42 protein-coding genes are annotated in these 52,152 nt (G+C 40.8%); 22 read left to right on the forward strand and 20 right to left on the reverse strand.

What is annotated here, in order from left to right; genetic code table 11:
* Positions 1 to 322: 322 nt before the first annotated feature.
* The gene (locus P20311_RS11100; protein ID WP_008112787.1) at positions 323 to 850 is read right to left on the reverse strand and encodes a sugar O-acetyltransferase; all 528 of its coding nucleotides are present in this window, start codon (positions 848 to 850) and stop codon (positions 323 to 325) included.
* Between the two features lie 162 nt (positions 851 to 1,012).
* Here P20311_RS11100 and P20311_RS11105 point away from each other — a divergent pair, with 162 nt between their 5' ends.
* The 4 genes from P20311_RS11105 to P20311_RS11120 all read left to right on the forward strand — a co-directional run bounded on the left by P20311_RS11105 (position 1,013) and on the right by P20311_RS11120 (position 6,401).
* A complete protein-coding gene (locus P20311_RS11105; protein ID WP_008112788.1) occupies positions 1,013 to 1,777 on the forward strand; it encodes a DeoR/GlpR family DNA-binding transcription regulator in 765 nt (254 codons plus the stop codon).
* Between the two features lie 46 nt (positions 1,778 to 1,823).
* Positions 1,824 to 3,644, forward strand: a complete 1,821-nt coding sequence (gene glmS / locus P20311_RS11110; protein ID WP_008112790.1) for a glutamine--fructose-6-phosphate transaminase (isomerizing) — start codon at positions 1,824 to 1,826, stop codon at positions 3,642 to 3,644.
* Between the two features lie 110 nt (positions 3,645 to 3,754).
* On the forward strand, positions 3,755 to 4,948 hold the full coding sequence (locus tag P20311_RS11115; RefSeq protein WP_008112792.1) for an alpha/beta hydrolase-fold protein: 1,194 nt from the start codon (positions 3,755 to 3,757) through the stop codon (positions 4,946 to 4,948).
* Between the two features lie 148 nt (positions 4,949 to 5,096).
* A complete protein-coding gene (locus P20311_RS11120; protein WP_008112793.1) occupies positions 5,097 to 6,401 on the forward strand; it encodes a DEAD/DEAH box helicase in 1,305 nt (434 codons plus the stop codon).
* Between the two features lie 69 nt (positions 6,402 to 6,470).
* Here P20311_RS11120 and P20311_RS11125 read toward each other — a convergent pair whose 3' ends face one another.
* The 3 genes from P20311_RS11125 to cynR form a co-directional block, all read right to left on the reverse strand.
* The gene (locus P20311_RS11125) at positions 6,471 to 7,373 is read right to left on the reverse strand and encodes a homocysteine S-methyltransferase family protein (protein ID WP_008112796.1); all 903 of its coding nucleotides are present in this window, start codon (positions 7,371 to 7,373) and stop codon (positions 6,471 to 6,473) included.
* A gap of 164 nt (positions 7,374 to 7,537) precedes the next feature.
* Positions 7,538 to 7,783 carry a DUF3297 family protein gene (locus tag P20311_RS11130; RefSeq protein ID WP_008112798.1) on the reverse strand — a complete coding sequence of 82 codons (246 nt, stop codon included), beginning with the start codon at positions 7,781 to 7,783 and terminating at the stop codon, positions 7,538 to 7,540.
* A gap of 100 nt (positions 7,784 to 7,883) precedes the next feature.
* Complete coding sequence (cynR, locus tag P20311_RS11135; protein ID WP_008112800.1) at positions 7,884 to 8,777, reverse strand: transcriptional regulator CynR; 894 nt, start codon at positions 8,775 to 8,777, stop codon at positions 7,884 to 7,886.
* Positions 8,778 to 8,883: 106 nt separating this feature from the next.
* Here cynR and P20311_RS11140 point away from each other — a divergent pair, with 106 nt between their 5' ends.
* The 6 genes from P20311_RS11140 to P20311_RS11165 all read left to right on the forward strand — a co-directional run bounded on the left by P20311_RS11140 (position 8,884) and on the right by P20311_RS11165 (position 15,703).
* Positions 8,884 to 9,543, forward strand: coding sequence for a carbonic anhydrase (locus P20311_RS11140; RefSeq protein ID WP_008112801.1), 660 nt, complete (start codon positions 8,884 to 8,886; stop codon positions 9,541 to 9,543).
* 24 nt (positions 9,544 to 9,567) lie between these two features.
* On the forward strand, positions 9,568 to 10,038 hold the full coding sequence (gene cynS / locus P20311_RS11145; RefSeq protein ID WP_008112803.1) for a cyanase: 471 nt from the start codon (positions 9,568 to 9,570) through the stop codon (positions 10,036 to 10,038).
* 73 nt (positions 10,039 to 10,111) lie between these two features.
* Positions 10,112 to 11,314 carry a CynX/NimT family MFS transporter gene (locus P20311_RS11150; RefSeq protein WP_008112805.1) on the forward strand — a complete coding sequence of 401 codons (1,203 nt, stop codon included), beginning with the start codon at positions 10,112 to 10,114 and terminating at the stop codon, positions 11,312 to 11,314.
* A gap of 163 nt (positions 11,315 to 11,477) precedes the next feature.
* A complete protein-coding gene (locus P20311_RS11155) occupies positions 11,478 to 13,067 on the forward strand; it encodes an alkaline phosphatase (RefSeq protein WP_008112809.1) in 1,590 nt (529 codons plus the stop codon).
* Positions 13,068 to 13,078: 11 nt separating this feature from the next.
* Positions 13,079 to 14,872, forward strand: a complete 1,794-nt coding sequence (locus P20311_RS11160) for an alkaline phosphatase (protein ID WP_008112811.1) — start codon at positions 13,079 to 13,081, stop codon at positions 14,870 to 14,872.
* 117 nt (positions 14,873 to 14,989) lie between these two features.
* The gene (locus P20311_RS11165) at positions 14,990 to 15,703 is read left to right on the forward strand and encodes a hypothetical protein (RefSeq protein ID WP_008112812.1); all 714 of its coding nucleotides are present in this window, start codon (positions 14,990 to 14,992) and stop codon (positions 15,701 to 15,703) included.
* On the opposite strand, the gene P20311_RS11170 is transcribed toward P20311_RS11165, so the two are convergent.
* The 9 genes from P20311_RS11170 to P20311_RS11210 all read right to left on the reverse strand — a co-directional run bounded on the left by P20311_RS11170 (position 15,678) and on the right by P20311_RS11210 (position 26,049).
* Positions 15,678 to 17,573, reverse strand: a complete 1,896-nt coding sequence (locus P20311_RS11170) for a monovalent cation:proton antiporter-2 (CPA2) family protein (protein WP_008112816.1) — start codon at positions 17,571 to 17,573, stop codon at positions 15,678 to 15,680. The genes P20311_RS11165 and P20311_RS11170 overlap by 26 nt on opposite strands.
* A gap of 102 nt (positions 17,574 to 17,675) precedes the next feature.
* Positions 17,676 to 18,569, reverse strand: a complete 894-nt coding sequence (locus P20311_RS11175; protein WP_008112818.1) for a hypothetical protein — start codon at positions 18,567 to 18,569, stop codon at positions 17,676 to 17,678.
* 207 nt (positions 18,570 to 18,776) lie between these two features.
* Positions 18,777 to 21,311: a TonB-dependent siderophore receptor gene (locus P20311_RS11180; RefSeq protein ID WP_008112821.1), complete on the reverse strand. Its 2,535-nt coding sequence runs from the start codon at positions 21,309 to 21,311 to the stop codon at positions 18,777 to 18,779.
* Positions 21,312 to 21,586: 275 nt separating this feature from the next.
* Positions 21,587 to 22,432, reverse strand: a complete 846-nt coding sequence (locus P20311_RS11185) for a DUF4198 domain-containing protein (protein WP_008112822.1) — start codon at positions 22,430 to 22,432, stop codon at positions 21,587 to 21,589.
* 34 nt (positions 22,433 to 22,466) lie between these two features.
* On the reverse strand, positions 22,467 to 22,973 hold the full coding sequence (locus P20311_RS11190) for a DUF2271 domain-containing protein (protein ID WP_008112823.1): 507 nt from the start codon (positions 22,971 to 22,973) through the stop codon (positions 22,467 to 22,469).
* A complete protein-coding gene (locus tag P20311_RS11195) occupies positions 22,973 to 23,605 on the reverse strand; it encodes a PepSY-associated TM helix domain-containing protein (RefSeq protein WP_036985100.1) in 633 nt (210 codons plus the stop codon). The genes P20311_RS11190 and P20311_RS11195 overlap by 1 nt, the downstream gene beginning before the upstream one ends.
* Positions 23,606 to 23,687: 82 nt before the next feature.
* Positions 23,688 to 24,083, reverse strand: a complete 396-nt coding sequence (locus P20311_RS11200) for a YbaN family protein (protein ID WP_008112827.1) — start codon at positions 24,081 to 24,083, stop codon at positions 23,688 to 23,690.
* Positions 24,084 to 24,201: 118 nt separating this feature from the next.
* The gene (locus tag P20311_RS11205) at positions 24,202 to 25,458 is read right to left on the reverse strand and encodes a porin (RefSeq protein WP_008112830.1); all 1,257 of its coding nucleotides are present in this window, start codon (positions 25,456 to 25,458) and stop codon (positions 24,202 to 24,204) included.
* A 108-nt stretch (positions 25,459 to 25,566) separates the two neighbouring features.
* Entirely contained in the window at positions 25,567 to 26,049 is a 483-nt protein-coding gene (locus tag P20311_RS11210) for a MarR family winged helix-turn-helix transcriptional regulator (RefSeq protein ID WP_008112832.1), read from the reverse strand.
* A gap of 415 nt (positions 26,050 to 26,464) precedes the next feature.
* On the opposite strand from P20311_RS11210, the gene P20311_RS11215 reads away from it, so the two are divergent.
* The 4 genes from P20311_RS11215 (at position 26,465) to P20311_RS11230 (ending at position 32,374) form a co-directional block, all read left to right on the forward strand.
* Positions 26,465 to 27,319, forward strand: a complete 855-nt coding sequence (locus P20311_RS11215) for a D-hexose-6-phosphate mutarotase (RefSeq protein WP_008112837.1) — start codon at positions 26,465 to 26,467, stop codon at positions 27,317 to 27,319.
* Positions 27,320 to 27,324: 5 nt separating this feature from the next.
* Positions 27,325 to 27,870 (forward strand): PH domain-containing protein, encoded by a 546-nt coding sequence (locus P20311_RS11220; RefSeq protein WP_008112838.1) that lies wholly within the window; start codon positions 27,325 to 27,327, stop codon positions 27,868 to 27,870.
* Positions 27,871 to 27,880: 10 nt separating this feature from the next.
* Positions 27,881 to 29,410 (forward strand): PH domain-containing protein, encoded by a 1,530-nt coding sequence (locus P20311_RS11225; protein WP_370587330.1) that lies wholly within the window; start codon positions 27,881 to 27,883, stop codon positions 29,408 to 29,410.
* 150 nt (positions 29,411 to 29,560) lie between these two features.
* Complete coding sequence (locus P20311_RS11230; RefSeq protein WP_008112842.1) at positions 29,561 to 32,374, forward strand: PD40 domain-containing protein; 2,814 nt, start codon at positions 29,561 to 29,563, stop codon at positions 32,372 to 32,374.
* A gap of 17 nt (positions 32,375 to 32,391) precedes the next feature.
* Here the strand turns inward: P20311_RS11230 and P20311_RS11235 are convergent, their stop codons facing one another.
* Complete coding sequence (locus tag P20311_RS11235; RefSeq protein ID WP_008112844.1) at positions 32,392 to 33,558, reverse strand: lipopolysaccharide assembly protein LapB; 1,167 nt, start codon at positions 33,556 to 33,558, stop codon at positions 32,392 to 32,394.
* Positions 33,559 to 33,606: 48 nt separating this feature from the next.
* Positions 33,607 to 34,740: a PepSY domain-containing protein gene (locus P20311_RS11240; RefSeq protein ID WP_083830235.1), complete on the reverse strand. Its 1,134-nt coding sequence runs from the start codon at positions 34,738 to 34,740 to the stop codon at positions 33,607 to 33,609.
* A 270-nt stretch (positions 34,741 to 35,010) separates the two neighbouring features.
* On the opposite strand from P20311_RS11240, the gene P20311_RS11245 reads away from it, so the two are divergent.
* Together P20311_RS11245 and P20311_RS11250 are read left to right on the forward strand one after the other, a co-directional pair.
* Positions 35,011 to 35,625, forward strand: a complete 615-nt coding sequence (locus tag P20311_RS11245; RefSeq protein WP_008464980.1) for a PQ-loop repeat-containing protein — start codon at positions 35,011 to 35,013, stop codon at positions 35,623 to 35,625.
* A gap of 65 nt (positions 35,626 to 35,690) precedes the next feature.
* Positions 35,691 to 36,479 carry a PhzF family phenazine biosynthesis protein gene (locus P20311_RS11250; protein WP_008112850.1) on the forward strand — a complete coding sequence of 263 codons (789 nt, stop codon included), beginning with the start codon at positions 35,691 to 35,693 and terminating at the stop codon, positions 36,477 to 36,479.
* A gap of 52 nt (positions 36,480 to 36,531) precedes the next feature.
* Here the strand turns inward: P20311_RS11250 and P20311_RS11255 are convergent, their stop codons facing one another.
* On the reverse strand, positions 36,532 to 39,042 hold the full coding sequence (locus P20311_RS11255; protein WP_008112852.1) for a zinc-dependent metalloprotease: 2,511 nt from the start codon (positions 39,040 to 39,042) through the stop codon (positions 36,532 to 36,534).
* Between the two features lie 291 nt (positions 39,043 to 39,333).
* On the opposite strand from P20311_RS11255, the gene P20311_RS11260 reads away from it, so the two are divergent.
* From P20311_RS11260 to P20311_RS11275, 4 genes are all read left to right on the forward strand, one after another.
* Positions 39,334 to 40,506: an efflux RND transporter periplasmic adaptor subunit gene (locus tag P20311_RS11260; RefSeq protein ID WP_008112854.1), complete on the forward strand. Its 1,173-nt coding sequence runs from the start codon at positions 39,334 to 39,336 to the stop codon at positions 40,504 to 40,506.
* Between the two features lie 14 nt (positions 40,507 to 40,520).
* Positions 40,521 to 43,652, forward strand: a complete 3,132-nt coding sequence (locus tag P20311_RS11265; RefSeq protein WP_008112855.1) for an efflux RND transporter permease subunit — start codon at positions 40,521 to 40,523, stop codon at positions 43,650 to 43,652.
* A gap of 319 nt (positions 43,653 to 43,971) precedes the next feature.
* Positions 43,972 to 44,547, forward strand: coding sequence for a hypothetical protein (locus P20311_RS11270; protein WP_008112858.1), 576 nt, complete (start codon positions 43,972 to 43,974; stop codon positions 44,545 to 44,547).
* A 150-nt stretch (positions 44,548 to 44,697) separates the two neighbouring features.
* The gene (locus tag P20311_RS11275) at positions 44,698 to 46,770 is read left to right on the forward strand and encodes a S9 family peptidase (protein WP_008112860.1); all 2,073 of its coding nucleotides are present in this window, start codon (positions 44,698 to 44,700) and stop codon (positions 46,768 to 46,770) included.
* Positions 46,771 to 46,834: 64 nt separating this feature from the next.
* Here the strand turns inward: P20311_RS11275 and P20311_RS11280 are convergent, their stop codons facing one another.
* Positions 46,835 to 47,308, reverse strand: coding sequence for a Dps family protein (locus P20311_RS11280; RefSeq protein WP_008112861.1), 474 nt, complete (start codon positions 47,306 to 47,308; stop codon positions 46,835 to 46,837).
* Positions 47,309 to 47,707: 399 nt separating this feature from the next.
* Here P20311_RS11280 and P20311_RS11285 point away from each other — a divergent pair, with 399 nt between their 5' ends.
* Positions 47,708 to 47,917, forward strand: coding sequence for a hypothetical protein (locus tag P20311_RS11285; RefSeq protein WP_008112863.1), 210 nt, complete (start codon positions 47,708 to 47,710; stop codon positions 47,915 to 47,917).
* Here the strand turns inward: P20311_RS11285 and P20311_RS11290 are convergent.
* Positions 47,914 to 48,519 carry an alpha/beta hydrolase gene (locus P20311_RS11290; protein WP_008112864.1) on the reverse strand — a complete coding sequence of 202 codons (606 nt, stop codon included), beginning with the start codon at positions 48,517 to 48,519 and terminating at the stop codon, positions 47,914 to 47,916. The two genes, P20311_RS11285 and P20311_RS11290, sit on opposite strands and share 4 nt — an antisense overlap.
* Before the next feature lie 184 nt (positions 48,520 to 48,703).
* The gene (locus P20311_RS11295) at positions 48,704 to 49,240 is read right to left on the reverse strand and encodes a YaeQ family protein (protein WP_008112865.1); all 537 of its coding nucleotides are present in this window, start codon (positions 49,238 to 49,240) and stop codon (positions 48,704 to 48,706) included.
* A gap of 304 nt (positions 49,241 to 49,544) precedes the next feature.
* On the opposite strand from P20311_RS11295, the gene P20311_RS11300 reads away from it, so the two are divergent.
* Positions 49,545 to 50,750: a tyrosine-type recombinase/integrase gene (locus P20311_RS11300; RefSeq protein ID WP_008112867.1), complete on the forward strand. Its 1,206-nt coding sequence runs from the start codon at positions 49,545 to 49,547 to the stop codon at positions 50,748 to 50,750.
* A 6-nt stretch (positions 50,751 to 50,756) separates the two neighbouring features.
* On the opposite strand, the gene P20311_RS11305 is transcribed toward P20311_RS11300, so the two are convergent.
* On the reverse strand, positions 50,757 to 52,061 hold the full coding sequence (locus P20311_RS11305; RefSeq protein WP_008112868.1) for a hypothetical protein: 1,305 nt from the start codon (positions 52,059 to 52,061) through the stop codon (positions 50,757 to 50,759).
* Between the last annotated feature and the right edge of the window lie 91 nt (positions 52,062 to 52,152).

The raw sequence follows: 52,152 nt of genomic DNA on the forward strand, positions 1-52,152 counted from the left end.
TACAAGAAAGCCCGACTCGCAAGAGTCGGGCTTTTTTACGTCAGCAGAAAAGTGAAATGCGCACACTCATCCAGCATCTATCGCGTAGGTTGGGCGAGCGAAGCGACTCCCGACGAATAAAGAGTTCAGCATTTGTTATGTGGCTCTCTAGCGCTGTGAGCACTACGTCATTCTACTGCGCTGTCGCTACGAAGTAGCGCACCGACTCCAAATACAAGCAAGGCCGACTCTAAAGAGTCGGGCTTTTTTGCATCTGGAATAAAGTGAAAATACGGGTTCGAGATATAAGGGTAAATATGAGCCTAAGGCTTAACGATGATCCTTAGCACTTTCTTATTTCACGTGCTGGGTTGCCGGCAACCACGGTGTTTGATGCAATGCTCTTAGTTACCACTGAACCCGCACCAATAACAGCATTATCACCAATGGTAACACCAGCTAACACAATAACTCCCGCGCCAATCCATACGTTATTACCTATGGAGATTGGTGCTGCAAAGTTTTCTTTATTGAGGCGCTCAGTTGGGTTCACAGCATGCGAAACTGCTAATAGCTGAACATTAGGGCCAATTAAGCAGTCGCTACCAATCGTAATCACTCCTTCATTAATTGGTGCATCTAATACAGTGCAGTTAATGTTTATAAAAGTACGATCACCTATATGTATTTGACTGCCATAGTCACAATGAAAGCCCGCTTCAATAATTACTCCATCACCACAGTGTGAGCATAATTCTTTTATTCGCTTTAAATTACCTTTACTGGGGCTTTTATTAAATAAGCGGCAAATTTCGTGCACAGCTTTACGCTGCGTTAGACTCTCTTTACTAATACTATTAAATGGCTGCATATCAATTTTGTTTAACTTAAATAATGGTGTCTAGCTTAACCTACTTTGAGCATGATGATAATTTGAATAAAACTGCGCTTTTTTTATGCATTCACTTGCCATTTATTATGTTTCGTTTAAAATCCCATAACTTTCGAAACGAAACTTAATGGTAGTTACTTAATGACCAAACGAAATACACAGCAACGCCGTCATCTGATCCTTAGCCAAGTAAATGAGCTTGGTGAAGTGGCTGTTGAGACCCTTGCTGAACAGTTTCAAACATCAGAAGTAACCATTCGGAAAGACTTAACCGCGCTTGAGAAAAGTGGCTTGTTGCTGCGCCGATATGGTGGAGCTATTGCGCTACCAAAAGAGATAGTAAGCGATGAGATCGATTCTAAGCGCAAAGTAGCCATTGCTAAGGCAGCAGCGGCGCTTATAAAAGATCATAACCGCATTATTATTGACAGCGGCCGCACCACTGCAGCGATGATCCCTGAGTTGGCTACCAAGCAGGGGTTAGTTGTTATGACTAACGCCATTAAAGTGGCAACACGTTTATTAGCACTTGAAAACGAGCCAACACTTTTGATGACAGGTGGAACGTGGGATCCGCATTCAGAATCGTTTCAAGGGCAAGTAGCTGAAAATGTTCTATGCTCATATGATTTTGATCAGCTATTTATAGGTGCCGATGGCATTGATGTAACGCGTGGAACAACTACGTTTAATGAACTTGTTGGATTAAGCCAAGTGATGGCTAAAGCTGCGCGCGAAGTTATTGTGCTGGTTGAGTCAGAAAAGATTGGCCGAAAAATACCAAATTTAGAATTACCGTGGCAAACAGTAACCACATTAATAACCGACAGTGGCTTAGCAAGTGATAAGCGTGCAGCCATAGAGGCGTGTGGTGTAAAACTAATTTGCGCAGAGATTATACAATAGCAACTACATCGTGAGTTGCTAGAATTAAAAAATTAATGGAGACACTATGTGTGGAATCGTTGGGGCTGTTGCAGAACGTCCAGTAAATAAAATCTTAGTTGAAGGCCTTAAGCGTCTTGAGTACCGCGGTTATGACTCAGCAGGTGTAGCTTTACTTGAAGGCAATACACTTAATACAGTTAAAGCAGTTGGTAAGGTTGTAAACTTAGAGTCAGCACTTGAACAAGCTGGTGTTAGCGGCCATACAGGTATTGCACACACTCGTTGGGCGACTCATGGCGGTGTAACTGAAGCTAATGCTCACCCACATGTTTCAAGCAATCAATTAGCGCTTGTACATAACGGTATTATTGAAAACCACGCAAGTTTGCGTGCAGCACTTAAAGGCGACGGTTACGAGTTTTTATCAGATACCGACACCGAAGTAATGGTGCATTTAATTCATCAGTTACGTCAGCAGCACACTACTTTATTAGCGTCAGTTCAAGCAGCTGTTAAACAGTTTGAAGGCGCATTTGGTACCGTTGTGTTTGATAAAGCGAATGATAACGAAATTATTGTAGCGCGCTCAGGTAGCCCGTTAGTTATTGGTTTAGGCCTTGGTGAAAACTTTATTGCTTCTGATCAACTGGCATTATTACCAGTAACTCGCAGCTTTATCTTCTTAGAAGAAGGTGATGTAGCGCGTATTACTCGCGACACTGTAGAAATTTTTGATGCAGATGGCAACGCGGTTGAGCGTGAAGTTGTTGAATCAAACATCACACAAGATGCATCAGGTAAAGGTGATTACCGTCACTACATGCTAAAAGAAATTTATGAGCAGCCACTTGCAGTACGTAACACCCTTGAAGGACGTTTAAACGATGACCGCGTAGCTATTGATGCTTTTGGCGATAGCGCACAGCAAATATTTAAAGACGTAAAACACGTACAAATTATTGCCTGTGGAACGTCATACCACTCAGGTATGGTTGCTCGTTACTGGCTTGAGCAATTTGCAGGTGTTAGCTGTAACGTAGAGATTGCCTCTGAGTTCCGTTACCGTCAGTCATTTGTACACGAAAACAGCCTACTAGTAACGATTTCACAGTCAGGCGAAACGGCTGATACTTTAGCAGCACTTCGTTTAGCTAAAGAGCAAGGCTACATGGGGTCAATGACTATTTGTAACGTACCAGGCTCATCGCTTGTGCGTGAATCTGACCTTGCCTTTATGACCAAAGCCGGTGCTGAAATTGGTGTTGCATCTACTAAAGCATTTACTACACAGCTTGTTGGTTTGTTAATGCTTACTGCGTCTATTGCGCAAGAGAAAGGCCTAGATCAAAGCACGATTGTTAACGCTATAAAATTGCTTCCAGCTAAATTAGAAGAAACGCTACTATTGGCTGATGGCATTGCAGACCTTGCTGAAGAATTTGCTGATAAACACCATTCACTGTTTTTAGGGCGCGGCTCACAATACCCAATCGCGATGGAAGGCGCACTTAAGCTTAAAGAGATTTCATACATTCACGCTGAAGCCTACGCAGCAGGTGAGCTTAAACACGGCCCATTAGCGCTAATTGATGCCGACATGCCAATTATTGTTGTAGCACCAAACAATGAATTGCTTGAAAAGCTTAAATCAAACGTAGAAGAAGTACGTGCTCGCGGCGGCATCATTTATGTATTCGCTGATAAAGACTCACACTTTGAGTCAGACGACACAATGCGTGTAATCAACGTAAACCACGTAGATGACGTAATTGCCCCTGTTGTATATACAATTCCATTACAGCTACTGTCGTACTACGTAGCGGTCATTAAAGGCACTGACGTTGATCAGCCACGTAACCTAGCAAAATCGGTTACAGTTGAGTAAAATCAACAGGTTATAGGTTTTTATTAATGTTAAAAAAGCGCTTAAGGCGCTTTTTTTGTGCCTGAAACTCTGTTAGCTTAAGTAACTTATTATTCTCTAAGGGATTAGTCATGCGTTTATTAACCGTTATTTGTTTTGTTAGCTTTAGTATTATTTTTAGTTCACAAAGTGCCTTTGCACAATCTGGCACTAAACAGCAAAGTACAGATTACTCTCAGTACACACATACTATTAAATCGGTTGTTTTAAACGAAGAACGCACAGTTGTCGTGCAATTGCCTAAAAGCTACCAAGCTCAGCCAAATAAGGTATACCCAGTTGTTTATCGCTTAGATGGCGCGGGTAATATACCGCTTGCGAGTGTTGTTATTGAGCGTTTACAAAATGATAATCGTGCTCCAGAGGTAATTATTGTCGCTATTGAAAACACTAATCGACTTAGAGATTTTTATCCTACAGTGAATAAAGAGCCGCAAGGTCCTGTCGGTGAAGGGGGCGGCGCAGCAAAATTTTTAGCATTCTTTGAACAAGAGCTTATTCCTCTCGTTAATAAAAATTATCGTACGCATGACTATAAAGTTATCGCAGGAGCCTCAGCTGGTGGTGTATTTGCGCTATACGCGTTGCAGGCAAACCCAAAACTATTTCAAGCGCATATTGCTTATAGCCCCGCAGTTTGGTGGAACTATGGCGCAATGGTAAAAAGCACAAAATCATTTATAGCTAAAACGAAAGACCTGAATAACTACGTGTACATCAATATTGGCGAAGAAGCCGGCATAATGCGTGAAAGATATGATGAATTACAGCAATCACTGCAATTACATAAAGTGCAAGGGTTACGCTTTTTTAGTGATGCGTTTGATGGCATCTCGCATGGCTTAACCTCTGCTGCAGGGGCATTTAATGCCTATTACAACTTATTTTTACCTAAGCAAATGCCAATCAGTGCTTTAACTGACGATGTTGTCTCTATTGATGCTTATTACCAAAATCTATCTCAACAATGGGGCGAACAGGTATCGCCACCGGATCGCGCTGTTAGGCTACTTGGTTATAACCTAACGGATAACCAGCAATTTGAACGGGCTATTGAGGTGTTTAAATACAATATAAAAAATCACCCAAAATCAGTTAGTGCGATCTCTGCTTTATCTTATGGCTATGAGATGCAAGGTAATATTAGTCAAGCGCTGGCTCATGTGGAATCTGCTTTAGCCATTGCAGATGACTCATACCCTTATATAAATTACTTAAAAGAAACAAAAGCTAGGTTACAGGTAGAGCTAGATAAGCGTAACTAGGGTTTTTAGTTACTGTTAAATAAAAATGACGCGCAAGCGTCTTTTTATTACCTGTAGCTAAATATTATTTAAATCACTAACCTCTACTTAATAGTTGCTAAATACGCTAAAATTACAGGCTATTTTTAGCAATGAGCCCGCACCTTTTATGACCTCAGCCACAAATCCTAGTAATTTCAACGAACTTGGCCTTATTCCAGAGCTAATTGCTCGTTTGTCTGATCTTGAATACTCGCAACCTACGCCGATTCAGGCAAAAGCAATTCCAAGTATCTTGGCGGGGAGTGACTTAATTGCGGGGGCAAATACCGGCTCAGGTAAAACAGCAACCTTTGCTTTGCCTATGTTACAAACGCTATTTTTAGCAAAAGGCGCGAATAAAACGCCGAGCAAAGGCAACTTTGTAACAGGGCTTATTTTGGTACCTACTCGCGAGCTGGCAGTGCAGGTAGCCGATAGTGTTAAATCGTATTCTGCTAACTTTAATGGCGCCATTAAAACGGTGGCGGTATTTGGTGGTGTGTCGGTTAATACCCAAATGCAGGCACTACGTGGTGGTGCCGATATTATCGTGGCAACCCCAGGGCGTTTACTCGACTTAATATCAAGCAATGCTATTAAGCTTGATAAAGTTTCAACCTTAGTGCTTGATGAAGCTGATCGCATGTTAAGCCTTGGCTTTACCGAAGAGCTTGCAGAGCTGTTGACGTTAATGCCAGCTAAAAAGCAAACCATGTTGTTTTCAGCGACGTTCCCAGAGCAAGTCACACAATTAACGCAAGAGCTGTTAACCAACCCTGTTGAAATACAAGTGCAAAGTAAAGATGAAAGCACCTTAGTACAGCGCGTATTTACGGTTAATAAAGGCGAAAAAACCACGGTTTTAGCGCATTTAATAAAAGCGCATAAATGGCGCCAAGCGCTTATTTTTGTAAACGCTAAAAAAGATTGTGAGCACTTAGCCAGCAAGCTTGAAAAGCGCGGCGTGAATGCACAAGTGTTCCATGGTGATAAAGGCCAAAGCGAGCGTACTCGCGTAATAGAAAAGTTTAAAGCGGGTGAGATTGAAGTGCTTATTGCAACCGACATTGCCGCTCGTGGTTTAGATATTGAAAAGCTACCAGTAGTAATTAACTTTAACTTACCGCGTAGCCCTGCTGACTACATGCACCGTATTGGCCGAAGCGGCCGTGCTGGTGAAGTAGGTTTAGCGCTATCACTGATTGATTTTGAAGACTTTCATCACTTTAGAATTATTGAAAAGAAAAACAAACTACGTTTAGAGCGCGAAGAGGTAACAGGTTTTGCTGTAAACCAAGCTAACCTTGATGCAGCTGATGCCCTTAAAAACGACAAGCCAATGGCCAAACCAGAAGGCACAGGTAAAAAGAAGAAGAAAAACAAAGCCAACCCAGAAGATGACGTATGGAGCGGCTGGCGTAAGAGTAAGTAAAAGTTAAGATTATAAAGCCGACATTTGTCGGCTTTATTGTTTATTAATCTTAAAATAGAGTCATTAATATTAAAGCGCTTTGATATCGCTTTTCCACTTTACCAATGCTGCAATGAATTCGGGGCCAATACCACAGCAGCCGCCAATAATTGTTGCGCCTAGGTTATGCCATTGCTTAGCAAATGCTACATACTCAGCGGGTGATAAGTCGCGGTAACCTTGCGAGCCTTCATTGGCTTTATAGTCGCTGGCGATTGGTGTAAAGCTATTCGCAAAGGCCCCTAAATTAAGGTGTTTATTTTGCTGTTTTAGCACTCGATTAGTGTCGCGCAGCGCTTGTTCAATGACCTCGGGAATAGAGCAATTGAAGAATATGCCCGCTATATTATGTTCGAGCAATGCTAAGGTAGCGTCTGATACTAATTCACCAGAGCGCAATGTCGCTTGTTCGCTTACTTCATCACTTAAGGTAAATGCGTAATAACATGGTTTTTTTGAATTATTAAGTACGCTTGCCATTACGTGAGCTTCTTCAATACTGGAAATAGTTTCACCAATCCAAATATCGATATATTCATCCTGTGCTTTATATAGGGTATCTAAAATAGTAAATGCGCGTTCACTTTGGAAAAAATCAGCACGGTACGATCCAAATGCGGGGGGCAATGAACCCGCAACTAGCACGTTTTGTTTAGTTTTTTGAGCTGCTTCTTTTGCAATTACAGCAGCTTGCTGTGCAAGTGTTGCACCTTGTGCTTGGTAAAGCGTTTCACCTAAGTGAAAGGGGACACACGCATAGCTATTTACCGTAATAATTTCTGCACCCGCATTTATAAAAGCTTGATGCGCTTGAGTTACGCATTGCGGTGCTTCTATTAAAGCTTGTGCACTCCAAAGTGGCTGTGAAAATGGCGCGCCCATGCGCTTAAGTTCACGCCCCATACCGCCATCTAATATTGTTAACTTGCTCATAATGGACTTCTAAACGTCTAAATAATTAATGCTATTCAAACATATTTTTTGAAAATTCATAATGAAACTTCATCAGGTTTAACATGAAAAAAACTCAATGCTTTTAAACAGACACAAAAAAAGCGACTACCCAAAGGTGTCGCTTTGTTTTAATAAGGCTTAGCTTACTTATAAAACGCTTCTACAGTGCCTTTTACTTTCATAAGTAATGGCTGGCCGCGACGGTCTAGCGCTTTAGGTGCCGCTACTTTTATCCAACCTTCGCTGATGCAGTACTCTTCAACGTCAAAACGCTCTTTACCGTTAAGTGTAATACCGATTTCATGTTCAAATACTTCTTCTACATAAAATTTGCTACGTGGGTTAATAGACAGTTGATTAGGTAATTCTGGTTTGTTTGTATCAGTCATAATAGTGATCTGCGTTGAATTAATTATGCGCTATTGTAGGCAATAGCTGGCTTATGCTCAAGCACGAGATCAATAAACTAAGCGGCTTTTATGTATATAGCTAAGAGCGGGTGTTTATAAGTGCTGCGGTATGATGCGCTTGGTTAATAAACGCTGTTGTTGCTGCACTTTGATAGCTCCCATGACGCTGCAATATAACAGCTGTGCGCTTTAATAACGACGGCGCAAGTGTGATCGCTGTGAGCTCCTCATGTTTACTGGCAATATTTGAAGGTAATAGTGTGGCTAATTGGGTATAACGCACTATTTCAATAACTGCGCTGAGTGAATTAGCCTCCATAAGCACATTTGGTTGCACGTTATGCTGACGGCAATGGCGCTCTATTTGTTCGCGCGTTGCAAATTCATTACTCAGCAACACCAGTGATTGCGCATTGAGCGTATGCAAATCAATGGAGCTTTGCTGCGCTAACTCATGCTGCTTATTAACCACTAATGCGAGCGTTTCTTCTAGTAAATTATGTGCCTCTATATCTGTATTATGGCTGCCTTCAAAGGCAATGCCTAGGTCAAACTCATCATCAAGTAGGCGTTTTTCCATACGCTCTTGCGACATTTCTTCCATGCTTAAGCTGATATTAGGATATTGCTGATGAAACGCTTTAATTAAGGGGCCAATAAGATAGGTTGTAAAAGTGGGTGTAATGGCCACTCTTAATGCACCTCGGCTGAGGTTTTTTACATCATGAATAGCTCGCTTTCCCTCTGCTAAATCCTGCAATGCTTTTTGTGCATAGCGGGCATATACCTCTCCGGCATCGGTTAACTTTACACTGCGACCTGAGCGGTCAAACAAAGGGGCGCCTAAGGTTTCTTCTAGTTGTTTAATTTGCTGCGATAGCGCCGGTTGCGACACATACAAGGAAGCTGCCGCCTTAGTGAAGTTTTGGTGCTTGGCAACCGCCAAAAAGTAATTGATATGACGCAGTATCATGGCTCTACTATAAGTATTTCTTATCGGTATCATAATATACCAGTCTTTTACCTTATTAAAAAGCGGGCGTATTATTCATTGCATCAACAATACAGAGACACCCATTATGAAAGATATCATTGAAGGTTTTTTAAAGTTTCACACTGATGCATTCCCAGAGCGTGCCGATTTATTTAAAAATTTGGCGACTAAGCAAAATCCACGCACTTTGTTTATTTCATGTTCTGACAGTCGTTTAGTGCCAGAGTTGGTAACTCAACGAGAACCTGGTGGATTATTTGTTATTCGTAATGCTGGGAATATTGTTCCTTCATATGGGCCTGAGCCGGGGGGAGTGTCTGCTTCTGTGGAGTACGCGGTTACTGCATTAAAAGTAACGGATGTGGTTATTTGTGGCCACTCTGATTGCGGCGCCATGACAGCAATTGCAACCTGCAAATGTATGGACCATATGCCTGCTGTTGGCAGTTGGCTGCGCTACGCCGACTCAGCCCGTATTGTCAATGAAGCACGTAATCATGCAAATGAACGTGAACGCATAGCAGCGATGGTTCGTGAAAATGTTATTGCACAACTAGAAAATATTAAAACTCATCCATCAGTTCGTTTAGCCCTAGGCGAAGGCCGTTTAGCCTTGCATGGCTGGGTTTACGATATTGAATCGGGTGGTATTGACGCCCTAAATGGCAATACCAATACGTTTGTTTCCCTTGCTGAGCATACTGATGTTCGTGCATACCCAACTCAGCTTCCTGTAGCTGTATAACCAACCATTGTAAGAGGTACTATTATGATCCAATCTCAAGTGAGCAACACTGCACGTTTAGCATTAACTGATACAATTATTGCAGCAAAAGCAGAAAAAAATCTATCGTTTGAACAAATTGCACAAGGTACAGGTTTAAGCGATGTATATGTAACTGCGGCATTACTGGGGCAACACCCATTACCAGCAGAAGCGGCACAGCAGGTAGCTAATACGCTTGGTTTAGACGACAGTGCAGTTGAATTACTTAAAGCAATTCCACTGCGTGGTAGCGTAGAAAACAATATGCCTACCGATCCAACTATTTATCGTTTTTACGAAATGATGCAAGTATACGGCACAACATTTAAAGCCTTAGTACATGAACAATTTGGTGACGGTATTATCAGTGCAATTAACTTTAAAGTAGATATGAAAAAAGTAGAAGATCCAGAAGGAGGATCGCGCGCAGTGCTCACCCTTGATGGTAAGTTCTTGCCTTACAAGCCTTTCTAAACACTTTATAATACTTATTCATAACAGTCGGTGCTTTGCACCGGCTTTTTTAGGTTATTAAGGATGATTTTTCATGAATACACATGCTAGGCCTACTACTGCTAGTACATCAACCTTCTCACTGCTTTGGCCGATGTTAATTATTGCGATACTGGCGATGACATTACGCCCGACCCTAACCTCAGCTGGTCCTGTGCTGGATGATATTCGCTTAGCCACTGGTCTTGGCTTACAGGGGGCGTCATTATTAACCGTATTGCCAATGTTTTGTATGGGCGTATTCCCCTTGTTACTGCCTTGGCTTGGGCGTTATTTAAGTGAAAATGCGTGGATAGCAGGAGGCTTATTTGCCATTGCATTAGCAGGCGTTTGGCGGCTATGGCTTGGCAGTGGTTGGGAATTAATTATCTCTGCATTAGTGGGCGGTACTGGTATTGCAATCGTGCAAGCAATGGCACCTGGTATTGTTAAGCGTTGGTATCCGCAGCGAGTGCCAGTTGCCATGGGCGTTTACTCAGCTTCATTAATGGCGGGTGGTGGAATGGCCGCTATACTCACACCGCTAGTGGCAAAGCATTATAATAGCTGGCAAGCAGGGCTTGGCATGTGGTTTATTATTCCTGTCATTGCCATGCTACTGTGGTGGTTAAGACCGCGCGAGCGTATGGAAGCCAAGCATAGCAGTGTTAAACGAAACTTTTTTATTAACCAGCGAGCATGGTTACTTGCAGCCTATTTTGGTTTGGCTAATGGTGGTTACGCATGCATGATTGCATGGCTACCCAGTTATGCGCAAAACCTAGGCTGGAGTGCACAGCATAGCGGCGAACTTATTGGCGTTATGACTGTGTTTCAGGTTATTGGTGCGTTAGGTGCGCCACTACTTTCATCAACTCGCACAGATAGACGACCTTGGTTATTAGCTGCCGTTGTTTTTCAGCTGGTGGGTTTTATTGGTTTAATTGTATTGCCTGCGCCAATGATGAATGTTTGGGTAGGGCTTATTGGGTGTGGCTTAGGCGCGTGTTTTTCACTAACGCTGACCGTGGCGCTCGATCATTTAGTTAATCCTAAATTGGCTGGTGTGCTAACTGCGTTTGTGCAAGGCGTTGGATTTATTATTACGGCAATTATTCCTTACGTAGCAGGTGTATTACTTGATTTAACCCATAGTTATCAGGCGTCTTGGTTAATGCTAGTGATCACCCTAATAGCTATGTTAATTATGACCACAAAGTTCTCTCCAGCAAGTTATGTTAAAGCAATGAGCGATTAACGCTCCACGGGTTCCTGTCTTTTTGGCTGCTAGTGTATGGCAGCCGTCATTTTTTGTTCATCAAAATTACCTTTATTAGTCATATCTGTTTTTTATAGTGCAGCGGTTGATGTTTTTGAGCTCACAGTTTTTAAAAATAACCACTACATAATGGGAATTACGGATGAAAATTAAAAAAGTCGCTGCGGCAATCGCACTCACCTGTGCGTTTAGTGCTGTTAGTCATGCCAATGTTCTACCGCAAAGTCAAAAAGACAGCAGCTGGTACAGTGCCGCACAAACAAAACTAACAACTAAAACAACACAAGCACAGGCGGTTAAAAGCACCAAAGCTAAAAATGTAATTTTATTTGTTGGCGATGGCATGGGTATTTCTACCTTAACGGCAGCGCGTATTTTACAAGGCCAACGAAACAACCAGCTGGGTGAAGAAGGCTATTTAAGCTTTGAAAAATTCCCGTACTCAGCACAAGTTAAAACCTACAATGTTGACGCACAAACGCCAGACTCAGCAGGTACTATGACCGCAATGATCTCGGGTGTTAAAACTGACGTGGGTGTTATTGGGGTTGATGAGAAGGTTGAACGAGGTAACTGTGCTACAGCCATTGGTAATGAGCTACTTACTGCAACTGAGCTGGCTGAAATTAAAGGCTTAGCCACCGGAGTTATTTCCACTGCACGTATCACTCACGCAACACCGGGTGCAACCTATGCTAAATCGGCTGATCGCAACTGGGAAGATATCTCAGACATGCCAGAGGCAGCAGTTAATGCAGGCTGTGAAGATATTGCCTCACAGCTTGTTAACTTTGAAAAAAACCTAGAAGCGCGTTTTGTAGGTACCGATGTTGATGGCTTAGATTTTGTAATGGGGGGCGGGCGTCGTCACTTTTTACCAAAAGAGGCCACCGCAAATTCTGCTGATGCCCAAAGTACGGTAGAAGGCGATCGTACTGATGAGCGCAATCTTGTTACTGAGTGGCAAACACAGTATCCAAATGGCACCTATGTAATGGATCAAGCTGGATTTGATGCTATTGCTGATGATGCAACTCAAGTATTTGGTTTATTTAACGAATCGCACATGCAATACGAAGCTGACCGTGCAAACGATATAGCCGGTGAGCCGTCGCTTACCGACATGACCACTAAAGCGATTGATGTGCTAGGTAAAAACGAAAAAGGCTTTTTCTTAACCGTTGAGTCGGGCCGAATTGACCACGCACACCATGCGGGTAACGCATACAACGCACTTAACGACACCATTGAATTTGCAAAAGCCGTTCAAGCTGCCGTTGATAACACCCACCCTGAAGAAACGCTTATTTTAGTTACAGCCGATCACAGCCATGTATTTACTATTGCGGGTTACCCTAAACGCGGTAATCCAATTTTAGGTAAAGTGGTTGGTGTTGGCAAAACTACACCAACGTTAGCGGCCGATAATATGCCATACACCACCGTTGGTTATGCTAATGGTCTCGGTTTTAGAAACTTAGTTGATGAAACAGATGCGGACGCAAGCTATGAAACAGCTGCGGTTGCAGGACGTGTTGAGCTAAATGGTGTTGATACAAATACGCCAGGTTTTCACCAAGAGGCTACTGTTCCACTTGGCTCTGAAACGCATGCAGGTGAAGATATTTCACTGCATGCAATGGGCCCAGGTGCTCACCTTGCTCAAGGTGTTATAGAACAAAACGTTGTATTTCATTTAATTAATCAAGCTCTTGAACTAACTCAGCAATAATGGCGGCTCACATGAATAAATTAACAGTACTTTCTTTAGCAGTAATGGTCGCATTAACTGGGTGTTCGAGTGATGACGACAAAAACAGTAATAATATTTTAGCGGTAGATAACCAAATCGCAGTAGGCTCAGCACAATGTGTTAATGGCGGCGTAGAAACGCAAAGCGGTGTTGATACCAATACTAATGGGCAATTAGAGAGCAGCGAAGTAACGCACACTAACTTAGTATGTAACGACCCAGCTACCTCATTAACGAGTGAACAGCTCGCTTCATTAAATAATAATGCTTGGTTTAGCGACGCACAAACTAAACTCGCTAGTGCGCAAGATGCAGCAAGTAAGGTAGTAACAGAGTCAGGTAAAGCGAAAAACGTGATCTTGTTTGTTGGTGATGGTATGGGTATTTCTACTATAACGGCAGCGCGTATTTTAGCAGGGCAATTGCAGGGTGAAATGGGTGAAGATCACCAATTAAGCTTTGAAACTATGCCGTATTCTGGGTTTGTAAAAACTTATAACGTAGATGCACAAACACCTGATTCTGCCGGTACGATGACAGCAATGGCCTCTGGTGTAAAAACCGATGTGGGTGTAATTGGTATTGATGAAGCGGTTGAGCGTGGTAATTGTGCATCAGGCAAAGGGCATGAGCTTGTTACTTCGTTAGAGCTTGCGGAAATTGCCGGTAAATCTACCGGTATTGTTTCTACGGCACGTATTACCCATGCAACGCCTGCGGCAACTTATGCTAAGTCGGCTGATCGTAACTGGGAAGATATTTCAGATATGCCAGCTTCAGAGTCAGCCAATTGTGAAGATATTGCTTCACAGCTGGTTAATTTTGAAAAGAACTTAGAAGCCCGTTTTAGTGGTGTTGATGTAGACGGAATCGAAGTGGTTATGGGTGGCGGGCGTCGTCATTTTTTACCTAAAGATGCAGCCTTTAATTCTGCAGATGCGGTGAGTGCTGTTGAAGGCGACCGTACTGATGCGCGTAATTTAGTGACAGAATGGCAAACAACTTACCCGACTGGTACTTACGTAATGGATCAAACTGGGTTTGATGCCATTAGCGATGATGCCACAAAGGTATTTGGTTTATTTAACGAATCGCACATGCAATACGAAGCTGATCGCGGTAACGATATCGCTGGTGAGCCTTCGCTATCGCAAATGACCGAAAAAGCTATTAATGTTTTAGATAACAATGATAAAGGCTTTTTCTTAACAGTTGAGTCGGGCCGTATTGATCACGCCCACCATGCGGGTAACGCTTACAATGCATTAAACGACACTATTGAGTTAGCGAATGCAGTAAAAGTGGCGATGGAAAATACTAACCCAGAAGAAACACTAATCGTGGTCACGGCCGATCACAGCCATGTGTTTACTATTGCGGGTTACCCTAAGCGTGGCAACCCAATATTGGGTAAAGTGGTTGGTGTAGGCCAAACAGAGCCAAGTTTAGCTGCCGATGATATGCCTTATACTACGGTTGGTTACACTAATGGTGGTGGCTTTAGAGACTTAGGCAATGAAACCGATGCAGATGCAGGCTATAACTTTGCACCGGTTACAGGGCGTGTTGATTTAAGCAATGTTGATACTACAACGCCGGGCTTTCACCAAGAAGCACTGGTGCCACTATCATCAGAAACTCACGCTGGTGAAGATGTAGGTGTATATGCAATGGGCCCAGGTGCCCACTTAGTGACCGGAACTAATGAGCAAAGCTTTTTGTTCCATGTTATGGACTTTGCTGCTGACTTTGTAAAAGCGGCGGATGAAAAAGTAGCGCAATAAATTAACTTGCTAAACAAACAGCCCGCACACTGTGCGGGCTTTTTTGTGTCATACAAATGCCATTATTAAGCGTTATTTTAGAGTCATAAAGTAATGTTTAACTAAGAGATTACCCCAATGAAACAGCTATTATTTATACTCTCTGCACTGACCAGCACGAGTGCGCTCGCCCAGCAGTGCGACATTGATGCTGCGCAACTAAAAGCCGACTATAAAATTACCAATCAGCACAAATCGCAGCACAGCACCCAGTCACTTACTCTTTGGCGAAACAATCAGCAGGTGGCGCATCAAAGTGAAACACTAACCGAGCTTTGGCAGCAGCTAAGTAATAACCAGCTTCGTCCTATTCGCTATTTTAATGCCGAGCAACGCGGTATTGAGTACCAACCATCGGAGGTACGTGGAGTGCAAAATTGGAGCGCCAAAAGTCAGCTGGTGGATAACCATTTAATTGCAAAAATGACCCTAGTAAGTTCACAAGGTGAGGGTTGTAATGAGGTAAAAAATTATGTGCTTAATGAGGGCGATAACCAATTTAAGCTGACTTTTCTCCCGCAAGCAAAATTAGTTAAAACTTTTAGTGTGACTAATAAAAAAAGTGATACTCAAACCTTGCTTAGCTTAAATGATGTAAACAGTGATACACCTGCAATTAAGGCTCAGTTTGCAAAATGGGATAACTTTCAAACCACCGATTACGCGGATATTGGCGATAACGAAAGCGATCCATTTTTAGCTAAAATGATTAATCTTGGTTTTATAGAGCACGGCGCTACTGGTTTTTATAATCAGCAAGGCGAGGCTATTCAAGGTGGGCATCATCATTAGCATTTTTTGGCTTAACCGTGCTCTCAGTTAAGCCATTTTCATAATCGTTGGCGTCACAGGTATTTAAGTTTTGCCGTGCTTGTTTATCTTGTTGTAATACCTGCTTTAAATCTTCCATACGTTGGCGCACGGCTACGCCATAACTGGCATCATCACCCCATAACTCGGCAAGTTGCAGTACCGCAGCACGGTCGTGATCTCTAAATAACTTACCAGCACGCTCAGCGTCTTCTTTACTATTACCAAGCAATTGCAACGATTCTATGGCCAGGTTTATGGCTGAGTCGACGGTTTCGCGGTTAAACGCATTCACTTTTAAATTAAGTAATTGATATGCATGGCGGCGGTCTATGGCGCGCGCCACTATTTTTAATTGGGGGTAGTTTTTATGCGCCAGCTTAATAATCTCAATAGTTTTATCTGGGTCATCAATCGCGACAACCAGCATTTGTGCTGTATGCGCGCCCGCGGCTTCAAGCAGTTCTTGGCGTGCCGCATCACCATAAAATACGGTATTACCAAAGCGGCGCAGCAGTTCTATTTGGCTTGGGCTGTGATCAAGTACGGTAATTTCGTAGCCTTGCGCATGTAATAAACGCCCCATAATTTGCCCAAAACGGCCGTATCCGGCAATGATCACATGCTTAGCTGTGCTTATTTGTTCTGGTTTATCAAATTCGGGTGCCGTGGTGCTATAGTTGCGCTTTTGAATTTGCTCATACAACATCAGTAGTAAAGGCGCTATTAGCATAGAAACGGCAACCACAAGGGTAACTAAATTGGTTTGCTCTGGGGTTAAAATACTCAAGGTGGTGGTTACACTAAGCAGCACAAACGCAAACTCGCCGCCCTGAGCAAGGGCTAAGGTAAATAGCAGTTGCTGTTTACGACTAATATTAAAAGCCATTGCCAAGGCAAGTAAAATACAGGCTTTAATGACAATTAATAGCACCACTAAGGCAATCACGGTACTGAACTGATTAAACAGCAGTTCAAAATTAATTGATGCACCAACCGTGATAAAAAATAGTCCCAGTAATAAGCCTTTAAAGGGTTCTATATCGGCTTCTAGCTCGTGTCTAAATTCACTTTCGGCCAATACAACTCCGGCTAAAAAAGTACCCAGTGCGGGCGATAAGCCAATACTTTGCATCACCAGCGAAATAGCCACCACTAAAAACAATGCAAAAATTGTGAATATTTCACGCATGTGGGTTTGTGCTATGTATCTAAATAGTGGTGCCGACACATATTTACCGCCAGCAATGATAGCGGCAATAACAGCAACAGAAACCCCAACTTGCTGCCAAATAGGCCAGCCTGCAATGATGGAGTCGCTAATGTCTTTTGAGTTACCTTGTGGTGCAAAAGCCAGTAAAGGGAGCAGCGCTAAAATAGGAATAATCGCAATATCTTGAAATAATAAAACCGAAAATGCATTTTGCCCAGCTTCTTGTTTTAACCAGCCTTTTTCTTCTAAGCTTTGCAGCACAATAGCAGTTGAAGACAGTGCGAGCATTAAGCCTATAGCCAGTGCGGTTTGCCAATGCATGGTAAAAAACCAATAACAAAAGGCAAAAATAACCGCCGCAGTTAGCACCACCTGTAAGCCACCAAGCCCTAAAATAGAGTGCCGAAGCTTCCATAGTCGTGAGGGTTGTAGTTCAAGTCCGACCAAAAATAGCATCATCACTACGCCAAATTCGGCAAAATGCATTACATCGGTTTGATCCCCTACGACTCCCAATGCATAGGGACCAATCAGTATGCCAGCAATTAAATAACCCAGTACTGATCCTAAGCCAAGTCGTTTGGCAATAGGAACAGCCACAATGGCGGCGGCTAAATAAATTAAAGCAATTTCTAACACGCGTTTATCCTAATAATTTCAAGACATTTAGCATGGCTTAGGTGTTAGTAAAATACAATAACTGATGTAGTGAACAGCCATTTATTTCGCTTTATTAGTGTATTAGCGGTCTAATTTTACAGTGCCTGAAATATTATCAATACTGACATCACCCGAGCCTGCTTCTGTAATAGTTAGCGCTTTAGCGTAATTAACGCGAATATCGCCAGAGCCATCTTCAATAGTCACGCTTGAGCCAATATGTTCAATCAACATATCTCCTGAGTTATCGTCTACGGTGACTGCGCCATTAATATGTTTAATAGTTATACCGCCCGAGCCATCTTCAACATTTAATACGCCTGTTACGTTAGCAACGTGTATTTCGCCAGAGCCATCTTCAATAGCGACATTACCACGGACATTATCAATATCAATGCTGCCTGAGCCGTCATTTAATGCTAAGTCGCCGACTACATTTTTTACGTAAATACTGCCCGAGCCATCATCAATATATAGGTTTTTAGCACCATTGATAGATAAGCTGCCAGAACCATCTTTTACATCAATATTGCTTTGCATCTCGTTAATAACAATATCGCCTGAGCCGTCGTTAATATCTAAATTTAGGGTGTTAGGTACGGTAACAACTAAATTGATACTTGGTGATTGCCCGCTATAAAAGCTAATCCCATTATTACTTTTATTTTGTGCAACAAGTTTTGCTTGTGTACCGCTTTTCTCAAGGGTGAGTTCGTATTCATCGTCAATGTCGGCGGTGTAAATGATGGCATCAACGCTAATATTGGTTGCAGTATTAGAGCCCTGAATATCGAGCGAACCGGCACCACTTAATATCGTTAAGTACTCAAGGTTATTGCTTGGTAGTGAAAGCTGCTGGGTTTGTTTAACTGATGCGACACTGGGCGATATGTGAAATACACAGCCGCTGAGTAATAAAATGCCGCTAATTAGTGAAACGGGCTTAGTGAAGTTGAATAGAGTTGATGCGCTCATGTTTAGTCCTTTGATATTGATTATTTTAGTTAATATACAAAGTATAGAGCAAAATTGAGGCCGAAATGTAAGTTGTTGTTTTATATGAGATGGCAGCAGTAATTAAAAAGTTAAAATGCCAAAATATGGTTAAAAATACTAAATGTTAATAAAAAGGATGCACACTGCATCCTTTTGTAATTACTCTATTGTTAATGGGCGTTTTACTTAAAAATTGTAAGTAATGTTACCGTATAAAAAGCGCCCATCTAAACTGTAGGGTGTGTAAGGCGTGTACGGAAATATTTGGCCAAAGTTAGAGTAGCCAATATTATCTACCGTTGCTTGAGGGTACTGATCGAACAAGTTATTCGCACCTACTGCAAACTTCCACGCTTCGTTAGGACGATAAGCGACTTCTAAATCAGCAATCCATTTAGCATCTAAATATTCATCACCCTCGCTGGTGGTTGAAATATCTGCCACTTCCCCATAGCGAGTTGCACGCAAGGTTGTTTGCCATTGGTTAAAGCTCCAAACAGCCGATAGGTTTAGTTTGTTATCGGGTGTGCCTTGCTCAAAACGGCCTACTTCACGACGGGCAAATACCACGTAGTCATCGCCTAAAGAATTTAGCTCGCTCGGGTTTGCATCTACATGAGTCACTTCGGTATCGTTAATGTTTGCCGCTGCATTTAAGCGCACATCACCCAATGTATTTAAATCAAGTGTGTACGTTGCCACAATATCAACACCTTGCGTGCGCGAATTGATAGCGTTGGTAAAGTAACGAACACTTTCGGTATTTAGTTCGCCAGCATTAGCTAGAATTTGCTGCACAGCGTTACCGCTTAAGTTTTCAGAGAGCACAATCCGGTCATCAATATCAATGCGGTATGCATCAACTGTTAAGCTAAAGCCACCTTGAGTGTAAACAAATCCAGCGGTAACGTTAACTGAGTCTTCTGCATCGAGCTGTTTTGCACCTAACGCTTGGGCTGCAGGAGCAGAGCTTGGGAATAGACCAACTTCAAAAGGCTGGTTATTTTCGAGAATAGTCGATATTTGACGGTACGAGCTTTGTGCAAGAGACGGCGCACGAAACCCAGTACTTGCCGCACCACGTAATGATAGGTTGTCGGTAATACTGTAACGCGTGGCTAATTTTGAAGTAAATGTGTTACCAAAATCGCTGTAATCTTCATAGCGACTGGCTAAAACTACATTCCACTTATCAGTTAAATAAGTGTCAAATTCAGCAAATATGGCAACGTTATGACGGCTTTCGTTAGTTGCGCTTTGTGGTCCAAAACCAGGAAGCACTTGCGCGCCGCCAGCAGCAATTGGGTTGCCGTTGTTATCAAGTGCAGTAATATAAGAAGCTTCTTCGCCTTGCTCTATTTTATAGCTTTCACGGCGATACTCAGCACCAATAGTGAAAAACACATCATCGGGTAGACCAAAATCAACGCTGGTATTGGCATCAAAGTTAACTAAAAACTGATCGTAAACCATGGCGCCGTTATCAAACTCAGTTTGGCTGTTAGTACCTAACGAAGTATTTAGGCTATTTACAACCCCTAAACCAAAGTCATTTCGGCCGTAGTTGGTGCTTACATCCCAAGTCCAGTCGCCACTATCGCCTTGTAAACCAAGTGCCAGCGAGTAATCTTTTACGTCGGTAGCAATTTGTGGCAAAAAGCCATTAGGGTATAGCTCTAAAACATTGCGGCTGTCTTTTGCACGACGGTAAAATCCGCCCGAGTTACCTTCACGCTCTGAATAGCTACCAAACGAATAAACATTAAAGCCATTCTCTAAATCGTATCCCATATTGTAAAACAAAGCGTAGTCTTCCAGCGCTGCTTTACCAAAACGGTGATTGTAGCGATCAATTGTAAATTCGCGCGGGTCTAGGCTGCCATCATCTAGGCGGCTGTATTGTTCGCGCGGGTCAAAGCCAGAGCGTTGGGTTGAGTCGTTATCACGGTATTCAATAGATACATTTACAAAGCCATTGTCTGCCAGTGAAAAACCAGAGTTTGCGCTAATTGTGCGGGTATTACCGTCGTTAACGTGACGATCGTCGCCTAAATTAAAGGCAAGGTTACCCTTATCATCCGCATAAGTGCTATTTAGTTGTGGTGCACCGGCCATTTGGCTGTCGTATTGGCCATAAGTTACGCTAACACTGCCGCCTTCGGTGGCATCTTTTAAAACAATATTGATTACACCCGCAATAGCGTCAGAGCCATACTGGGCTGCAGCCCCATCACGTAGTACTTCAACACGCTTAATTGCAGAGGTGGGGATCATGTTTAAATCAACCGCAGTAGAGCCGCGACCAACCGTACCGCCTAAATTTAATAACGCACCAGAGTGGCGGCGTTTACCATTAATAAGTACTAGGGTGTGATCAGGTGCAAGGCCTCTTAAAACCGCTGGGCGAGCATGATCGGTACCATCAGACAGTGTGGCACTTGGGTAGTTAAAGCTTGGTACTTGGTTAGCGAGCACTTGGCTAATTTCAAGTTGGCCGGTGCTTGCCATATCGTCGCTGCTAATAATATCTACAGGCACGGTACTTTGCGCAATACTGCGCAAACTGCGGCGTGTGCCTGTTACTGAAATTACTTCGATATTTTCTTCCACTTGGTTAGTTTGCTCAGCCGCATTAGCTGCTGAAAAAGAGGCGCTAAGTGCGGTGGTAATAGCCAAGCTAAGTGCTAATTTTTTATTAGCTGATAAATGCTGAAAAGTCATTAAGCGTGCCTTGAAGATTTTGAAAGGGGCGCATCATATAGAAGCGGCTAGTGCATCGCAAAGATCTAAATTGACTATGTTATTCAACTATTTTTATAAAAATAAGTGATCGGAATAACAGATTGAAATAGGAACAAAAAAGGAGGCTAAAATATAGGATTATGCTTATTTAGGCAGTGAAAATGGCTAACTTGGTTTAAAGCTTTGCTAAAGGGTTTTAATTATAAAGAAGCTACAGGCCAAACTATTAATGTGGCCTGTAGGGAATTAAAAAGTTATTCAGGTGCTACTTCAAGGGTTGTAAATAGTGCATAACGACCTACGTCTACGCCAGCTTCATTGACGGTTACTTTTTGAGACGTTTCGATTAGGTATAAACCAGGCTGTTGCCAAGTGCTGGTGAAAAACCCGTCTTTATCTGTGGTTACTTTAATCTCACCGCGAGTATTACGGTAACGTGTATCACCTTTTAAAATACTTATTTCAATCCCTTCGCCAACCGGCTTGCCATCGCTTAGTAGTTGAAAGCGTGCTTGCTCACCAACAAATAAGTCGTTTGGATGGGTTGGGCCGCTTAGCTCTAAGCCTTGACCTAATAGTGCCGGTTTAGACGTGCCATTATGGCTAACAAAGGTATCAACAGTAGAGATGGTTTTAATTGTGGTGATATCGCTGGCGTCTTTAGGTAAGTTGGCATCTGTTTTTTTAGCGAATACACGGCTTCGCTCGCCTGCTGCATTTTTGTAAAATGTCATGTACATAGGCTTTTGCGTCATCGCAATATGATAGGTGCCTTGTTGCTGAAGTTTTACTGCAGCAGAGCTTTTGCGTTGAAGGTAATAGGCACGAATGGTGTCGGTAACTTGCTCGCCATTTGGGGCTAGCGCCATTAATAATGAATCGTCGTACTCTGCGCCTTTTATGCTTGGACTAAAAGCTTTATCAGGTGCAAAAATTTCGTTAGAAATACTCGCATCAATCATAACATAATGCGCTTTATCGCCTGATAGCGAGGTATGCGAAGGTAGTAACCAGCGGCCATGTGCACTTGCGGTTGTTGATACCAGCGCTGATAAACTCAGTGCGCCAATGAGTGCTGTTTTTAATAAATTAACGTTCATTATTTTTCCTTTAAATTTGAATGATAAGTAGGTACTACCTAGCGCTTACAGTGACAAAGCTTGTTGAAAATTCGTTTTTACCATCAATAGTTATTTTCTCTGATTGGGTTAAATCAAGCTCAATGCGGCTGTAATCACGCCCACCTTCTTCGCGAACAACTTCAACATTAAGTAGATACTTGCCGGGTGTTACGGGGGTACCGTTTAGATCCTTGCCATCCCAGCCAATTGTGTATGTGCCCGCACGCTTGGTAGCGCTACTAACCCCATCGAAGTTTGCATCACTTTTACCTGCTTTGCGCCACCATTGGCGTAGGTCTTTAAACCATTCCGCTTTTTGTACCCAAAGCGCTAAAGTTGTGACATGTTTACGCTCTGGTGTTTCCAGCCATACAGCAACATAAGGGCGGTGGTAGGGTTGCACGCTTAAATCGGTAAGGGTTAATTCAACGTCTAACCTTGGCGATTGTGCATAAGCATTAATTTGAAATAGTGCGGCGACTAACAGCGTGATGCTTAGCCATGGTTTAATTTTAAACATTAAGACACTCCTTTTATTTGTGGCACCCAACACAGGTAAATAACGATAGGTGTTGCTACACCTAAGGCGGTTATCCATATTCCTGCTAAGCGTTTTTTTCTGTTTTGAAATAAAATAATCATGCCGGTGATGGCAAATAGAATCATCAGCACTGCAGATATATCAATAACCCAGCTCCATACATCACCGCTGTAACGACCTTTATGTAAATCGCCAATAACACTTAAAAACCCCCCGGTTTGATAATCGAGTAACAGTTCGCCACTAATAAAATCAAACTCTGCGTAGGCGTAGCCTGCCGGTAATGGGTAGTCGAGCATGACCAGTGAATCTTGCTTTTCCCACTCAATACTTTTTACTTTATTCAGCCCATACTGCTTGGCGAGGTAAGCTTCTATTTGGGGGTAAATAGCAGGTAGGGTGTTTAATTCTGTTTGTGCTTTTGCAAGTAGTTCAGCTGGAATTGCTGCGGTAATTTGGCCGTTGTTTTTATCGTTTTTTAACCAGTCAACATGGTTTAGCACTATGCCGCTTACGCAAAATAGAATAAGTAAAAAAAACAAAGCGGTAGAAATATAGATATGCAAAGCACGACTCGTACTATATAAAGCGCGTTTATTAACAAAGGGCATAAAAGGTGCAGATTTAATTAATTTTTACGGATGATAATGATTTGCATTAGCTGTTACAAATTTATTTACCAAACTTTACACTTTATTTTTTAGGAGGAGCTGAGGGCTTAGAAATTAAGTAAGTTAAAACCAGTACTTCAACAACAGCAACTAAGGCAATAACCCAAAAAGGGGGGCTGCTGGATAATAAAAATATAAAACCTACTAGCATACCTATACCCGCAGCATATTTTGCCTTTACAGGAATTACTTGATGTACCCGCCAATGTTGTAATGTTGTACCAAAGCGAGGGTGGTTTAATAACCAAGATTCAAGCGCGCTAGATGAGCGAGCAAAACACGCTAAGGCTAAAATTAAAAACGGTGTGGTTGGCATAACGGGTAAAATAACGCCAATAATGCCGAGTAACACACACAGTAACCCCAGCAATTTAAAGCCGATATTTTTATAATAAATAAAAACGTTTTTTATGTTCACGCCAGCTCTTTTTCAATAAATTAAACGGTAAAATGAAGAGAAAGTGGCTTAGTTGCATGTTATCAACTAAGCCACTTAGGGTTAGCAAAGGAAAAGTATTTCCCGATTGCATTACCTATTAAAAGTAATAGCCTAAATTAATATTAAAGCGGCGCTCGGTATCGCCATCACCAATAATGGTACCGCCGATGAAAGGTTGGTTTCGAGCTTGTACAAAATCAACATAACTAAAGAACCCGCCAGCAGTAATACTCATGCCGGTTACATTCATCCAAGTGTTGGCGCTATTATCTGATTTGTTGTAGATGATCCCATAGTCGTTATAAAACTGTAGGTTGGTAACTGGACCCCATTCTAGTGCGTAGTCGTATGCAACATTAAAGTTGGTCATTGTAGCTTGGCTCGACACGCTATCGAAGTAATTGTAGGCACCCACTGCAAAGCGGTTGCTGCCATCATCTAAGTCGTAGTCGTATTCGCCGTGTTGAAATTGAATGTTCCAGTTATTAATGTTGCTGTTTAAATGAACAGCCCACGCACTGTAATTACCCGCGCGGTCTTCACCATCATGTAGTCCACCACTGAGTAGCGATACACCTAAATCTGTGGTTATATTTTTACTGTGCTTAAGTTGATAAGTGGCTCGACCAGCAAAAGTGTTGTATTCACCAAGTTGCTTTGCAGGCTCGGCATAGGTTCCTTCATCGGCAGGGCGACTGCCAATAATGTCATAAGAGTAACGGTGGTTTTTATCTGATGCTGAGCCATCAACTCCGCCAAGTTCATCATTTTTAAAAAAGCCAAGATCAAGTGTCCAGTTGTCTTTAAGCTTACGTTTAGCAACTACCCCTAAATCAAAGTCATCTTCTAGGCCAACATAGTAGTTAGTGCTAAAAAAGTAGCTGTGAGAATTGTAAGGGCCATTACCAAACGGTACGGCGGTTATACCAGCTTGACCTTCCCAGCCATCAATAAATTCATACCCTAAGTAAGCGTATTTCACTACTGTCATGTAATCGTAAAAGCGTACTTCACCATTTACTGAAATATCATTAATTTCACCAGAGACATTTAAACGGAAAATATCAAAATCAAAGTCGCCACCGCGATCTTCATTGTCATCATCGTAAGAGTTAATGCCGTAGTTAGCGCGAATGGCACCCCCTACCTTTATTCCAGATGACTGTTGCTCAGGTTTTGCTGCTTCATCAGTTAGTTGCTGAGCTTGTTTTTCAGTGAGTTTACTTTCAAGTTTTTCTACTTGTTGCTTTAACTGCGTTAATTGGCTTTGGAGAGGTTGAAGATTTGATGCATAAGAATTACTAGCAACACCACCTAAAATTAAGGCGAGTGTTAGTTTTGAGAGTTTAGTCATAATAGCCGTTTTGATTGTGATTAAAAAAATAAAGGCGCAACAATGCGCCTCTTAGTGTGGAAAAAGGGAAAATGGCAGACTAGTTTATTATTTTTTTATTACTGCGTTTTATTCTTTGGGAGTTTGAAATAGTGCGCCGACTTCTAAAAGTGGGGAGGCGTCTAGCTTATCAGCATCCATCATTGCGGCAATACGTTGCATTGATGAAAGTAGTAAACTCTGTTCCCATTCAGCAAGTGCTGAAAATTTTTCGATAAAATGCTCTTGTAATGGTTGAGGTGCTTTTTCGAGTAGTTCTTTACCTTGTTCGGTAAGATATAAGCTGACTCGGCGTTTATCCATTTGACTACGAACACGTGTCACTAAGTTTTTACTCTCGATTCGGTCAAGAATATTAGTAACCGTTGCAGGGCTTAAATTGACGTTTTGCGCAATACGACTGGCGGTAATACCATCAGTTTGAGACACTTCCTGCATAATAAGCAGTTGTGGTCCTGTTAAACCCGCTGTTTTATTAAGTTGCTTTGAATGTAAGTCAATCGCACGGATCACCTTACGTAAAGAAACTAGTAATTCGTCATATTTTTGCATTTGCTTGTCTCATGGAAGGCGAATCATTTGCCGTAATCATGAAATGTTACACATCAAATAAATTGAATTCAAATGATATATGTTATTTTAACCCGCTGTTATTAGTTTTTATTGGTTTTTATTAATTTGAGCAGTAATTAAAATAGTATTTATTATCTTTATTTTATTAAATGTTCATAACATTCTGTTTGCTAAGGTTGCGCACCTTACATAGGTTGAAAGCGATACGCAAGCCACAGGTGTAAAACTTTAGTCGTAATTTGGCCGTTGATGTGGCATAAAAATATAGTAACTAACTCAATTTAAATAACTATTCTATGTAGCTTATGCTTTAAGCATGCATTATTGTTTGTGTACAAGTAACCTGAACTCAGGTTAAGTACAAAAAATTAGTCTCAGTGTTAAAGGAAATAAAATGCAATTATCACCCTCAGTATGTATTGAGCGTACACATAGCGGTTTAGAGTTTATTAGTATTAACAGTCGCCAATGTGAGGCGAAAATATTTTTACAAGGTGGGCAAATAACTGAGTTTACACCCAAAGGCAAATTGTCTTTATTATGGGTGTCTGGGGATGAAACCTTTAGCGAAGGGAAAAGTATTCGTGGTGGCATTCCTATTTGCTGGCCTTGGTTTGGTCAACATGAAAATACGGATTTTCCAGCGCATGGCTTTGCCCGTACGCATGTATGGCAAGCCGATGAAGTGCATGAAACCGACAGCGAGGTTACTGTGAGCCTTAAATTACCAATGAAGCAGGTAGATTCTACTTTTTGGCCGCATCAGTCGTCATTACGGGTTGAGTTTATCTTATCAGAGCAATTAGAGGTGCGTTTAACCACCTGTAATTTAGGCAACGTACCATTTAGTTATACACAAGCACTGCATACTTACTTTCCAACAGAAGATATTAATAATACCCGAGTGGCAGGGCTGCAAGGGGCGCAATATATAGAATTTGGTCAAGGGCCTCATCAGCAAAATGACGTGGTCGACTTTTCCCGTGAAACCGATATGGTTTATACCCAAGCCGCAGCAGTTCAAACAATTGATACTCCCCAAGGGATGATCAGTGTTAGCAGAGAAAACTCGCAGTCGTGCGTACTATGGAATCCATGGATTGAAAAATCAAAGCGGCTATCAAATTTTGCCGATGATGATTATAAAAGCATGTTATGCCTAGAAGCAGCGAATGTGCTTGAAGATGCGGTTACGCTTGAGCCTAAACAAAGTCATACCTTAGTGACAACAATAAAGTGGCTTGGCTAAGTCCAATGGAGCAAAGTGTGTTTACTAATCAACAAATAACCGATCTACCGCAACATAAAAGCATAGTGTTTGAGCCGCTTGCCGATAAAGCGTTATTGCATGCACAATTGAATTGGTTGTTATTTTTCATTCCTTTTTGCTTAGTGCTAGCGGTTGTTTGTTATTTTAATACAGATTTTGCTGCCATGGCGCAAGGTTACTTATTGGTTGCTGTTCCGCTATTAATTTTACTTTGTATGCTATACAGCGTGTTCAGTATTAAATTACAAGGCAGTGCATTGCGTACCCACGATATAGCATTTAAAAAGGGTATTATTTGGCAGCAGGTAACTATTTTACCGTTAGCACGAGTGCAGCATATTGAAATACATCGTGGGCCAATAGAGCGAAAACTGGGTTTAGCCAGTTTAAGGCTTTACAGCGCAGGGGGTATGAGTGCTGATTTACAAATTAGCGGTCTGACCCACGAAAAGTGCAAAAATATCCGTCAGTTTGTACAAAGCTATCGCCACGATGAAACCACGAGTGAGGTTGCTGCCAGTGAGTGTTGATGCTACGCAAATGACGCCACCTTCACTTAATTGGCAAAAAGTCTCGCCCTGGGCACTGGCTTATTTTGTGATGCATTTTAGTGTGCGCTTTGTCAAAGACGGCTTATTTAATTTACTGCCTGTGTTAGTGGTATTTGTTACCCAGGTAGAAAATAAATTATTTTGGGGGCAAGTTGCGCTCGCGATTGCTTTGACTTCATTGCTTGCTTATTGTTTTTTGTATTACCGTAGTTTTCGTTTTTGTATTACTGACGAGCATGAAATTTTACTAAATAAAGGTGTATTTAAAAAAGAGCGACTCACCTTAAAGTTTTCTCGAGTGCAAAATGTAAACATAGCTGAGCCCTTTTATTTTACTCCAGTAGGTTTAGTTAATTGCATTTTTGATGCTGCCGGCAGTGTTGCCCAAGAAGCGGTATTGCCGGGAGTAACCAGCGGTTATGCCCAGCAAATGCGCAAACAAGTATTTGACTACAAAGCACAGCAGCAACCATCAGCAGAAGTAGCTGATACAGCGCAATCTCATATTGAAGAGCAGGGCGAAAATAGTTTATTCATTTCAAATAAAGAAATAGCTAAGTTTGGTTTAATGTCGAACATGGCCATTTTAGCGCTTGCCGCTATTGCCCCTTTTATGAATGTGGCTATCGATTTTTTAGAGCAGCAGTTTATAACAAAAATAGAGGGTTTTTATCAGCAAGAGCTGGGTATGATGGCTAATGCAGCGGTATTTGCAGTAATTACTTTGATTTTTATATTGGTATTTATAGCGGTGTTTTTATCGGTGACTATGTCGCTCATTCGTTTTTATAACTATCAGCTTTATTTTAAAAATAAAAAATTTAAACGTATTGCAGGGCTGTTAGAACGCCATCAACTATCAATTAGTTTAGATAAAGTACAATCGATTGTTATTAAGCAAAACCTAGTTGCTAGGCTATTGAAACGTTTTACTGTTGAGTGTTTGCAAGCCAGCAGTGGTGGCGCTGCAAGTATGGCGAAAAAGAATAAACAAACCTTAGTGTTACCAGTGCTCACGCAGGGGCAAGTTGATAATGTGTGTCAGTGGATTTACCCATGGTTTAACAGTAAAAAGCTGGCATTCAAGGCGGTAGAAAGGGCGTTGTTATATAAGAACATGCTGTTTTATGCCTTGCTACCGAGTGTTGCTTCTGGGTTTTTAATTAGCTTTATGCAACTTAATGTATTAATTCCGTTAGCGTTATTTTTGGTATTAGCTACGTTAGTATTTTTGTCTTATAAACGTTATGGGTATTATCTTCATCAACAAGATGGGCGTTTTTATATGGTGGTACGCAAAGGTATGATTGGCGTACATTACCGGGTATTTGAGCTGTACAAAGCACAGAGCGCTCGCAGTGTGAGTACCTTTTTTATGCGTCGCTCTGGCTTAAAAAGCCTGTATATACAACTTGCTGCAGGTGGCGCGTATGTTCCGTATTTAAAACAGCAAGATGCTGACTTTATTATTGATTTTACGCTTATGCAGGCTGAGTCAGACTCCCGTAGTTGGATGTGATTTCCTCCGTTGTAAATAATTAGCGTTCAGGTTAAATAATAAAGCAGGTGTAAATACACATTTGCACATGCTTTATTACACTTTTTTACTGCCCGTTTTTTCCTTTTAATAATAACCTAGGTGTATTAAGGAATTATTTTAGGGAATTTTATGAAACAGACACTGCTGGCATCCGCTTTATTACTTGCCTCACCAAGCTTCGCTGCTAATTGGCAAACCATTCATACCGAGCATTTCAATGTACACTTTAGTAGTGAGCATATTGATTTTGCTAAATCGACCGCAGTAGAGCTGGAGATTGTTCGTACTAAAGTGCTTGATCAACAAAACCGTGCGCTTGATAAAATCGCCGATGTGGTGGTGTTTGATCCTTTAAATGCAGCTAATGGCTTTGCCTTACCAACCTCTAATAATCCTGTTATGGCGCTTTTTACTACGCCACCACAATCGGATACGGTAATCTCAAACTCATCTGGCTGGCAGCAATTACTAGTATTGCATGAGTACATTCACTTAGTGCATTTAGCGCAGCCAACCCGCAGTGAGTGGCAACAAAAAATTAGAGGGGTATGGGATCTTTACGATTTAACCTATGGAGACACACCACGCTGGGTAGCTGAAGGATACGCCACTTTAATTGAGTCTAAAATGACGGGGCGAGGGCGGCTCTTTGATAACTATTCTGAGGCAATACTCAGGGAGTTTGCTCAGCAAGGAGCGCTTCCGACGTATGGACAACTAAATAGTGATGAGGGCTTTATGGCGGGCTCCATGGCTTACTTAATGGGAAGTCGATTTTTATATTGGTTAGAGCAAAATTACTCAGAGCAGCTGGTCGATAATGTATGGGTTCGTATGCGAGCGGTTAAGTCTCGAGATTTTGATGATGCTTTTTCTGGTGTATTTGGGCAAAACGCTGCCAAGCTATATCGTCGATTTATTGCTGAGTACACTTATAAAGCAATGCAACAAGAGCAAACCGAGTCACCACTTAATAGCAAGCTTTGGTTAAAGCTAGATTTATACGCTAGCAACCCCGCTCTTTCTGGCGACGGCAGCAAAATTGCCATAGTGGAGCGTGATAAAAAAAGTAATACCAAGCTCATAATTTATAGCACTGAAGACAACACTAAAGCGCAACAGCAATTTATTAAAGCGCAAAAGCAATTACTTGAGGATGATGCTAAGGATATTCCTGATACTGCGCCGAGTGTATTTAAGCGCGAACAAAAACAAATATTAAATCAAATAAATCGCGCAGGTATTGCCAATCCGCAATGGGTAGGCAACAACACTCTTTATTTTAATGCCTACAGTAGTGAGGAGTCGGGGACTTATAACAAAGTGTCTGACATTTTTAGCTATAACATAGATACTGGCAACGTCGAACAACTCACTGAACTGGCTGGTATTCGTCGTTTTAGTGTTACCCGCGATGGTGAAACACTTTACGGTGAGCGAATAAGAGCTGGGTATTCTGAATTAGTAAAAGTCGATCTTAATACACAAACAATCACGCCACTTTTTACCAAGAGCTTAAAAACGACGTATGATTACCCGACCCTAAGCCCCGATGAAACAGAATTAGCTTATTTATCAGCGTCATTAAACGAAAATTGGCAGTTGTATATACAAGAGTTGGGCGCTGATACTAGGCAGTCAGTCCCAATGCCTAATGGGTATCAATATTTAAGCCAGCCGAGTTTTAGTCAAAATGGCAAATCAATCTATTTTGTAGCTGGTCTAAATAATGCCACTGATATTTATAATTATCATATAAAAAATAACACCCTCACACGCTTAACTAACGGGCAAGAAGCGCTCGCATACCCGATTGAGGCTGAAGATGGCTCACTACTTTATTTCTCTATTAATGCCGATGGCCCTGATGTAAAAACGCTAACAACAAAAAACCGCACAGCCGTGACTGATTTCGCTGTAAACAGTGAAGCTCCATTGTTGATGGTAAATAAGCATACCTTGCCACCGGCAAAAATATATACCGATGAGACAGTAGAGCAAAGCGATTATGCAGTACTTGATCAGCAAGCCACGTTTGCCTTGGGAACACAGTATTATTCAGCGTCAACCAGTTTGCTAAGCGTAGGTATAAAAAGCAGCGACCTATTAAAGCAACTTGATTTACAAGCGGGTTATAATATTGATTTGCATGACGGTGCATTACATGGAGGCTTTGTACAAGCAAAATACAATGCGCTGAATACAAAGTTTAAGCTTGCGCTATTTGATTATAATTTGGATACATCACATCAATATCAACCTAGCTTAAACGTCGATATTGACGCCCGAGGTGGCTTTGCTGCAATAAGCCACCCATTGAAATTTGGTCAATTACAGTTAATCCCAGAATTGGCTTATAACTATACAGATTATAAAAATGGCCATAAAAATTGGACACGGTTGAGTATTAGTCAGCAATGGCAACACGACCGCCAAGCATTTGCCATAGGGCAGAGTATTTATGCCAGTATTTATGATGGGCGGAATCACAGTCGTCATTGGCAAGGTTATGACTTGGCAACAAAAGTATTTGGCAAAGCATTTAATATTCCCATGTTTGTGAGCTTTGAACAAAAACAGCGAGACGATAGTGATTTAGCTTTAGGTGGGTTTAGCTCTAACTTGATTAATCAGCAACAAAGTAGCGAGTTTGTACTTGCTGCTGAACTGCCTTATTACAGTGCAACTGCAGAGCGTTACCAAGGTTATGGTGGTGGCATCAGCTTTAAAGAAGGCATGCCTTGGCTTTATTACAAGCAACATCAATTAGACAGTAGCGTTTATGCACAAAGTTATGGCTTAAAATACCAAGGTGATTTTAGCTTTGGGATGGGGCCTGCAGGCGTAAACGACCTAACTTTTAATGCTGGGCTGTCGCGTGTTGAAGGCGACAGTTTTGAAGATGAAATGCGCGCGTGGTTAAGCTTTTATTATTCGCTTTAAAAGCTTATTTAGCTAAGTTACTTTCTTGTTTTCATAGATAGTAACTTAGCTTGATATACATTTAATTTTTGCGTGTCTTTTTCTAGCTCCATTGCTTTTTTAAGCAGTGCTTTAGTTTGTTGATAGTGCCCTTGCTGATGGCGAATCTTAGCTAGCTCTAGGTATAACTCAGCAATATAAGGTGCTTTTGTTATAGCTTGAACGATATGCCTTTTAGCTTTGTAAAGTCGACCTGTTTGTAAGTCGTTTTTAGCCAGTGTTAATAGCTCATATGGGTCTTTTTCTTTAAAAAAAAGCTTTGCATCTAATTGCTCTTCTAGCTTTTTATCTCCCATCTTTTTTGCTAAAAATTGATAATTAGTTAGTAAATTAATACTTATCAGCTGCTGATTTATCGCGGCCTTGTATATCTTTTTAGCACTTTGAGAGTCGCCAGTACGCCTATGTAATACTGCAGCTAAGTTAAAAAGCTCAGGATCTGTAGGTGTGTATTTATTGGCTTGTAATATATTTGAATATGCTAAATCATAATCTTTTACAGCTAATGCATCTGCAGCTAAGTTACTATAAAACTTAGAAATTAAATCATTGATGTCAGCACTGCCTGAATACATACTTCCTCGGGTTGGGAAATAGTCAATTAATGAACCTGGCTTGATAAATGAAATTTTATTTGGATCTTTTTTAGTGTCATTTTCTTCTGGGGCATACACTTTAGTTCTAAAGTGTTTTGCTACATAAACTAGGTTGTCTTCTTTTGCGAAAACAGGCTGACTAGTTACTTCTTGAAAGCTTGTTTCTAAATCTAAAAGTGCAGCATAACTTTGTGTTAATACGGCTAAGCTTATACAGTTGCCATGCCCATGATCTAGCGCCTGCATCGAAGTTAATGTATCGCCATGATAACTAAAATCAGAGAGTTTATTTTCTAGGTAGTTATAAACAATGATATCCATGCGCATTTTGGATGCTTGCTGCTTTGCAACGAAAGCTAAAAACTTTGATTTTTCAGCTTCAGGAAGCTTAAAAAGCTCATCCTTAGAGACAGTCTCTTGTGTTTTAAATAAGCTATGGTTTAGCAAAGAGGTAAGTTTTAGTTGAGGCTGCTCTTGAGGTGCTCTTGTGCTTGAGCATCCTGCTACTGATAAAAAACCTATGACTATCAAGATTGTTTTTATTTTCATAAACCACTCCATTGTTTGAATTAACATTATACTGAAGTGGTTTGTTTATCAAGCATTCGCGTTTCGTCGTTGAGTTAAGCGATTTTTTTGTGAGTGCTTTTTACGTTTGCGGCGGGTAAACCACAAATACAAGCCTGTACCAGCCAGCCATACAGGACTAAGGCCAACAATACACCATAGTATTTTACTGATAAGCCCAGCAAAATAACCAAAGTGTAGTTTTCTGAAGCTATCTATTACTTGCCAACCCGCACCAGCCTCTCGAATATCCCAATTAGCCATGTGTTCACCTGTTTGCTTATTGTAGGTTATGGTATTGGCGTATTCACTGGTAAGTGGGTTACTGGTATTTACTTCGCCGTAAAGAGTAATATTTTCATCAGGCTCTCGCGGGAAAACTAAAAAAGTTGTATTAAAACTGGGTATTTTCAGCTTGCTATCATTAAGAATGCGCTCAAAAGAGATGTCGTCACTATATAATTTATTTGTAATAGTGTAGTGCTCTTCTTCTGCGTGTTCTATTACTTCGTGATACCACACAGCGCCATTAAAATAGCCACCGGTAATCGCTAAAACGATAAGGATAGGTGAGCCTAATACCCCAGTCATTTTATGGATATCGCTAAGTACTATTTGTAAAGTTGCGCGCCAGCGTACGCTAAATAGTCGCTGCCAAAACTTACGGTAAATAATTAAGCCAGTAATACCTAAAGTTAATAAAAATAGAGCAAAAAAGAAGCCTAATACGGTACCTGTTTGCCCAGGTAAGCTTTTTAAGTCGTTAAGTAAAAAGGTGTAATGGAGTTCTAAAAACCAGTCGGTAAAATAATGAGTTGTGCTAACTGGTTCTGATAAAACCTCTCCGGTGTATTGGTCTAAATGCAACTTAAACCAATCGTCAGTTCCACGCTTAACCAAATAAAGTCGGTCAGCGGTGCTGTTATTAAAAAGCTCCCAGCTTCCTACTACATATTTAGGAAAGGCTGCTTCGGCTTTATCAATTAATGAATCCATAGGTAAACGTGCGGCTTGCTGCTGTACCACAAAGTGTTTATCGGGCATCAGTAAGCCATCAATTTCACTTTTAAACACTAAAACACTGCCGGTAATACTAATAACAATTAACGGAATAATGGCAATTAGCGCCAACCAACTATGAACTTTAAATAGTGTTTTTCTCATTACTTAAACTTGTACGTTAACTTACTGATATGCGCATGATAACAGTTATCATTTGCATTGCAATTAAAGAATAATGAAGCTGTGAAGTTAAGGCAACGGTTTTTGTATACTCAAGTTGCCATCAAGGAAAACTAAAGTAAACGCGAGACTTGTTTAAAACCTAGCCAGCACTACAATGCGCGCTTAAAAATAAAACCTTTAAAAACAAATGTTTAAAAAATGTTTTATTTCTTCCTTTTATTAACAGTTATGTAACGAGCGAGGTCTACTTTGGCGTATTATTTGCCTATTTTGTCAGTGTTTATTTTGGTTTTTAGTTTTTTACCGTTACTTAATAAAATTATAAAAAACCGCAGTGTATCAGGTGTGTCACTGTTAATGATGACATTTGGTTTAGCGCAAAGTGTGTACTTTATAAGCTACAATCTTTACTTTTCTCGTTTTTACATTGCCTTGCCGTTTTTTGCGACAGGCTTTTTAAGCGGACTGATTTTATACTTTTTTGCTCGCTATAATGCAGTTAAGCGTCAAAAGCTGCAGCTACTTGGTATGCTTAGCTTTTCGTTATTACCCTTTTTGTTGCTGTTAAACTCCAACTTAGATACTGCCTCGGTGCTTAACGGATTAACCTATGTGGGTTTAATTATGAGTTCAGTACGGGTTATGCCACAAACTTTTAAAACACTGCGAACAGGGAATATTAGTAACCTTAGTGCGCGCTATTTTAGTTTGCAATTTATAGCAGGTATCTGTGGTTTGTTTGCTGAACTTGCTATGCCAGTGCAAAGTACTTCGCATATATTAATGTTTGTTATGATATTACTGACCAATGCCGTGCAGTTTGCATGTATGCAGTATTATCGAATGAGGCCTGTGTTGGCGTAAAATTAGAGTGACCGTTAGTTTCATTTGTGGCACTTTGAGTGACCAATAAATAAAAAGTGCCCACTATGAAATTAACTATCCATCAAATCGATGCGTTCAGCAGTGAACTGTTTAAAGGTAATTATGCTGCCGTGATCCTACTAGAGTCTTGGCTTAGTGATGATCTTATGCTGAATATAGCTTCGGAAAACAACGTGTCTGAAACCGCTTTTACTTGTCAGTCGGCAGATGGAAGCTTTGCGATACGTTGGTTTTCGCCGTTAATGGAAATTGATTTTTGCGGCCATGCTACATTGGCTGCGGCCTATGTGCTTTGTGAGCAACATAATATAACGCAGGTGCGCTTCAGCACAGAGGCGGTGGGCGAACTGATTGTTAATAAAAATAACGATGGCAGCTTTGCCATGACCTTTCCTAAACAAGCCCCTGAAGAGGTTCAGCTCATCCCTGATGCTTTATTAGCTGGCCTGTCTATACAACCTGTTAAAGTGCTGCAAAACCGCCAAGCTTATTTTGCTATTTATGATAATGAGCAGCAGGTTGTAGATCTGAAAACAACCAATGAACAACTAAAAAAATTAGCCCCATTAGATGTGGTTGCAACAGCACCGAGTGTTGAGTATGACTTTATTTCTCGTTATTTTTGGCCTGCCAGTGGTGGTGATGAAGACTTTGTGACCGGCTCAATTCATACCGGGCTTGCCCCTTATTGGGCAGAACAATTTGGCAAAAACTCTTTAATTGCTTATCAGGCCTCACAACGAGGCGGGAAGCTTTACTGTGAAGTGGGTGATACAACAGTAACTTTGACGGGTCATGCCGTAAGGTACCTAAAAGGTACTATTTACCTTTGAGTTAATGTAAAAAAGGCCACGTAAAACGTGGCCTTGGTTTACTCCGTGTTATTTACGCTTCTAGCGCTTTGCTAATTAAGCGATCGATATACTTTTTATGTGCTTTGGTTGCGGTGTCTGCACCCCATGCAACATCTTGATCGGCTATTTGAGTTAGCTGATATAGCGCAGCTGTTTTTGCTAAGTTATCGTATTTACTTGCTTTTTTTAAGCCTGCAATTGCAATAAGCTGATTTACGTATTCAATCTGTAAATTATGACTGATCGAATTAGCATTTTTACTATCAACAAAAATACTTGCAGTTAAATCCCCCATAAATTGCGTAAGGCTGTATTCATTACCATATAAAGCGGTATCTGAAATACGCAGTAACACAGCAGGATGCAGTAGTTGCGCTAATACACCTTTTTGCATGCCTAAAATCATTTTATGCGGTTTAGGGTCTTCGTTTTTACCGTAATGATTAAACCCACGACGCTGTTGCTGCATAAAGTTATACAAAGGCTGCATACTTTGCAGTACATTTGGAGCAAACACATACTCAGCTAAAATAGCCATTGCTTGAGTTTGACGCTCAAGTGGCACCGGTGTAAAAGGCTTGGCTGCATTTTCATCGCCCACTACGGCACGCTCTACATAAACCCCTCCAATTTGACGAGATACCACGCCTGCTTGTGCACGGTATTGGCCAAATAGGCTGTTAGCAGAAGTAACAAGCTGTTGGTAAGACTCGCCTTTTACTGTAGCTTTATCTTTAAGTTCTGAAAAGAGCGTATTGATCAGTGCCATTCTATCTGCCCCGTAAGCTGCAGGGTTAGACGACAAGTCACCTATCATCACGCGAGGGTCTATATGGCGCCCAGGAGCACGCATGTCGTCGGCATCATTACCAAAGGCAAGAGCATGTTCGCTTGAGCGAGCAAGTATTTTATCAAGACGAGCTTGTTCTGCTGCTTTATCTTTAAGTGCTGCGCTATAGCCGTAGTTTATTGCCCAATCATCGTATGGACCTGGTTTAGTTTGGAAAATATCGCCTTGAGTCACACCTGTTGGCGCTATATTTGCTGGCGCATAGTCCATTACTGAGCCGGTCACTATACCTTGGGTTTTACTTTTGTCGTGAACTTCTTTCTCATCCCACAAAATAGAAGATTTCATGTTGTGATTGAGACCTAGAGTATGCCCTACTTCATGTAAAACCAGCTGGGTTAAGCCTTGGCGTAACATTTCAGTATCTTCAATATCAGCGCCATTTGCTAAGCCTTTTGCAAGTATTAGGTTCTGTTGTAATTCATGACCTAAAGAGCAATTAAGCTCAGTGTTGCTTCCTGGTTGTGTATGGCTCATCGTGCCTTGAGTATAAAGCGTATCGTATATCCAGCGGTTTTTCATAAATACAAACTCAAGCATAATGTCTGAGCCTAATATTTCACCGGTTAGCGGGTTAGCTAATGCTGGTCCATATCCACCAAAAGGTGGCTTAGGCGATGAAGTCCAACGCAGTACATTATAGTTAATGTCACCGGCATCCCAATCGGCATCATCAGGCTGTATTTTCACTTCAAGTGCGTTTTTAAAGCCTGCTTTTTCAAATGAGCTATTCCAAGCAAGTACAGCGTCACGTACAGTATCTCGCCACTCAATAGGCGTGGTATTTTCTATCCACCAGGTAATTGGCTTTACTGGTTCTGAAAGTGCTGCGCTTGGATCTTTCTTTTGTAGATCCCAACGCTTAATTACATCTTGGTATGGTGCCCAGTCAGTTGATGTCATTTTATCAAACTGATTGGTGAAATAACCAATGCGTGCATCATCAAAGCGAGGTTGGTAGCTATTATCAGGTAAAGCTACAAATGAGTGCTGTACTTTTACTGACACACTTCGTGGATCGCTTATCGCACCTGACCCTCGAACGGTTGGGCTGCTATTGGTAAAAACATAATCAACAACCACATCTAGGTTATTAGGGTAAGGACGCTGTTTGATGATGCGTGATTTTTTATCATCTAACTTACCTACTTTAAAACGCTTTTTAGCATTTTTATCATTCGGGTTAGGTGTTGGTGATACTTTATGCAGCGCTTCACTTAAAAATAGCTTGTTAACATTAAAGGCTATTTTATCCTCTTCTTGTTTTTCTATTTTTATACTTGCAAGTACCGCTTCGCTAATGTTTGCCTCACTGGCTTTAGCTAGCGCGCTATTTTCATTAAATAAATAGCGTGGGGTTTTGCTAATAATATCGATGCGATCAAAGTATTTTCTAAATTCAATTAACTTGGTTTCACGGTACGCGCCACGAAAATGACCCGCATCAGTCGCGCCGTCAATGGTATGTGCGAAGTAAACAAAAGGGGTATCGAGCTGCGACTCGTTAATGACCATTAGGTGGTCGCCGGTTTTTTCATCTTGGTAAAGATTAAAAATGCCGGCAAATTCGGTTTGACCTTTAATCATTTCACTTAATGTTTGTGGCTTTTTTTCTTCTTTTTTTTCTGCAGCAACAGCATAGCTGCTGCCAAGCGCTATACTAAGCGCCAAAGTAAGTGTGGTTAATTTCATAGTTTGTCTTTTGTAGTTGTTAATGTAATTTTACTGTACGTAATATCATGCTGTTTCGCACAGTATCGTTACTAAATACTAACAAAAAGTGATTAGCTTTATGATTTATAATGGTAAAAATTTGTAACAAACCATTTTACTACACTTAACGAGCTTTAATTTAAGCATTTAATAGAAGCTGAAGAAGCATAAAAAATGCTTTTTTTGTAACAGTTGCTTACAAATGTCACGTTAATGTTTCAACAAGCTTTGGTATTATGATGCTAATAGAAATTTGGGAGTAATAAATAAATGCAAGGTAATGTACTTAGATGGGTTTTTCCATTCGTAGCTCTGGCATTAGGTGTGGTTGGTTTTTTTGCAATTAATGCGATTGCAAAAGAGTCAGATAAAAAACAAGTCATAGACACTCGTCCAACTGTACAGGTTGAAGCTGTTGCTGCTAACGATCATCAAGTCATCATTAATAGCTATGGTGAAATGCAGCCGCTAGAAAACACTCAGCTCTCAGCACAAGTGTCAGGTGAAGTAATTAGCTGGCATCCAAATTTTGTAGCAGGTGGGGTCGTGGGTCGCGGCGAAATCCTTTTTACAATTGAAAAAGATAACTACGAAGCAGCAGTGCTGCAAGCCGAGGCCGAATTAGCCCGCGCTCAAGCTACGCTTATAGAAGAGCAGGCTCAGGCTCAAGTAGCTGAAGATGAAGCAAAACGTTTTCCTAATAAAGCACGCACTGACTTATTTTTACGCAAACCACAAGTATTGAGTGCACAGGCTTCGGTTAAGTCAGCACAAGCTGCATTAAAACGAGCGCAGCGTGACTTAGATAATTGTGAAGTGAGCGCGCCTTATGATGCATTAGTGGTGAGTCGCAACGTAGGTGTAGGTCAGTTTGTCAGCATGGGCGCTCAAGTGGCTGAGCTTAATAATATTGAAACAGGTGAAGTGATTATTCCTATTGCTGGTTTTGACAGTGTGTTTTTACCTGATCGCGTTAAAGGGGTAACCGCAACGGTTATTAAAACAGGGTTAAATGGGTTTACTCGCCAAGCCGTGATAGACCGCGATTTAGGGATTGTAGATAACGCCACTCGTATGAGCAGCCTAGTGGTTAGAATTGAAGACCCTTATGGACTTGTAAATCAGCAGCCTGCAATTAAGTTTGGTACTTATGTACAAGTAAATTTTGCCGGTACTATGCTCAATAATATCTATCGTTTACCACAAGAGCTCGTAAATAACCAAACCGTGTGGATAGTTAATGATGAGCAGCAGTTAGAACCACGTAAGGTAAAAGTAATTCGCGAAGAAGGTGAGTACTTCTATATTAGTGATGGTTTAGAGGCAGACGATCAGCTTGTTGTTACTTTACCTGAATACCCACAAAAAGGGATGGCGGTAAAAATAGCAGGGCTTACTGAATCAGAAGATGCTGCAGAGCGCACATCAACAGAAAAACTATAAAGGTAGCATGAGTTATGAATAGCACAGAACTACCCAATACAACCAAACAAACAGGGTTAATTGCCTATTTTGCTAACAACTCTGTAGCTGCTAATTTGATGATGTTTTTTATCATTGTAATGGGGATTATTAGCTACTTTACGATTCAGCGACAAATGTTCCCCAATATAGAAGTTAACTATATTACGGTGAATGCAAACTACCCAGGGGCATCGCCTCAAGAAATTGAAGAAAGTATCTTAATAAAAGTTGAAGAGTCGTTAAAAGATATTACCGAAATTAAAAAAGGGGTGTATCGCGCTTTTCGTAATGGGGGGTCTGCCAGCCTTGAAATTAATACTGACGCAGAGCTTACCGACGTTCTCGATAAGGTAAAACTGCGAGTAGATGGTATCGCGACTTTTCCTGCAGGAATGGAGCCGGTTACCATTAGCCAAATAGAGTTTCGCCAAGATGTAATTGGTATGACGCTTGTTGCCGACCTACCGCTAAATGAACTTAAGCCAATCGCAAATCAGGTTGAAGATGAATTATTGCAGTTATCGAATGTATCTTTAGTGGTAAATGATGTGCCACTGGATGAAATTGCCATAGAAATAGAGCCCGACACACTTCGCCAATATAATTTAACTTTATCGGATGTAGCAAATGCGGTACGTCGCTATTCGGCTAATTTTTCAGCCGGACAATTAAAAACGGATGCTGGTGTTATTTCGGTTCGAGTAGAAAATCAGTTTTATTCTGGTGAAGAGTTTAGGCAAATTCCGGTAAAAATTGGCGCCAATGGTGCCAAAGTGTTGCTACAAGATATTGCTATAATCAAAGATCAGTTCGTTGAAGGTGAACGTTACTTTAAATTTAATGGCGAAAACGCGGTTTATTTATCGGTAAAAGCCACCGAAGATCAAAACATTATTCCGGTGGCCGATTCGGTTAAAGCGTATATTGATCAAAAAAATAAAGAGCTGCCATTGGGTGTGCGTTTAGAGCCATTAATGGACATGACATACTACCTTAATGCACGCTTAGATATGATGAAAGCTAATTTGCTGCAAGGGGCTATTTTAGTTGCCATTATGCTTTCATTATTTTTACGTTTTAAGCTGGCACTGTGGGTAATGATTGGTTTGCCGGTATGTTTTTTAGGGGCGATGATGTTGATGCCATTATTTGGCATCACGATTAATATTGTGTCTTTGTTTGCCTTTATTATGGTACTGGGAATTGTGGTGGACGATGCCATAGTCATAGGTGAAAGTGCCTACACCGAAATAGAGAAAAAAGGCGGCGGTGTTGTCAATGTAGTGAATGGCGCAAAACGAGTTGCCACCCCGGCGACCTTCGGAGTACTCACAACCATTGCGGTATTTGCGCCATTTACACTTTCAAGTGGACCTGAAAGTGCCTTCTTTTATGGTATTTCAGTGGTAGTTATTTTATGTTTAATATTTAGCTTAATAGAATCTAAGCTAATACTACCAGCGCATATTGCGCATACTCACTTTTCACCTATAAACCCTAATGGCTGGCGGGCACGTTTTAATAAGCGCTTTTTTGGCTTTGTAAATGGGCCTTATAGGCAGTTTATTATTAATTGTATCAAATGGCGCTGGACGGTGTTATTTAGCTTTATTGCGCTGTTAATTTTTACTTTTGCGTTAATCTCGTCTAATCAGGTAAGAATGATCCCGTCACCTAAAGTGCCGCATGACTTCCCGCAAATTAATGTTGAAATGAATGATAATGTATCAGACATCCAAACCATTAACGCGATACGCCAAATAGAAGCTATGGTACTTGAGGTTGATAAACAAACAGCGCGTGAAGATGGCCATAAAATGGTGCGTGATGTATTGGTATTTAACCAAGGTCGAACCGAAGCGCAAATTTTAGCGCCATTGGTTGACGAAGATTTACGTCCATATAATGCCTTTGAGCTGTCGCGCCGCTGGCGTGAAGCGATGCCTAATATCGCGGGGGTTAAGTCGTTAACTATACAAGATGATGTTGGCGGTGGAGGTGGCGGCGGTAACGGTGAATTTGGTTACCTATTGTTTGGCTCTGATATAGATACCCTCAATGAAGCCGGGCGTCGCTTTATTCAACTATTGCAGCAGCAAGAAGGCTTATTTGATATCAGTTCAACGATTGATCCTGCTAGCAAAGAAGTACAAATGAGCTTAAAGCCAGTTGCCTATGACCTAGGATTAGACTTGGCATCAATTGCTAACCAGGTGGGGGCAAGCTTTTACGGTGGCGAAGCACAGCGCGTTATTCGCCGCGGTGAAGAAGTGCGAGTGATGGTGCGTTATCCTAAGCTTACGCGTGAAGCGTTCTCGTCACTTAAACATGCAGTTGTTACTACGCCACAAGGTCGAGAAGTGTTGTTGGGCGATGTGGTTGAACTAACAGAAACACCGGGTATCAGTTATATTCGTCGTGAAGGTGGTTATCGTACTGTGTATGTTTACGGCAATATAGATGAAGAAGTAATTGAGCCGGGTGAAGTGGTTAAGCAAGTAAAAGAAAACCTATTGCCACAACTACAAGATGAATACCCCAGTGTTAAGTCAGAACTAGGTGGTGCCATTGAGGAGCAGCAAGCGCAAGCTAATGAGCAATTGCTATTTTTTGCTGGCGGGATGATTTTGGTTTACATTTTGTTGGCAGTGCCACTAAAAAGTTACTCGCAGCCTTTAATTGTAATGTCGGTTATTCCATTTAGTTTAACGGGTGCAATATGGGGGCATTTTTGGTTTGGCTTAGATATTAGCTTAATGTCGGGCTTTGGTTTAATTGCTGCTGCAGGGGTTGTTATTAATGACTCATTAGTAATGACTGATTTTATTAATCAGGCGCGTCGCGCGGGTATTAGTATAAAAGATGCCGTTATTGAGGCTGGCTGCGCCCGCTTTAGACCCATACTACTTACCTCAATAACTACCTTTGCTGGCGTATTACCGATTATGTTTGAAACCAGTTTACAAGCTAAATTTGTAATACCGATGGCGGTAGCACTTGGTTTTGCGGTTATGTTTGCAACGCTGATCACCCTTATTTTGGTGCCGTGCCTGTACATTATTTTAACTGACATAGGGGCGCTGTTTAAACGCCCATTTACAAGTAAAAAGGTGAGTGTGAGTTAGTATTATATATCACCCTGCCCCGTCCTAAATGTGTAAACACATGTCAGGACAAGGCATCCAGCTGAATAAAAAAGCCAACCGTTAAAGCGGTTGGCTTTTTTGTGTTATTTTTATGAATGTAAACTTAAGTGCTGCTTTTAAATTCTGGTTACATTCTTTTGTTTGATTATTGCAACATTGCGAATTACAATCAGTCGGTATTGGTATTACACAATGGTTTTTAACCTAATACTTTAGTTAATGCATATTAGCCTTCGAGCTAGTTTGCCTGTTGTAAGCCATATGATATGGGCGACGTTTGACTCTTTAAGGTGTTGCAGTGTTTATACATTCATCATTAACGTGTGGAGAATGGTTAACTATTGGTTGTCTTGGGCTCGATCAGTATAGCCAGCTATTTGTTGGTGATACGGTTAGTGTGAGCTTTTACGATGAGCATGGTGAATTATCTCAGCTAGCGTTTGAATATGAAATACTCTCCCCAGAGCAGGGTGAACCCCATGCTTGGAGCTTGCTGGTGGTTGAGCATATTAATATGCATATTCCGCTGGTGTGCGCTGGCAGAATGACAGAGCAAGGATTAGTAGTCGCTTATAGGCATAATAAAATATTTGCACTTGAAAGTAGTGGTATTTGTAGCGCGGTGGTTCATTTTAATCGCGCTGAAAAAAATAAAAAATTAATTGCTGTAAGTAGCCTTGGATACGATGCAATTTATCCTCAAAATGGCGATATGTATAGTGCAGGCACCAAAGTACTACAGCCTAAAACGGGGCATATATACCAGTGTAAGGCATGGCCATTTAGCGAGTTTTGCCGTGTAGATGAGCATAACACTATGTTTGAGCCAGGCGTTGGTGAAAGCTGGGCGATGGCTTGGCAGCAAATACAGTAAATCAACTTCCCTTAGGTATAACGACAACAATAAAATTCACGTAGTTTTTAGTTATCGAATTTATACCGCTTTAGCCCACTCAACTATGAGTGGGCTTTTTTATTTTTATGATAAACTGGCCGCCATTGTTATTTTTTAAGCGGTTTTTTTGTGTATTCTTCTGATTATTCTTTAAGCTTATTGCCTAATTTTCCTATTGCTAAAAAGCAACCTCATGCGCTTACTACTCACGCAAAAACACGCAGTGATGATTATTATTGGATGCGTGATGATGAACGACAAAATGCCGAAATACTCGCGCATTTAGCACAAGAAAACGCCTATTGTGATGAGCAATTAGCCGCCATTAAGCCATTACAAAATACACTATTTGAGGAGCTTAAGGGGCGTATTGTAAAAGACGACAACACCGTACCGGTCAAAGATGGCCAGTATTGGTATCACTCAGAGGTTCGCGGAGATGATGAATATGCACGCCATTATCGCAGTAGCAGTATGGCAATGGCTAATAAAGCGTTACTACTTGATGTGAATGAACTTGCCAACGGCTATGAGTTTTATGAGCTAGGGGAAGTGGCGCTGAGTCCCAATGAGCAATTAATGGCATATTCTGAAGATACTGACGGCAGACGTATTTACACAGTTCGATTTAAAGATTTAAGCAGCAATAAAATGCTCGACGATGTACTCGAGATTACCGAGGGGCAAGTTGTTTGGGCGAACGACAATAAAACCGTATTTTATGTAAAAAAGGATTTAAAAACCTTATTAGGTTATCAAGTTTTTAGACATGAGCTAGGGACTGAGCAACACCAAGATGTGTTGGTATACGAAGAGCAAGACAGTAGCTTTTTTATGGGCTTAGGTAAAAGTCGTGATGAAAGCTTAATTATAATCGATTTAGCAAGCACAGAAACTAACGACATGTGGATACTTGATGCCAATCAGCCCCATGGCGAATTTACTGCTTTAATGCCGCGTGAAGAGGGGCATGAATTTGATATCGATAAGCTTGGTGATACTTTTTATATAGTAACTAACTGGCAGGCTAAAAACTTTAGATTAATGACCGCAACAAGCAATACCATTGCTGATAAAAGTCAGTGGCAAACACATACCCCTCATCGTGAAAATGTATTATTAGAAGGTGTTGAATTATTTAACGACTTTTTAGTGCTTAGCGAGCGCGAACAAGGCCAAGCCCGCTTTGTTGTGGTTAATAAAAACGCTGAGCGAATGAACCTTGAGTTTGATGATCCTTGCTATTACGCTGCTATTGCGATGAACCCAGAGCCAAATGTAGCTCATGCGCGCATTTACTATTCAAGCTTAACAACGCCAGGCTCGCTCTATAATGTTGATTTAACCACAGGCGAAAAAACCTTACTTAAACAACAAAAAGTACTCGGTGATTTTAACGCAGGAGACTATCAGTCAGAGCGACTTATGATAAGCGCTCGAGATGGGGTAAAAGTACCGGTATCCTTGGTTTATCGTAAAGATAGTTTTAAACAAGATGGTTCAAACCCACTGTTTCAATATGGTTATGGCGCGTATGGGATCACCATAGATCCAAGCTTTTCGAGTACGTCACTTAGCTTACTCGACCGTGGCTTTGTTTATGCGATTGCGCATGTGCGTGGTAGTGAAATGCTAGGGCGTTCATGGTACGAACATGGTAAAAAACAGCATAAACAAAATAGCTTTAATGACTTTATAGATGTAACCAAAGCGCTCACTGAGCAAGGATACGGCAACAAAAGTAAAGTGTTTGCCTCTGGTGGCAGTGCTGGGGGGTTATTAATTGGAGCTGTGGTAAATCAAGCGCCTGAGCTTTACTGTGGAGTGGGTTGCCATGTGCCATTTTTAGATGTGCTTACCACTATGTTGGATGAAAGCATACCGCTTACAACAAATGAGTATGATGAATGGGGTAATCCAAATGACCCTCATTTTTACGAGATTATTGAAGCGTATTCACCGTACGACAATATTAGTGCGCAACACTACCCCAATATATTGGTGACGACCGGCTTGCACGACTCACAAGTACAGTATTGGGAACCAATGAAATGGGTGGCTAAAATGCGTGAATATAAAACCGATGATAATATTTTAGTGTTTAAAACCGACATGGATGCAGGGCATGGTGGGGCATCGGGTCGCTTTAAGAGCTTAGAAGAAAAAGCGCTAGAAATGGCCTTTTTTATCGCTTTGTCATAGCCAGTATATGATTATCACAAAAAAGCCTCAGTCATAACTGAGGCTTTCTATTTTTTAAAATAACTTAATCTAGGTAGGCTTTTAACATCCACACTAGTTTTTCTTGCTCTTTAATGTAGTCACTCATTAATGACGCGGTACCTTCATCATCAGCTTCAGCGGCTTGTGCAAGAATATCGCGCTGCATTTTAATTAAGCTGCTGTATCCGGCAAGTAAGTTCTCTACTGCGGTTACGCCATCGCTGATCCCTTTTGCTTCTTTAATTTCACTTACTTCTAAGTAATCTGAAAACGCATGTAGCGGTGCACCATCAAGCGTTAAAATACGTTCTGCGATTTCATCTACTTTTAATAGTAGTAAGTTATAAATTTCTTCAAACTTTAAATGTAATTCAAAAAAGTTTCGGCCTTTAATATTCCAGTGAAAACCGCGCGCATTCATATATTGAATTTGATAGCTGCTTAAAAGCGTATTCAGTGACTTAATAATATCTTCACTTTTTGTACTGTTTAAACCAATTGCATTTACTTGCGACATACCTTGCTCCTTAAATAACCGTTTTTATGAATTTTCACATATTGCTCAGTAAAATAAGTATTGCTCATAATCGTCTATGAATAAAATCGTTTATACATATTGATGCCATAGCTAAAAGCTATCAGCGTATCTGTGGTTTTATAAATGAATTAACTAACGCTGTTCAATAGATATGGGTTGTGTTTATAAAAATACTACCTTGAGCAGCGAAATTGTTTATTTTGTGAGTACAAAATATGATCTAAAACAAGCTTTTGAAAGGCGCAGCGCACACTTATTTTATTTATTGATGTAGGTCAAAAAACGCGCACAAGTAAAGCGCATAATCAATATAACCCAACTTGATAGAGAGTACTTTATTAAGTTAAGGGGCTACTTGATTAGATGCGGAGAGAAATAATGGAAGCTAAAACACGTAAAGAGAATAAAGCTGAACTCATCGTTATTGGTATTGCTTTGGTCGCGTTTGTTGTTGGATTAGTTGCGCACTTAGCGGGTGCGAGTTTTGCAAACTCTGATACCTTTGGTTATATCGCTGCACCCATGCCGCTGGTGTTAGGTATTATATTTTTGATCAGCTATAAAGTGGCCGCTGCAGCTGAGGACTAAATGTCCTCGTTCAAGCGCTCAAGAATATAATTAACGACTTGGCGAGAGTAAATCATACTGGTATGGCTTAAATGAAACACCTTGTGTTCAGCCATACCTTTAAGTTTGGTTTCATCTAGTAGTACGGTGCCATCAGAGCGGCTACCTTTAACAATGAGTGGCATTAAACCAATCGGTAAGTCGCCGGCAATACTGTATAGCTTGGCTTTAAAAGGCCAATCACCATTTTTAGACAGTAAAAACTCAACGCTATTTTTTAATAATAGCTCAAACCCTTTTTGTTGCATTTTCTCAGCAATATGGCTGCCAGTGTGTGGCGTACCTAAGGTGATCACCTTTTCAACATGATGACTTGGTGCTGAGTTTGCCTCTAAATAGGCGCGAGCAACTAAGCCTCCCATAGAGTGGCAGACTAAAGCGGATGGTTCACCACCAATAAACTCATCTATTTGCGCAAAAATAGCATCTCGATTAGGGTCACGGGTGTTGTAGGTTAGATTTAAAACCTTAACCCCAGACTCTTCCAAGCGTGAGCACAGCGGGCGCATTACCAAGCCAGACATATACAAGCCATGTAAAACAATCACGTGTTTAACTTTCATACGCCCCCTAATACCAATTTTATTAAAAACATGATCATTCTAGCGTATTAAATAATCCGCTACCTACGTTAAAAATTATTTATATAGAGCAACTATATGTCATCATTTTTGCCTTGTTATCGACTTATTTCTTTGTCGCTATAATAGATAACTAATTTAATGCAATTGGTATAACCTATTCTAATTACATTAATTGCTGAGGTTTTATCTCAATGTTAGTGGTGTCGGTATTAACCCAAACTTCACCATCTTGAATGGTAATAGCCAATTTAATATTACGATCAACCAACGCAGCTAATAACTGAGTAGCAGCATAATCAAGGCTAAAAATGCTTAAGTTTTTAAACTCGTACAATTTAGGCTGATGCTTTTGCCACCAAATAGCTTGGTTATTCTCGCCATAGGTATATAAAACTACTTTTTTAGCTTTATTACAGGCTTTTTTGAGGCGTTTTTCATCAGGTAGCCCCAGCTCAATCCACAGCTCTATCTCTTCGCTGTAATTGACATGCCAAAGCTCCGGCTCATCATCAGCACATAAACCTTTAGTAAACTCTAATCCATCACAGCTATTAAGTGCAAACGCTAGTAAGCGAATCATCAAGCGCTGCTCAGTTTCTGATGGGTGTTGTGCCAAGGTTAAATTAAAGTCTTGGTATACGTGACGGTCCATATCGCTAAGCGATAGTTGCGCTTTAATAATGGTAGATTTAAGAGCCATAATATCTAATCTGAAAAAATTTGCGCCAGTATAGCGCAATTAAATGAATTGCCAGTTAAAATAGCTACAAATTATATGTTAGGAGTTAAAAATGGCTATCCAGTGGTTCCCTGGGCGCTTGTATTAACTTCCGCGCCGCTCCGTAGTGTTACTTAAACTCCATAAAAAACATGTGTTTAATCTGTTTTTATTCCGTATTTGTCCAGTCTAATCTTGTTGCTTCTACTATTTTTAGTACCCACGTTAGTACCCATGAGATTATGTTTTATATATACTAGTCTTAATCATCATTATGGAGCTTATTATGGCTAGGCCTGTAGTTCGTCTAACGGATAAGAAAATAAAATCAATTACTAGTACAGGCAAAGAACAAACGCTTTCTGACGGTGGCGGTCTTCAACTGCGTGTTTTACCTAGTGGTACTAAATCTTGGCAATTTAAGTTTAAAGATCCAATAAGTGATAAATTTAATAAATTACCCCTTGGGCTTTATCCAGCACTATCGCTTGCTAACGCACGTACTAAAGCTATTGAGTATCAAGAACTACTAGCGCAAGGTATTAACCCAAAGGCATATGAGCTTGCAAAAAAGCGAACAGAGAGCCGAAAAGCTGCGAATACTTTTTTAGCTGCTGCAGAGCTTTGGTTTGAACGAAAACAGCCTACTGTGACCGCTCATCACGCAGCTAGGGAATGGCGAACACTTGAGATGTATATTTTCCCCAAGTTGAAAGACACGCCTTTAGAAAGCATTACAGCGATTGATACCATTGAAATTCTCAGGCCACTTGAGGCTGACGCTAAGCACTCCACAATTAAGCGTATTTGCCAAAGCTTAAACCAGATCATGGATTACTCGGTAAATCATGGCTTTATCAATGCCAATCCACTAGCAAAAATTATAAAAGTATTTACTAAAAACACGGTTGAGCACATGGCTACAATAAGGCCTGAAGAGCTACCTGATTTTTTAACGGCTGTGAATAACTCTCAAACCATTCAGGACAAAACCAAGCTTTTAATTTTGTGGCAGTTGCACACAATGACTCGTTCAAAGGAAGCCGCAGGCACTAAGTGGGCAGACATTAATGTTGAAGAGGCTGTTTGGGTGATTCCTGCTGAAGAAATGAAGCGTAGAAGGGCTCACAGAGTGCCTTTAACGCCTGCTACCTTGGCAATACTTGAACAAATGAAACCATTGAGCGGTCACCATGAATATGTATTCCCGAGTGAGCGTAATGAAAAGGGCCATGCAAGCACTTATACGGTCAATGCCGCGATTAAACGCAGTTTGGGTTACAAAGATAAGCTGGTGGCTCATGGCTTGCGCTCAGTTGCATCTACAGCTCTTCATGAGGAAGGTTACGACAGCCTTTTGGTCGAAGCCTGCCTAGCCCACGCAGATGAAAACGAAACAAGAGCGGCATATAACCGCTCTGATTATTTAGAGCAACGCAGGCCAATAATGGCTTGGTGGAGTGATCTGATTGAGCAGGCTAATTCAAAGTAATAGGAGCTAATCAAGCATTGTTTTAACTAGTTCATTGAGGGCTTTTTTTTCAGTGGTATTTTGATCTTTAGCGTAGTTGGTTAGCTTTTTTTGGTTTGCTTTGGTTAAGCCTAACGGGCTACTACTTTTTTGACGAAACATTTTCTGTTTATGTGCGTTGTATAATGATGTGTTTAGTTCAGCTGTTGTTGGGAGCTTATCCTCATATTTGTTAATAAAACGACCAACTTTATTGCTGGAACCTATTATAGGGCTTGTTGTTTTAAATTTTTGATATTTAAAGTCTACTTCAGGCCAGTTGCGAATATGTACTTCACCTTTACGCTTGAGGCTAACCATAAAGAGATATTTTAGTCTGGATCGAAAAATATATGATGGCTCAATAGTTTCGTATGGGTAATAGGTATCGGTGTAAATGATACAAGGCATATATGCATCATTGATGGACTTGAATTCATTAAGCTCAACTAGTTCAATGTCTGACGGTTTGAAGAGGTCCATAGTGTTGGGGGTGGCGTTTTCTGTTTCATTACTATTTTTAGTTATAGTTTCATTACCATAATAGTTTAAATCGATTTGAACATCCAAACTTTTAGTTGTAATGATATGATCGAATATTGGGACTTTAATTGCTTCTATAAATCTCCCTTTTAAGTGCTTCCAATTACTTATCAAGGCAATAACAGACCAATAAATTGTCTCATTATCAATTGGTTTAATGAATTGGAAAGCTATTTTTTCCTCTGCCGCCTCATCTATTTTTTCTGTTAGATAACGCCAAATCCAGCTACATGTTTCTTCATCTTTTATATCTAACCAGGGAAGTAGGCTTTTACCTGTTACAAACTGTGAATAGTCTCGTTTCATCGTCAGTAAATAGTCTTGTTTAACTCCTTCATTGCAAAGTGAGGCATCAAAAATTCTAATGATTAGAGGGTAAATCTCTTTAACGTTACAAGCAAAATCTCGAAAGTACTTATTTGGGGGGGCGTAGTAATAGCGTTTAGGAGGGTTAAATTTCAAGTAAAAAAATACCCAGCATAACTGTTTTGGCTCACTATCTGACAGCCAATTGAAACTCTCAATAGGTAGAATATTTGCAAAGTAACTCTTCATTAACTTTCTCAATTCATACTTGAGACGCCACCCTGTTTCATTAATGGATTCATTTTCCCAACACTGAATAATATAGCGAGCTTCTTTAATGTTTTTAGGAAGTTGATTTACCTGAAACAACTCAGTGTGATGAATATATTTAACTAACCACAAGAGCGATCTTTCATCATTTTTGAATGTGTCTAGCCATGACATTTTTGTAATTCCTTATTAAGTGAAGTTCATTTATAGCATAACTAAAGCATAATTTATAAGTGATTTATTCATAAAAAAATCAAACTATATA

This window comes from Pseudoalteromonas sp. BSi20311, assembly GCF_000239875.1.
In the GTDB taxonomy this organism is placed as follows: Bacteria; Pseudomonadota; Gammaproteobacteria; order Enterobacterales; family Alteromonadaceae; genus Pseudoalteromonas.

Excerpts from the sequence above, each read along its gene's own strand:
- P20311_RS11100 (WP_008112787.1), bottom strand. The coding sequence starts at position 850 with ATGCAGCCATTTAATAGTATTAGTAAAGAGAGTCTAACGCAGCGTAAA.
- P20311_RS11105 (WP_008112788.1), top strand. The coding sequence starts at position 1,013 with ATGACCAAACGAAATACACAGCAACGCCGTCATCTGATCCTTAGCCAA.
- glmS (WP_008112790.1), top strand. The coding sequence starts at position 1,824 with ATGTGTGGAATCGTTGGGGCTGTTGCAGAACGTCCAGTAAATAAAATC.
- P20311_RS11115 (WP_008112792.1), top strand. The coding sequence starts at position 3,755 with ATGCGTTTATTAACCGTTATTTGTTTTGTTAGCTTTAGTATTATTTTT.
- P20311_RS11120 (WP_008112793.1), top strand. The coding sequence starts at position 5,097 with ATGACCTCAGCCACAAATCCTAGTAATTTCAACGAACTTGGCCTTATT.
- P20311_RS11125 (WP_008112796.1), bottom strand. The coding sequence starts at position 7,373 with ATGAGCAAGTTAACAATATTAGATGGCGGTATGGGGCGTGAACTTAAG.
- P20311_RS11130 (WP_008112798.1), bottom strand. The coding sequence starts at position 7,783 with ATGACTGATACAAACAAACCAGAATTACCTAATCAACTGTCTATTAAC.
- cynR (WP_008112800.1), bottom strand. The coding sequence starts at position 8,777 with ATGATACTGCGTCATATCAATTACTTTTTGGCGGTTGCCAAGCACCAA.
- P20311_RS11140 (WP_008112801.1), top strand. The coding sequence starts at position 8,884 with ATGAAAGATATCATTGAAGGTTTTTTAAAGTTTCACACTGATGCATTC.
- cynS (WP_008112803.1), top strand. The coding sequence starts at position 9,568 with ATGATCCAATCTCAAGTGAGCAACACTGCACGTTTAGCATTAACTGAT.
- P20311_RS11150 (WP_008112805.1), top strand. The coding sequence starts at position 10,112 with ATGAATACACATGCTAGGCCTACTACTGCTAGTACATCAACCTTCTCA.
- P20311_RS11155 (WP_008112809.1), top strand. The coding sequence starts at position 11,478 with ATGAAAATTAAAAAAGTCGCTGCGGCAATCGCACTCACCTGTGCGTTT.
- P20311_RS11160 (WP_008112811.1), top strand. The coding sequence starts at position 13,079 with ATGAATAAATTAACAGTACTTTCTTTAGCAGTAATGGTCGCATTAACT.
- P20311_RS11165 (WP_008112812.1), top strand. The coding sequence starts at position 14,990 with ATGAAACAGCTATTATTTATACTCTCTGCACTGACCAGCACGAGTGCG.
- P20311_RS11175 (WP_008112818.1), bottom strand. The coding sequence starts at position 18,569 with ATGAGCGCATCAACTCTATTCAACTTCACTAAGCCCGTTTCACTAATT.
- P20311_RS11180 (WP_008112821.1), bottom strand. The coding sequence starts at position 21,311 with ATGACTTTTCAGCATTTATCAGCTAATAAAAAATTAGCACTTAGCTTG.
- P20311_RS11185 (WP_008112822.1), bottom strand. The coding sequence starts at position 22,432 with ATGAACGTTAATTTATTAAAAACAGCACTCATTGGCGCACTGAGTTTA.
- P20311_RS11190 (WP_008112823.1), bottom strand. The coding sequence starts at position 22,973 with ATGTTTAAAATTAAACCATGGCTAAGCATCACGCTGTTAGTCGCCGCA.
- P20311_RS11195 (WP_036985100.1), bottom strand. The coding sequence starts at position 23,605 with ATGCCCTTTGTTAATAAACGCGCTTTATATAGTACGAGTCGTGCTTTG.
- P20311_RS11205 (WP_008112830.1), bottom strand. The coding sequence starts at position 25,458 with ATGACTAAACTCTCAAAACTAACACTCGCCTTAATTTTAGGTGGTGTT.
- P20311_RS11210 (WP_008112832.1), bottom strand. The coding sequence starts at position 26,049 with ATGCAAAAATATGACGAATTACTAGTTTCTTTACGTAAGGTGATCCGT.
- P20311_RS11215 (WP_008112837.1), top strand. The coding sequence starts at position 26,465 with ATGCAATTATCACCCTCAGTATGTATTGAGCGTACACATAGCGGTTTA.
- P20311_RS11220 (WP_008112838.1), top strand. The coding sequence starts at position 27,325 with ATGGAGCAAAGTGTGTTTACTAATCAACAAATAACCGATCTACCGCAA.
- P20311_RS11225 (WP_370587330.1), top strand. The coding sequence starts at position 27,881 with ATGACGCCACCTTCACTTAATTGGCAAAAAGTCTCGCCCTGGGCACTG.
- P20311_RS11230 (WP_008112842.1), top strand. The coding sequence starts at position 29,561 with ATGAAACAGACACTGCTGGCATCCGCTTTATTACTTGCCTCACCAAGC.
- P20311_RS11235 (WP_008112844.1), bottom strand. The coding sequence starts at position 33,558 with ATGAAAATAAAAACAATCTTGATAGTCATAGGTTTTTTATCAGTAGCA.
- P20311_RS11240 (WP_083830235.1), bottom strand. The coding sequence starts at position 34,740 with ATGAGAAAAACACTATTTAAAGTTCATAGTTGGTTGGCGCTAATTGCC.
- P20311_RS11250 (WP_008112850.1), top strand. The coding sequence starts at position 35,691 with ATGAAATTAACTATCCATCAAATCGATGCGTTCAGCAGTGAACTGTTT.
- P20311_RS11255 (WP_008112852.1), bottom strand. The coding sequence starts at position 39,042 with ATGAAATTAACCACACTTACTTTGGCGCTTAGTATAGCGCTTGGCAGC.
- P20311_RS11260 (WP_008112854.1), top strand. The coding sequence starts at position 39,334 with ATGCAAGGTAATGTACTTAGATGGGTTTTTCCATTCGTAGCTCTGGCA.
- P20311_RS11265 (WP_008112855.1), top strand. The coding sequence starts at position 40,521 with ATGAATAGCACAGAACTACCCAATACAACCAAACAAACAGGGTTAATT.
- P20311_RS11280 (WP_008112861.1), bottom strand. The coding sequence starts at position 47,308 with ATGTCGCAAGTAAATGCAATTGGTTTAAACAGTACAAAAAGTGAAGAT.
- P20311_RS11285 (WP_008112863.1), top strand. The coding sequence starts at position 47,708 with ATGGAAGCTAAAACACGTAAAGAGAATAAAGCTGAACTCATCGTTATT.
- P20311_RS11290 (WP_008112864.1), bottom strand. The coding sequence starts at position 48,519 with ATGAAAGTTAAACACGTGATTGTTTTACATGGCTTGTATATGTCTGGC.
- P20311_RS11295 (WP_008112865.1), bottom strand. The coding sequence starts at position 49,240 with ATGGCTCTTAAATCTACCATTATTAAAGCGCAACTATCGCTTAGCGAT.
- P20311_RS11300 (WP_008112867.1), top strand. The coding sequence starts at position 49,545 with ATGGCTAGGCCTGTAGTTCGTCTAACGGATAAGAAAATAAAATCAATT.
- P20311_RS11305 (WP_008112868.1), bottom strand. The coding sequence starts at position 52,061 with ATGTCATGGCTAGACACATTCAAAAATGATGAAAGATCGCTCTTGTGG.